The sequence below is a fragment of the Micromonospora lupini genome (assembly GCF_026342015.1).
In the GTDB taxonomy this organism is placed as follows: domain Bacteria; phylum Actinomycetota; class Actinomycetes; order Mycobacteriales; family Micromonosporaceae; genus Micromonospora; species Micromonospora lupini_B.
Genome location: NZ_JAPENL010000001.1, coordinates 1425247 through 1482215 on the forward strand (window position 1 = coordinate 1425247; position 56969 = coordinate 1482215).

Annotated in this window: 51 protein-coding genes (2 of these 51 only partly in view); 24 read left to right on the top strand and 27 right to left on the bottom strand. The window is 71.4% G+C overall.

Annotation, left to right across the window (positions count from 1 at the left end):
* The 6 genes from OOJ91_RS06550 to OOJ91_RS06575 form a co-directional block, all read right to left on the bottom strand.
* Positions 1-164: the beginning of an ABC transporter substrate-binding protein gene (locus OOJ91_RS06550; protein ID WP_266243571.1), read on the bottom strand. The gene continues 1123 nt to the left of window position 1, outside the view; only the first 164 of its 1287 coding nucleotides appear in the window; it begins with the start codon at positions 162-164; its stop codon lies beyond the left edge, outside the window.
* An 83-nt stretch (positions 165-247) separates the two neighbouring features.
* Positions 248-1363 (bottom strand): branched-chain amino acid ABC transporter permease, encoded by a 1116-nt coding sequence (locus OOJ91_RS06555; protein ID WP_266243573.1) that lies wholly within the window; start codon positions 1361-1363, stop codon positions 248-250.
* Positions 1360-2238, bottom strand: a complete 879-nt coding sequence (locus OOJ91_RS06560; protein WP_266243576.1) for a branched-chain amino acid ABC transporter permease — start codon at positions 2236-2238, stop codon at positions 1360-1362. Before OOJ91_RS06560 ends, OOJ91_RS06555 begins: the two co-directional genes overlap by 4 nt.
* A 28-nt stretch (positions 2239-2266) precedes the next feature.
* Positions 2267-2989, bottom strand: coding sequence for an ABC transporter ATP-binding protein (locus OOJ91_RS06565; protein WP_266243578.1), 723 nt, complete (start codon positions 2987-2989; stop codon positions 2267-2269).
* The gene (locus OOJ91_RS06570) at positions 2986-3768 is read right to left on the bottom strand and encodes an ABC transporter ATP-binding protein (protein ID WP_266243580.1); all 783 of its coding nucleotides are present in this window, start codon (positions 3766-3768) and stop codon (positions 2986-2988) included. The genes OOJ91_RS06565 and OOJ91_RS06570 overlap by 4 nt, the downstream gene beginning before the upstream one ends.
* 130 nt (positions 3769-3898) lie before the next feature.
* On the bottom strand, positions 3899-4795 hold the full coding sequence (locus tag OOJ91_RS06575) for an alpha/beta hydrolase family protein (RefSeq protein ID WP_266243582.1): 897 nt from the start codon (positions 4793-4795) through the stop codon (positions 3899-3901).
* Positions 4796-4977: 182 nt separating this feature from the next.
* On the opposite strand from OOJ91_RS06575, the gene OOJ91_RS06580 reads away from it, so the two are divergent.
* Positions 4978-7239 carry a catalase gene (locus tag OOJ91_RS06580; protein WP_266243584.1) on the top strand — a complete coding sequence of 754 codons (2262 nt, stop codon included), beginning with the start codon at positions 4978-4980 and terminating at the stop codon, positions 7237-7239.
* Positions 7240-7310: 71 nt separating this feature from the next.
* Here OOJ91_RS06580 and OOJ91_RS06585 read toward each other — a convergent pair whose 3' ends face one another.
* On the bottom strand, positions 7311-8180 hold the full coding sequence (locus OOJ91_RS06585) for an LLM class F420-dependent oxidoreductase (protein WP_266243585.1): 870 nt from the start codon (positions 8178-8180) through the stop codon (positions 7311-7313).
* 149 nt (positions 8181-8329) lie between these two features.
* Between OOJ91_RS06585 and OOJ91_RS06590 the strand changes: the two genes are divergently transcribed.
* Genes OOJ91_RS06590 through OOJ91_RS06600 form a run of 3 tightly spaced genes read left to right on the top strand, consistent with a single transcriptional unit; the run spans position 8330 to position 11666 of the window.
* Positions 8330-9499, top strand: a complete 1170-nt coding sequence (locus OOJ91_RS06590; RefSeq protein WP_266243588.1) for an acyltransferase family protein — start codon at positions 8330-8332, stop codon at positions 9497-9499.
* Positions 9496-10650 carry an alanine racemase gene (gene alr, locus OOJ91_RS06595; protein WP_266243589.1) on the top strand — a complete coding sequence of 385 codons (1155 nt, stop codon included), beginning with the start codon at positions 9496-9498 and terminating at the stop codon, positions 10648-10650. Before OOJ91_RS06590 ends, alr begins: the two co-directional genes overlap by 4 nt.
* Positions 10647-11666: a D-alanine--D-alanine ligase family protein gene (locus OOJ91_RS06600; RefSeq protein WP_266243592.1), complete on the top strand. Its 1020-nt coding sequence runs from the start codon at positions 10647-10649 to the stop codon at positions 11664-11666. Before alr ends, OOJ91_RS06600 begins: the two co-directional genes overlap by 4 nt.
* 16 nt (positions 11667-11682) lie before the next feature.
* Here OOJ91_RS06600 and OOJ91_RS06605 read toward each other — a convergent pair whose 3' ends face one another.
* From OOJ91_RS06605 to OOJ91_RS06620, 4 genes are all read right to left on the bottom strand, one after another.
* On the bottom strand, positions 11683-12165 hold the full coding sequence (locus OOJ91_RS06605; RefSeq protein WP_266243594.1) for a hypothetical protein: 483 nt from the start codon (positions 12163-12165) through the stop codon (positions 11683-11685).
* Between the two features lie 38 nt (positions 12166-12203).
* On the bottom strand, positions 12204-13670 hold the full coding sequence (locus tag OOJ91_RS06610) for a sensor histidine kinase (RefSeq protein WP_266243596.1): 1467 nt from the start codon (positions 13668-13670) through the stop codon (positions 12204-12206).
* Positions 13667-14362, bottom strand: coding sequence for a response regulator transcription factor (locus OOJ91_RS06615; protein WP_266243598.1), 696 nt, complete (start codon positions 14360-14362; stop codon positions 13667-13669). The genes OOJ91_RS06610 and OOJ91_RS06615 overlap by 4 nt, the downstream gene beginning before the upstream one ends.
* 68 nt (positions 14363-14430) lie before the next feature.
* Positions 14431-15441, bottom strand: coding sequence for a phosphatase PAP2 family protein (locus tag OOJ91_RS06620; RefSeq protein WP_266243600.1), 1011 nt, complete (start codon positions 15439-15441; stop codon positions 14431-14433).
* Positions 15442-15721: 280 nt separating this feature from the next.
* On the opposite strand from OOJ91_RS06620, the gene OOJ91_RS06625 reads away from it, so the two are divergent.
* Complete coding sequence (locus tag OOJ91_RS06625; protein WP_266243602.1) at positions 15722-16225, top strand: winged helix-turn-helix domain-containing protein; 504 nt, start codon at positions 15722-15724, stop codon at positions 16223-16225.
* A 91-nt stretch (positions 16226-16316) separates the two neighbouring features.
* Here OOJ91_RS06625 and OOJ91_RS06630 read toward each other — a convergent pair whose 3' ends face one another.
* Positions 16317-20729, bottom strand: coding sequence for a S8 family serine peptidase (locus OOJ91_RS06630; protein WP_266243603.1), 4413 nt, complete (start codon positions 20727-20729; stop codon positions 16317-16319).
* Positions 20730-20972: 243 nt separating this feature from the next.
* Here OOJ91_RS06630 and OOJ91_RS06635 point away from each other — a divergent pair, with 243 nt between their 5' ends.
* Together OOJ91_RS06635 and OOJ91_RS06640 are read left to right on the top strand one after the other, a co-directional pair.
* Entirely contained in the window at positions 20973-21572 is a 600-nt protein-coding gene (locus OOJ91_RS06635) for a winged helix-turn-helix domain-containing protein (RefSeq protein ID WP_266243605.1), read from the top strand.
* 305 nt (positions 21573-21877) lie between these two features.
* Positions 21878-23434: an OFA family MFS transporter gene (locus tag OOJ91_RS06640; RefSeq protein WP_266243607.1), complete on the top strand. Its 1557-nt coding sequence runs from the start codon at positions 21878-21880 to the stop codon at positions 23432-23434.
* 56 nt (positions 23435-23490) lie between these two features.
* On the opposite strand, the gene nrfD is transcribed toward OOJ91_RS06640, so the two are convergent.
* The 4 genes from nrfD to OOJ91_RS06660 all read right to left on the bottom strand — a co-directional run bounded on the left by nrfD (position 23491) and on the right by OOJ91_RS06660 (position 29832).
* Positions 23491-24570, bottom strand: coding sequence for an NrfD/PsrC family molybdoenzyme membrane anchor subunit (gene nrfD, locus OOJ91_RS06645; protein ID WP_266243609.1), 1080 nt, complete (start codon positions 24568-24570; stop codon positions 23491-23493).
* Complete coding sequence (locus OOJ91_RS06650) at positions 24567-25610, bottom strand: 4Fe-4S dicluster domain-containing protein (RefSeq protein WP_266243612.1); 1044 nt, start codon at positions 25608-25610, stop codon at positions 24567-24569. The genes nrfD and OOJ91_RS06650 overlap by 4 nt, the downstream gene beginning before the upstream one ends.
* Before the next feature lie 3 nt (positions 25611-25613).
* Positions 25614-28889: a formate dehydrogenase gene (gene fdh, locus OOJ91_RS06655; RefSeq protein ID WP_266243615.1), complete on the bottom strand. Its 3276-nt coding sequence runs from the start codon at positions 28887-28889 to the stop codon at positions 25614-25616.
* 145 nt (positions 28890-29034) lie between these two features.
* The gene (locus OOJ91_RS06660) at positions 29035-29832 is read right to left on the bottom strand and encodes a PrsW family intramembrane metalloprotease (protein ID WP_266243617.1); all 798 of its coding nucleotides are present in this window, start codon (positions 29830-29832) and stop codon (positions 29035-29037) included.
* A gap of 145 nt (positions 29833-29977) precedes the next feature.
* On the opposite strand from OOJ91_RS06660, the gene OOJ91_RS06665 reads away from it, so the two are divergent.
* Positions 29978-31174, top strand: a complete 1197-nt coding sequence (locus OOJ91_RS06665) for a low temperature requirement protein A (RefSeq protein ID WP_266243619.1) — start codon at positions 29978-29980, stop codon at positions 31172-31174.
* Between the two features lie 251 nt (positions 31175-31425).
* On the opposite strand, the gene OOJ91_RS06670 is transcribed toward OOJ91_RS06665, so the two are convergent.
* A complete protein-coding gene (locus tag OOJ91_RS06670; protein WP_266243622.1) occupies positions 31426-31863 on the bottom strand; it encodes an ASCH domain-containing protein in 438 nt (145 codons plus the stop codon).
* 57 nt (positions 31864-31920) lie between these two features.
* On the opposite strand from OOJ91_RS06670, the gene OOJ91_RS06675 reads away from it, so the two are divergent.
* Positions 31921-32331, top strand: coding sequence for an NUDIX hydrolase (locus OOJ91_RS06675; protein WP_266243623.1), 411 nt, complete (start codon positions 31921-31923; stop codon positions 32329-32331).
* Between the two features lie 36 nt (positions 32332-32367).
* Here the strand turns inward: OOJ91_RS06675 and OOJ91_RS06680 are convergent, their stop codons facing one another.
* Positions 32368-32940, bottom strand: coding sequence for a dihydrofolate reductase family protein (locus OOJ91_RS06680; protein ID WP_266243625.1), 573 nt, complete (start codon positions 32938-32940; stop codon positions 32368-32370).
* A 126-nt stretch (positions 32941-33066) separates the two neighbouring features.
* Here OOJ91_RS06680 and OOJ91_RS06685 point away from each other — a divergent pair, with 126 nt between their 5' ends.
* Positions 33067-34107 carry an RNA polymerase subunit sigma-70 gene (locus OOJ91_RS06685; protein ID WP_266243627.1) on the top strand — a complete coding sequence of 347 codons (1041 nt, stop codon included), beginning with the start codon at positions 33067-33069 and terminating at the stop codon, positions 34105-34107.
* A 3-nt stretch (positions 34108-34110) separates the two neighbouring features.
* On the opposite strand, the gene OOJ91_RS06690 is transcribed toward OOJ91_RS06685, so the two are convergent.
* Positions 34111-34995 (bottom strand): LysR family transcriptional regulator, encoded by an 885-nt coding sequence (locus tag OOJ91_RS06690; protein ID WP_266243629.1) that lies wholly within the window; start codon positions 34993-34995, stop codon positions 34111-34113.
* 82 nt (positions 34996-35077) lie between these two features.
* Between OOJ91_RS06690 and OOJ91_RS06695 the strand changes: the two genes are divergently transcribed.
* Positions 35078-36328 (top strand): MFS transporter, encoded by a 1251-nt coding sequence (locus tag OOJ91_RS06695; RefSeq protein WP_266243631.1) that lies wholly within the window; start codon positions 35078-35080, stop codon positions 36326-36328.
* 47 nt (positions 36329-36375) lie between these two features.
* Here the strand turns inward: OOJ91_RS06695 and OOJ91_RS06700 are convergent, their stop codons facing one another.
* Positions 36376-37128, bottom strand: coding sequence for a glyoxalase (locus tag OOJ91_RS06700; RefSeq protein ID WP_266243633.1), 753 nt, complete (start codon positions 37126-37128; stop codon positions 36376-36378).
* 166 nt (positions 37129-37294) lie between these two features.
* Here OOJ91_RS06700 and OOJ91_RS06705 point away from each other — a divergent pair, with 166 nt between their 5' ends.
* The 4 genes from OOJ91_RS06705 to OOJ91_RS06720 are packed head-to-tail and all read left to right on the top strand — an operon-like array spanning position 37295 to position 40564.
* On the top strand, positions 37295-38221 hold the full coding sequence (locus OOJ91_RS06705) for a hypothetical protein (protein ID WP_266243636.1): 927 nt from the start codon (positions 37295-37297) through the stop codon (positions 38219-38221).
* On the top strand, positions 38218-38670 hold the full coding sequence (locus OOJ91_RS06710; protein WP_266243639.1) for an ABA4-like family protein: 453 nt from the start codon (positions 38218-38220) through the stop codon (positions 38668-38670). The genes OOJ91_RS06705 and OOJ91_RS06710 overlap by 4 nt, the downstream gene beginning before the upstream one ends.
* 5 nt (positions 38671-38675) lie before the next feature.
* On the top strand, positions 38676-39941 hold the full coding sequence (locus OOJ91_RS06715) for a sensor histidine kinase (RefSeq protein WP_266243641.1): 1266 nt from the start codon (positions 38676-38678) through the stop codon (positions 39939-39941).
* The gene (locus tag OOJ91_RS06720) at positions 39938-40564 is read left to right on the top strand and encodes a response regulator (protein WP_266243643.1); all 627 of its coding nucleotides are present in this window, start codon (positions 39938-39940) and stop codon (positions 40562-40564) included. Before OOJ91_RS06715 ends, OOJ91_RS06720 begins: the two co-directional genes overlap by 4 nt.
* 17 nt (positions 40565-40581) lie before the next feature.
* On the opposite strand, the gene OOJ91_RS06725 is transcribed toward OOJ91_RS06720, so the two are convergent.
* Positions 40582-42372, bottom strand: a complete 1791-nt coding sequence (locus OOJ91_RS06725) for a gamma-glutamyltransferase family protein (RefSeq protein ID WP_266243646.1) — start codon at positions 42370-42372, stop codon at positions 40582-40584.
* Positions 42373-42424: 52 nt separating this feature from the next.
* Positions 42425-43009, bottom strand: a complete 585-nt coding sequence (locus OOJ91_RS06730; RefSeq protein ID WP_266243648.1) for a TetR family transcriptional regulator — start codon at positions 43007-43009, stop codon at positions 42425-42427.
* A 66-nt stretch (positions 43010-43075) separates the two neighbouring features.
* On the opposite strand from OOJ91_RS06730, the gene OOJ91_RS06735 reads away from it, so the two are divergent.
* Positions 43076-43771 carry an NAD(P)-dependent oxidoreductase gene (locus tag OOJ91_RS06735; RefSeq protein WP_266243650.1) on the top strand — a complete coding sequence of 232 codons (696 nt, stop codon included), beginning with the start codon at positions 43076-43078 and terminating at the stop codon, positions 43769-43771.
* A gap of 112 nt (positions 43772-43883) precedes the next feature.
* Here the strand turns inward: OOJ91_RS06735 and OOJ91_RS06740 are convergent, their stop codons facing one another.
* Entirely contained in the window at positions 43884-44318 is a 435-nt protein-coding gene (locus OOJ91_RS06740) for a hypothetical protein (protein ID WP_266243652.1), read from the bottom strand.
* Positions 44319-44677: 359 nt separating this feature from the next.
* Here OOJ91_RS06740 and OOJ91_RS06745 point away from each other — a divergent pair, with 359 nt between their 5' ends.
* On the top strand, positions 44678-45913 hold the full coding sequence (locus OOJ91_RS06745; protein WP_266243654.1) for a hypothetical protein: 1236 nt from the start codon (positions 44678-44680) through the stop codon (positions 45911-45913).
* Between the two features lie 62 nt (positions 45914-45975).
* Here OOJ91_RS06745 and OOJ91_RS06750 read toward each other — a convergent pair whose 3' ends face one another.
* Both OOJ91_RS06750 and OOJ91_RS06755 read right to left on the bottom strand, forming a co-directional pair.
* Positions 45976-46746, bottom strand: coding sequence for a hypothetical protein (locus OOJ91_RS06750; RefSeq protein ID WP_266243656.1), 771 nt, complete (start codon positions 46744-46746; stop codon positions 45976-45978).
* Positions 46733-47245 carry a sigma-70 family RNA polymerase sigma factor gene (locus tag OOJ91_RS06755; RefSeq protein WP_266243658.1) on the bottom strand — a complete coding sequence of 171 codons (513 nt, stop codon included), beginning with the start codon at positions 47243-47245 and terminating at the stop codon, positions 46733-46735. Before OOJ91_RS06755 ends, OOJ91_RS06750 begins: the two co-directional genes overlap by 14 nt.
* Positions 47246-47366: 121 nt before the next feature.
* Between OOJ91_RS06755 and OOJ91_RS06760 the strand changes: the two genes are divergently transcribed.
* From OOJ91_RS06760 to OOJ91_RS06780, 5 genes are all read left to right on the top strand, one after another.
* Entirely contained in the window at positions 47367-47861 is a 495-nt protein-coding gene (locus OOJ91_RS06760) for a hypothetical protein (protein WP_266243660.1), read from the top strand.
* Between the two features lie 45 nt (positions 47862-47906).
* The gene (locus OOJ91_RS06765) at positions 47907-48743 is read left to right on the top strand and encodes an aldo/keto reductase (RefSeq protein ID WP_266243663.1); all 837 of its coding nucleotides are present in this window, start codon (positions 47907-47909) and stop codon (positions 48741-48743) included.
* Between the two features lie 34 nt (positions 48744-48777).
* Positions 48778-49446, top strand: coding sequence for a response regulator transcription factor (locus tag OOJ91_RS06770; RefSeq protein WP_266243665.1), 669 nt, complete (start codon positions 48778-48780; stop codon positions 49444-49446).
* Positions 49447-49608: 162 nt separating this feature from the next.
* Positions 49609-50679: a sensor histidine kinase gene (locus OOJ91_RS06775; RefSeq protein WP_266243667.1), complete on the top strand. Its 1071-nt coding sequence runs from the start codon at positions 49609-49611 to the stop codon at positions 50677-50679.
* 34 nt (positions 50680-50713) lie between these two features.
* Positions 50714-51217: a DUF2231 domain-containing protein gene (locus OOJ91_RS06780; RefSeq protein WP_266243670.1), complete on the top strand. Its 504-nt coding sequence runs from the start codon at positions 50714-50716 to the stop codon at positions 51215-51217.
* Positions 51218-51319: 102 nt separating this feature from the next.
* Here the strand turns inward: OOJ91_RS06780 and OOJ91_RS06785 are convergent, their stop codons facing one another.
* A complete protein-coding gene (locus OOJ91_RS06785; protein ID WP_266243673.1) occupies positions 51320-53389 on the bottom strand; it encodes a phosphocholine-specific phospholipase C in 2070 nt (689 codons plus the stop codon).
* 117 nt (positions 53390-53506) lie between these two features.
* Here OOJ91_RS06785 and OOJ91_RS06790 point away from each other — a divergent pair, with 117 nt between their 5' ends.
* Both OOJ91_RS06790 and OOJ91_RS06795 read left to right on the top strand, forming a co-directional pair.
* Positions 53507-54535: an SEC-C metal-binding domain-containing protein gene (locus OOJ91_RS06790; RefSeq protein WP_266243676.1), complete on the top strand. Its 1029-nt coding sequence runs from the start codon at positions 53507-53509 to the stop codon at positions 54533-54535.
* A gap of 87 nt (positions 54536-54622) precedes the next feature.
* Positions 54623-55108 carry a DUF2231 domain-containing protein gene (locus OOJ91_RS06795; RefSeq protein ID WP_266243678.1) on the top strand — a complete coding sequence of 162 codons (486 nt, stop codon included), beginning with the start codon at positions 54623-54625 and terminating at the stop codon, positions 55106-55108.
* A 51-nt stretch (positions 55109-55159) separates the two neighbouring features.
* Here the strand turns inward: OOJ91_RS06795 and OOJ91_RS06800 are convergent, their stop codons facing one another.
* On the bottom strand, positions 55160-56969 hold the 3' portion of the coding sequence (locus tag OOJ91_RS06800) for a S8 family peptidase (RefSeq protein WP_266243681.1). 1541 nt of this gene lie beyond the right edge of the window; the window shows 1810 of its 3351 coding nt (coding positions 1542-3351); the start codon falls outside the window, past its right edge; it ends in the stop codon at positions 55160-55162.

The following is a 56969-nucleotide window of genomic DNA, read 5'->3' on the forward strand; positions in this document are numbered from 1 at the left end:
CCGGTCAGCGGCATGTGGGTGCCGACGACGATCTCGGTGTCGGTGACCCCCGGCACCGACCCCCCGCCGGAGGTGGGGCCGTCGTCGCCGCCACAGCCGGCGGCGGTGACGAGCAGGGCGATGGTGCTGGCGATCGCGAGACCGCGTCGCGCCGTACGGTGCATCTGAAACACCGACCTTTCTCGGTCCGGTTCGGTGGGGATGGTGTGGTGGTGGAGCGCCCGGCCGAGGCCGGGCCGGGGACAGCTCAGGAACGCCGCGCCGGCCAGCGGGCCAGCAGGGCCCGGCCGAGACGGGACAACAGACCCTGCACACCGCCCGGCGCGGCGATCATCACGACGATCAGCGTGACGCCGAAGATCGCCAGCGGGAGGTTGCCCTCCAGCCGCTGCGCCACCGCCGGCGAGAGGGTGAACAGCTCGGTCACGGAGTGGGTGAGGTCAGGCAGGGCGACAAGCAGCACGGCCCCCCACAGCGCGCCGGCGAGGCGACCGAGGCCGCCGATCACCACCGCCATCAACAGGAAGAGCGACAGCGTCAACGAGAACGCCCCGGGCGAGACGCTCTGCGCGAGCATCGCGAGAAGGCCACCGCCGAGCCCCGCCGTGGCGGCGCTGACCACGAAGGCGAGAACCTGGGTGCGCGCCACGTGGATGCCCGCGAGCCGGGCCGCCACCTCGTCGTCGCGCACCGCGCGGAACGTCCGCCCGTACCGGCTGCGGATCAGGTTCGCCACCAGCAGCAGGGCGAGCAGGGTGGCAGCGCCCGAGAGCCAGAGCTGCCACCGCTCGTACGGGAAGTACGCGCCGAGCGCCATCGGCGGCGGCTCCACAGGCACCGACAGCCCCTGCTCGCCGTTGAAGACGCCGTCGAAGGTGACTGCCAACGCCGGCACCACGACGGCCACGGCCAGGGTCACCCCGGCGAGGTACGGCCCGCGCAACCGGGCCGCCGCCACACCGACCACCGCGCCCACCGCGACCGTGCCCAGTACCGCCGCGACAAGCGACAGCGGCAACAGCCAGCCGCCGGTCAACCCCCGGTCGAGAAACGCGTTCTGGCACAGGGCCACTGTGTACGCGCCGGTCGCCATCAACGCCCCGTGCCCCAGCGACAGCTGACCGTTGAGCCCGGTGAGGACCGTCAACCCGGCGGTGGCGCAGAGGTACGCCGCCACAGTCGCGAGCTGGAAGTTGCGGAACGGCTCGACGGCGTAGCTGACCGCCACCAGCGCCAGGCCCACGGCGAGCAGCACGGCGAGGTGCCGCAGCAGGGTGGAGCCGCGACGCCCGGTGTCGACCGGACGGTCGCCGGCCTCGCCCACCCACTGCCTCGGCGGCACTGCCGCCCGGGTGGCGCTCACACCCGCCTCGCCGCGACCGGGGCGAACAGCCCGCCGGGCCGGACCAGCAGCACCGCCAACAGCAGGACGAGCACCGCCAGCGGGGTGAGGTCGCTGCCGGCGTACCCGCTGACGTAGGAGAGCAGCAGGCCCACCACCAGGCCACCGACCACCGCACCCGGTGGACTGTCCAGCCCGCCGACCACCGCAGCCGTGAACGCCGAGACGAACACCAGGTCCATGGCGTGCGGGTGCAGGCCCAGCTCGGTCGGGATGACGAGCATCGCGGCGAGCGCGCCCACGCCGGACGCGAGCGCCCAGCCGAGCGTCAACATCCCGCCGACGTTCACCCCGAGCAGGCGGGAGACCTCCGGCGCGAAGGCCGCCGCGCGCATCCGCAACCCCACAGCGGTACGCGCGAACATCCAGGCCAACGCGCATACCACCACCCCGATCGTGGCGAAGACGAACAGGTCGTACGGCGACAGCACGGCGACCCCGCCCACGGTGAGGGCGGACCGGCTGAACGGTACGTCGGCGGGGCGGAACTCGTTGCCGTACACCATGCCGAGCACTGCCTGCAGCACCAGCACCAGCCCGAGCGCGACGATTACCGGGTTGAGCGGCGAGGCGTGGTCGACGTGCCGCATCACGACCCGGTCCACAAGCGCGCCGAGCAGCAGGCCGGCGACGATCGCGACCACGAAGCCCAGCCAGTAGGAGCCGGTCGCGGCGGACACGGAGTACGCGACGTACGCGGCGGCGACGGCCATCGCCCCCTGGGCGAAGTTGACGACCCGCGCCGCCCGCCAGATGAGCACAAGCGCCAGCGCGAACGCGGCGTACACCGCACCCCGCGACAGACCGTCGACGGTGAGGAAGACGAAGCGGTCCAACAGTCCTCCCTCCAGGGGACGAGGTGGGTCAGAAACCGAGGTACGCGTGGCGCAGGTCGTCGTCGTCGCGCAGCGTGGCCGCCGGAGCCGCGACCACCACCCGGCCCAGGGACATCACGACACCCTGGTCGGCCACGGCGAGCGCGCTGCGCACGTTCTGCTCGACAAGCAGCACGGTCAGGCCGGTACGGTCGCGGAGCTGGCGCAGCAGGGCCATGGTCCGGGCGACCACCCGGGGCGCCAGGCCCAGCGACGGCTCGTCGAGCAGCAGCAGGCGTGGCCGGCCGACAAGCGCCCGGCCGAGCGCGAGCATCTGCCGCTCACCGCCGGAGAGCTGGTGACCGAGGTGCCGGCGACGCCGGGCCAGCGGTTCGAAGAGCTGATAGACCTCGTCGAGGGCACGGCCGGAGTCCGCCCGGTCACGCCGCCACAGCCCGCCGAGCCGCAGGTTCTCGTCGACTGTCAGCTCGCTGATCACGCCCCGCCCCTCCGGCACGTGCGCCATGCCGCGCCGGACGAGCTGCTCCACGGGCGTCCCCCGCAGGTCCTCCCCCGCGAGGAGCACCTGGCCGGCGGCCGGCCGGATCATGCCGGAGAGCGCACGCAGCAGCGTCGTCTTGCCGGCGCCGTTGGCGCCGACGACGGCGGCGATCGTGCCTGCCGGCACGGTGAGGTCGACGGCCCGCAACACGGGCGTGGCCCCGTAACCGGCCACCAACCCCCGCACCACGAGCAGATCCGCCCCGCTCATGCTGTTTCCTCGACGAGGGCCCCGAGGTAGGCGTCGGTGACCGCGGTGTCGTCGCGGATCTCGTCCGGCGTGCCGGAGGCGATCACCCGGCCGAAGTCGAGCACCACCAGCTCGTCGCAGACGGCCATCACCAGGTCCATGTGGTGCTCGACGAGCAGCACCGCGCACGGGTCGGCGTCGCGCCGGGGAAGTTGCCGGACCAGCTCGGCCAACTCGGCGATGTCGTCGGCTCCGAGGCCGCCGGCGGGTTCGTCGAGCAGCAGCAGCCGGGGCCGCGCGGCGAGCGCGCGGGCCAGGGCGACCCGCTGGCGTACGGCGAAGGGCAGCGTGCCCGGCGCGGCGGCGGCGTGCCCGGCGATCCCCAGGTCGTCGAGGACGTCGAGGGCGTGCTGGCGCAGCCGGCGCTCGTCGCGGTCGCTGCGGGGCAGCCCGAAGAGCGCCGACGCGAAGCCCGCGCGGGCCGTGTGCGACGCGCCCGTCATCACGTTCTCCAGGACGCTCAGGCCGGCGAAGAGCCCGGTCCCCTGCAGGGTCCTGGCGATGCCGAGTCGGGTCAGCCGGTGCGGCCGTGGTCGCAGCGGCCGACCGTCCAGGGTGAGCGACCCCGTCTGCGGCGACACGAAGCCGCAGATCACGTTGAACAACGTGGTCTTGCCGGCGCCGTTGGGCCCGATCACGCCCACCACCCGGTCGGGTGGCACCCGCAGCGAGACGTCGTCGAGGGCTGTGAGGCCGCCGAAACGGACGCCGATGCCGTGCAGTTCGAGCCCGCGTTCCATCACCCATCCCTCTGCCGTGGCGGGTGTTATTTACACTCGCAGTGTACGTTTCTCGGATATGGCGTCAAGACCTTCGATGCCGTGACACGAACGGGGCGGCCGCCACCGGCGACCGCCCCGACACGCGTGCTCAGGAGCTGGGGCAGGTGTTGCGGTACTCCTCGATCGCCGACCCGCTCGGGCCCGGGCAGAGGAACTGCTCGTAGCGGGTGTCGTCGTCGACGAACCGCTTCAACCAGGCCACCATCTGCCGCGCCGTCGGCGTGTTGACCGTCTGCGGGAAGAAGTGGCTCGCGCCGTTCAACTCCAGGTACGCCTTCTCGGCCGAGGCCGGGATGCTTGTGTAGAACGGCACCGAGTGCGACGCGACAGGCGCGACAGTGTCGCTCTCGCCTCCGATGATCAGCGTGGGCACCCGCAGCTCGGACCAGCTCTTGTCGGTGTTCCACGGCGCCAGCGGCACCGCGGCCTGCAACGACGGCCGCGACGAGGCCGCCTCCAGGGTGCCGCCGCCACCCATCGAGTGCCCGGCCACGGCGAGGCGGCTGCTGTCGATCCGGCTGCGCACCGAGCTGCGCTCGGTGAGGTAGTCGAGCGCGGCGAGCAACTGCCGGCCACGGCTGTCCGGCTGGTCGAAGCGGGTGTTGGTCTCGATCCCGATCACCACGAAGCCGTGCGAGGCGATCCGCGGCCCGAGCCAGCTGATGCTTGACCACGCGGCGGTGTAGCCGGGCGAGATGGCGATGGCGCCGAACGTGCCCTCGCTGGTGCTTGTCGGGTAGTAGATGACCCCGCCGCCGAAGCCGGTGACGCTCAACGAGGACACGCTCTGCGAGGCGGTGGCGAAGGGGCCGCGGCTGGCCTCCAGGATCGCGGTGGTCGGGGCGGGGCCCCGCTCGTACGGGCCGGCGGCCTGGGCGGGGGCGGGTCCGGTGAGGACACCGGCGGCGAGCAGTGTGGCGGCCAGCGCGAGCCGGACGGCCCGAGCGGGGACGGAACGGGGACGGGTGGTGGTTGGTGACGGCACGTCAGGCACTCCCTAGAGTCGAGCGATATCGACGTTCGTCAGTCTTCGCCGCTCCGGTCACGCCGCGCATCGGTGAAATCACCAGTCCCACCCGCAGATCGGATCTTCCACGCGTTTCGGCCCTCCGACCAGGGGTAGGGGTGCAGGGGCCTGCCCAAACGCTCCATGGAGAGGTTCGCCAAGTGGAATCCAGCAAGCCCGCCGAGGCGGTCAAGAACGCCGTGAAGACCGCCTCAGAAAAGATCACCGACGCGCTGACGCCTGAGGTGCCCGGCGCCCCGGGCAGCGCACCCCCGCCCGTCGAGGAGCCGACCTCGCCCCACGACCCACTGCCGCCCACGCCGGAACAGGGCGCACCGCAGACCCGTACGCCCACCGGCGCCGAGACCGGCGCGCCGGCGACCGCGAACGGCCAGCAGGGCGCGTACCTGACCACTGCGAACGGGGCGCGGCTGCGCGACACCGACCACTCGCTCAAGGCCGGGCCCCGGGGGCCGGTCCTGCTCCAGGACCACCACCTACGCGAGAAGATCACGCACTTCGACCACGAGCGCATTCCGGAGCGTGTGGTGCACGCCCGGGGCGCGGGCGCACACGGGGTGTTCACCGCCCACGGCACCGCCGAGGCGGTCACCAGGGCCGGCTTTCTCAAGAAGGGCCGCGAGACCGACGTCTTCGTGCGGTTCTCCACAGTGCTGGGGTCGCGCGGCTCGGCCGACACGGTCCGCGACACCCGTGGCTTCGCCACCAAGTTCTACACCGACGAGGGCACCTTCGACCTGGTCGGCAACAACATGCCTGTGTTCTTCATCCAGGACGCCATCAAGTTCCCCGACATCATCCACGCCGGCAAGCCGCACCCCGACCGGGAGATCCCGCAGGCGCAGAGCGCCCACGACACCTTCTGGGACTTCGTCTCGCTGCACACCGAGGCGCAGCACCACACGATCTGGAACATGTCCGACCGGGGCATCCCGCGCTCGTACCGGACGATGGAGGGCTTCGGTGTGCACACCTTCCGCCTCGTCAACGAGGCCGGGGAGACGGTGCTGGCCAAGTTCCACTGGAAGCCGAAGCTGGGCGTGCACTCCCTGACCTGGGAGGAGGCGCAGATGCTCAGCGGCATGGACCCGGACTTCCACCGCCGGGACCTCTACGACGCCATCGAGGCCGGCGCGTTCCCCGAGTGGGAACTCGGCATCCAGGTCTTCCCCGACACCCCCGAGGAGACCTTCGGCGGCATCGACCTGCTGGACCCGACGAAGATCGTGCCGGAGGAGCTGGCGGAGGTGCAGCCGATCGGCACGTTGGTCCTCAACCGGACGCCGACGAACTTCTTCGCCGAGACCGAGCAGGTCGCCTTCCACCTCGGCCACCTTCCGCCGGGCATCGACGTCACGAACGACCCGCTGCTGCAGGGCCGGCTCTTCTCGTACGTCGACACGCAGCTCACCCGGCTGGGCGGGCCGAACTTCTCGCAGATCCCGATCAACCGCCCACACACCGCGGTCAACGACATGCTGCGCGACGGCTTCCACCAGCAGGCCGTGCACGCCGGAGTGGCGCCGTACCGGCCGAACTCGCTCGACGGTGGCAACCCCTTCCCGGCCGGCGACGCCGAGCACGCGTTTCTCGACGTGCCGGTGACCGTGGCACAGGCCCCCAAGGTCCGCGCCAACCCCGCCTCGTTCGACGACCACTACAGCCAGGCACGCCTGTTCTGGCGGAGCATGTCGCCGGTCGAGCAGGAGCACATCATCCGGGCGTACACCTTCGAGCTGGCCAAGTGCTACCACCAGGCGATCAAGGAGCGTCAACTCCAGTCTCTCGCCAACATCGACCCGGTGCTGTGCGAGCAGGTCGCCACAGGCCTCGGTCTGCCCGCGCCGCAGCCGACGGTGCCGCTGGCAGATGTCGCGCCGAGCCCCGCGTTGTCGCAGCTCGGCAGGGAGTGGCCGGCCGACGGCCGCACGGTCGGGATCGTCGTGGACCCCGACGGTGACCTGGACGGCGTCGACGAGGTCCGCCGGGCCGTGTTCGACGCCGGCATGGTCCCCCTGCTGATCGCCCCGCACGGCGGCATGGTCGGCGACCTGCCCGTCCAGCGGACCTTCGCCACCGGCCGGTCGGTCGAGTTCGACGCGATCCTGCTGGCCGGTGCGCCGGCACCCGCGCCGGACGCGCTGCCCGCCCGCGACGCCAAGGGCGGTCGGCCCGGCGCGGCGACCGTCGACCCCCGCGTGCTGCTCCTGGTCGAGGAGTGCTGGCGGCACGCCAAGGCGATCGGCGCCTGGGGCGCCGGCGTCACAGTGCTGGAGCAGGCCGGGGTGGCGGGCACCCCCGGCATCGTGTCCGCCGGCTCGGGCGCCGAGGCGCTGACCGAGGTGCAGCAGTTGATGGCCGCGCACCGGGTGTGGGAGAGGTTCCCCGCCTCGGTCGGCTGACCCGGGTAGTCACCCGACGAGGGGCTGTCCTCCGCTCGACGGCGGACAGCCCCTCGTGGCGTCCCGCAGGATCAACCGATGTCGGCCAGCCGGGGCAGCACCTCGTCGCCGAGCCGCTCGGCGAACTCCACCGGGTGCCGGTCAGGCGTGACCTGGACCTCGGTGACCCCCAGCGCCGCGTACGCGGACACCTCGGCGAGGAACTCGTCGAGGTCCTCAAGCGGCGGCTTGGAGGCCAGCACGGTCTTCTCGATGCTGTCGTAGTCGCGGCCCTCGGCGGCGCAGTGCCCGCGCAGCACGTCCAGCTTGTGCGCGATCCCCTCGGCGCCGGTGCCGAACAGGTTGCAGGCGTCGGCGTACCGGGCGACCAGCAGCAGCGTCTTCTTCTCGCCACTGCCGCCGATCATGATGGGCGGGTGCGGACGGCGCAACGGCTGGGGCGAGTTGATCGTCTCCGTGAGCTGGTAGTGCCGCCCGTCGAACGGCCCGTTGTCGTCGCTCCACATCTGCCGGCAGATCCGCAGCGTCTCCTCCAGCCGCTCGAACCGCTCCGCCACCGGCACCACTGGCACGCCGAGACCGCGCTGCTCCCGCTCGTACCAGGACGCCCCGATGCCGAGCCGGGCCCGGCCGCCGGAGAGCACGTCGAGGGTCGTCACGGTCTTGGCGAGCAGCCCCGGATAGCGGTACATCACACCGGTGACGAGCACACCGAGCGTCATCCGCTGGGTCTTCGCCGCGACGTAACCAAGCGTCGTGTACGCCTCCAACATCGGCTCCTCGGCCGGAGCCAGCGCCTCCATCTGGAAGAAGTGGTCCATGACCGTGAACGACGCCACGCCTGCCTGCTCGGCGGTGGTGGCCGCCTCGGCGAGCGTCGGCGCGATGGCGGCCGGATCGGCCGGCGTCGAGAAGTTCCAGTAGTGCAGCCCGAGCTTCATGTAGGCACCTCCACGACCGAGCCTAGTAGTGGCCCTCGGATGCTCAACGCGTCGCGCGAAAAGATGGTCGTGTCCCCCGCCGGAGTCCATTACCTGTTCATGACAATTCGTGGATCGGGCGGGGATATCCGGCTGGCAGCTTCTGCTGGGTGATCCAAGAGCTGTCTCTCACCGAGTCGCGACCTGACGGGTACGACGTCGACACGCGCGTCCGGTTCCGTCACCGACGGCGCACCGAGGCCGACCCCGGCACCGGCCGGTCGCCCCGCGCGCAGTGGGCGGACGCCGCGAAGGGCGTCTGCATCATCCTCGTCGTCGGATGGCACGTCGTCGTCAAGGACTACCTGCGCATCGACTGGCATGTCGGCGCACCCGTGCCGGGACTGTGGGGCACGCTCGGCGAGCAGTTCCTGCCGCTGCGGATGCCGCTCTTCTTCACCATCTCCGGCGTCTTCGCGGCGAACGCCGTCAAGCGGCCCTGGCGGACCGTCGCCCGCAGCCGCATTGCCGGGTTCCTCTACCTGTACGCCGTGTGGCTGCTGATCCACAGCACGGTCCTCGCCCTGGTGCCGAACTTCCCAACCGACCGTGCCGCGTCCGCCCTCGGTCTGCTGGAACAGCTCACCGTCACGCCCTCCAACCTCTGGTACCTGTACGCACTGGCGCTCTACTTCACGCTCGCCAAGGCGGCCCGCCGACTGCCCCGGGTGCTTGTCGTCGTACCCGCGGCGGTGTTGTCCGCCATCGCGGCCGCCGGCCTGCTGGCCACGCCCGGCAACCGCGCGGGCCTCTACCAGAACCTGGTCTTCTTCCTCGCCGGCCTGTACCTGCGTCCGCACATCGAGCGGTGGGCTACGACGGCCAGCCGGCGACGACTCGTGCTGACGGCAGTGGCGTACGCCGTCGCGCTCGCCGCGATGGCGGCGGCCGGCGCCCAGCGGTGGTTCGGCGTGTGGCCTGTGGTGTCGGTCGTGGCGGTGGCGTTCGGCATCACCGCCGCCGCCCGCCTGACGCGGTCACCCACCTTCAGCGACCGACTGACCACGCTCGGGCGTACCACCCTGCCTGTCTACGTCATCCACATGCCGGTCCTGGCCCTGCTGGACCGGCTGCTGCTCGACCCGGTCTCCGGGTTGGACCCGGTCGCCCAGAGCCTGGTCGTGCTCGGCTACCCGGTCCTGCTGACCGCGCTCGTCATCGGCCTGAGCCTGGCCATCCATCGCGGGCTGCTGGCGGTGCACGCCCGCTGGCTGTTCGCGCTCCCCGCGCCCCGGCGCGAAGCGACCCCGGCAGCTTCCCACCCGGTGGGCGCCCCATGAGCGCGCTGGCCGAGGCGGTGGTCGACCTCGGGGCGATCGCCGACAACGTGCGCACCGTCGCCGCGGTCACCGACACCGCGCTGATGGCTGTGGTGAAGGCGGACGGGTTCGGCCACGGGGCGGTGCCTGTCGCCCGGGCGGCGCTGCGCGCCGGCGCCACCTGGCTGGGGGTGACCTCGGCGGCCGAGGCGCTGGCCCTGCGCGGCGCGGGCATCACCGCGCCCACGTTGAGCTGGCTGCACCGCCCGAACGACGATTTCGACACGTTGATCAGCGCGGGCGTCGACGTCGGTGTCTCGACGACCACGCACCTGCACGCCGTGGCCGACGCGGCCCTGCGCCTCGGCGTGCCCGCGACGGTGCAGCTCAAGGCCGACACCGGCCTGACCCGCAACGGCGCCGGCCGCGACGACTGGCCCGACCTCGTCACCTGGGCCCGAAAGTACGAGGTGGAGGGCGGGGTACGCGTGCGCGGCGTGTGGTCGCACCTGGCCGACGCGGACGTGCCCGGCACCCCGGGGCTGGCCCGTCAGGTGCGGACGTTCTCCGAGGCGCTGCGCCTCGCCCGGGGCGCCGGCCTCGACCCCGACCTCGTGCACCTGGCCAACTCGGCGGCGGCGCTGTCGGCGCCCCGGACCCGCTTCGACCTCTGCCGGATCGGGCTGGCCCTCTACGGCGTCGACCCGTTCGGCGCGCTCGGTCGTGGCGCGTTCGGGCTGCGCGCTGCCCTGACGCTGCGGACGACAGTGGTGAACGTGAAGCGGGTGGCCGCCGGCACGGGCGTCTCCTACGGGCCGGAGTACGTGACCGCCGCGCCGACGACGCTGGCGCTGCTGCCGCTCGGTTACGCCGACGGGCTGCCCCGGGCCACCGAGGGTCGCGCGCAGGTGTGGCTCGGCGGCCGGCGCTGCCCGGTCGTCGGGCGCATAGCCATGGACCAGTGCGTGGTCGATGCGGGTGACCTGCCGGTGGCCATCGGCGATCCGGTCGTCGTGCTCGGCCCCGCCCGCGACGACACCACAGCGACCGTCGGCCCGCCGACAGTCGCCGAGTGGGCGAGCTGGGCCGGCACCAACCCGCACGAGATCTTGACCGGCATCGGGGCCCGAGTGGGCCGCGACCATCTCCAGGAAAGGGCGGACGTCGCATGACAACGCGACTGGCAGTGCTGTACGGCGGACAGAGCGGGGAGCACGAGGTGTCGCGGCGTTCGGGGGAGAGCATCCTGGCCGGGCTGGACCGCGAGCGGTACCAGGTCACCGAGGTGCTCATCGACACCGACGGCGGGTGGCACGTCGGCGGCCGGCCCACTCCCCTGCCCCAGGCGTTACGGGTGCTGCGCGCCCAGGACGTGGTGTTCCCGGCCCTGCACGGTCCGTACGGCGAGGACGGCACCGTCGCGTCGCTGCTGGAGTGGCTCGGTGTGCCGTACGTCGGCAACGGCGTCTTCGCCAGCGCGGCGGGCATGGACAAGGGCGTCACCAAGCGGCTCCTCGCCGCGGACGGCCTGCGGGTCAGCCCGGGTGTGACCCTGCGCCCCGGGGAGGACCTGTCGCCGGCCGAGCAGCAGCGACTGGACCTGCCGGTCTTCGTCAAGCCGGCACGGGCCGGCTCCAGCCTGGGCGTCGTCCGGGTGACGGACTGGGCGGCCCTGCCGGCCGCGCTCGAACAGGCCCGGGAGGTCGATCCGAAGGTGCTCGTCGAGCAGGGGGCGCGCGGTCGGGAGATCGACGTCGCCGTCCTGCAACACCCCGACGGCCGGGTGCAGGCCGGGCCGCCCCTGGAGATCCGGGTGAGCGGCGCCGGCTTCTTCGACTACGACGCGAAGTACGACGGAGGGGCCGTCTTCCAGATCCCCGCCCCGCTCGACCCGGCCACCACCGAGGTGCTCCAGGACCGGGCGATCCGCGCCTTCCACGCCCTCGACTGTCGGGGTCTGCTGCGGGTCGACTTCTTCCTTTCCGGCGAGGGCGCGGAGCCCATCGTGAACGAGGTGAACACCTTCCCGGGATTCACCGCCGCGTCGCAGTTCCCGCAGATCTGGGCGCGGGCCGGCCTCGGGTTTCCCGCCCTGCTCGACATCCTGGTCTCCGGCGCGCTTGTCGACAGTGGTCCGGTCACGCCGGCCGGGCTGCCCCGGCCGGCGCGGGCTGTCGATCTGGTGTGAGCGGCGTACGCCCCGGTCACTCGAGCGGGCAGGTCCAGGGTGGCCGGGTGCCGTCCGGACCGACGAGGGTGACCGGGGTCGTGCCCTCCCCCGGCACGGCGAACACCACTGTGCAGATGATCTGGTTGGCCGCGACTGTCGACAGCGGCAGCACGGCGCCGGACATCGTCACCGTGATGCCGGGCTCGTCGGCACTCGGCGTCACCGTGGCGGGCGCGGTGGCGGCCGGTACCTCGCTGCTGAGCCCCGCGCTCCGCTCGCTCGGTGTGGGACCGGCCGCGAGCAGCGTGAGCGTCGCGGCCGCTGACGAGGGACCGGGACTGGGTTTCGTCGCTCGCAGGACAAGCGCCAGCTCGCCGTGCGAGATCAGGTAGAGGCCCGCGCCCGCCGACGAGCCGCTCACCGCGGAGCGGCCGGTGATGACGTCGCTGGGCCGGACTCCGCAGCCAGCCGTGAGCACAGTGAGCAGGAGCCCGACCGCGAGCAGCGTCCGCGCCACGCGCCGGCGCGGCACCGTGCGCCCACGGCAAGCGCGGATCACCGTACGCCTCCGGCGTCCACGGTCTCCGCCGCCACCCGGGGCAGGCGCAGCGTGAACACCGCGCCGCAGTCGGGGGCGTTGCCCGCGACCAGACTTCCGGACTGCCCGGCGTGCCGGTGCAGGCGCGCGTTCTCCCAGGCGATGGCGAGGCCGAGGCCGCTGCCCTCGGAGCGGGTCCGCGCGGTGTCGGCCTTGTAGAAGCGGTCGAAGACGTGCGGCAGCACCTCCGGATCCAACCCCGGCCCCTGGTCGGCGACCTCGATCGTGATCCAGTCCGGTTCGGCGCGCAGGCGTACGGACACCGGCTCGGCGCCGTGCCGGAAGGCGTTGCCGACCAGGTTGGCGACGACGACGTCCAGTCGGCGGGGATCGAGCCGGGCGATGACACCGGACGGCAGATCCGTGCGCACCCGATCGGCCCAGCGCCGCAGCCGCAGGGTCGCGTTGACCGCCGCGGCGACGTCGACGTCGTCGAGGGCGAGCCGGGCGGTGCCGGAGTCGAACCTGCTGACCTCGATGAGGTCGTTGACCAGCTGGGTGAGGTTCTGCGTCTCCTGACTGACGAGCCGGGCGGCCTGCCCGGCATCCCCCGGTAGCCGGTCCGCCTCCTCGTCCAGCACATCGGTGACCGCCGTCATCGCGGCCAGGGGCGTACGGAGTTCGTGCGACACGTCGGCCACGAAGCGCCGCGCGTCGGCCTCCATCCGCCGCAGCTCACCGACCTGACGCTCCAGGGTTCCGGCGGTGTCGTTGAAGGTGCGGGCCACGTCGGCCAGTTCGTCGACACCCCGAACGGTCAGCCGGGTGGACAGGTCACCCTCGCCGAGGCGGCGTGCCGCGCGGCCCAACTCCCGTACCGGCCGCAGCACGCCCTGGGCGGCCAGCAGGGCCAGCAGGACGGCGAGGACCAGGGAGAGACCGCCGGTCACCCACGCCAACGTGGCGAGCCTGTCGATGCTCTGCTGCTCGGAGGCGAGGCTGCGCACCGAGTAGACCTCCAGGCCCGACGGCACGGACGTTCCGTCGGGCCTGTCGAACCTGAGCTGCGTGCCGATGAGCAGCGCGGGCCTCCCGACGCGGTCGACGCGCTGCCAGGCGATGTGACCGTCCGCCACCTCCTGACGCAGCTCCGGCGTGAGCGCGTCGATCTGGTCGACGCGCTGCGACCACAGCTCCCCGTAGCGGACCACGGCGTCGCCCTCCCGGTCGGAGAGGCGCTGGGCCAGCAGGTCGAGTTCCTCCTGGGTCGGCGGCAGGCTGACGACCGGGTACACCTTCGACAGCTGGTCGGTGAGCGACGCCACCGCCGCGTCCTGCGCCTGCTGCAGGATGACGGTCCGGGCCTGGAAGTAGCTTCCGCTGGCCACCACCGCAGTGGTGGTAAGGCCCAGCAGGGCGAAGGCCAGGAGCAGACGGACGCGCAGGCCCAGTGCCATGGCGCGGGCCCAGTGCCACGGGTTCACAGCGGCCCGAACCGGTATCCGAAGCCGCGTACCGTCTGGATGTAGACAGGCGCCGACGGCTCGTCCTCGATCTTGGCGCGCAGCCGCTGGACGCAGGCGTCCACCAGCCGCGAGTCGCCGAGGTACCCGTGCTCCCACACGGCCTCCAGCAGTTGCTGGCGGCTGAGCACCTGGCCTGGCGTGTGCGCGAGTTCGAGCAGCAGCCGCAGCTCCGTCGGGGCCAGGCTGACCGGAGTCCCGTCCTTGCTGACCACCAGCGCGGCCCGGTCGATGGTCAGGGCGCCGTGCTGGTGCAGACCGGACCGCTCGGGGCCGGGACGCCGCGAGTCGCCGCCGGTGCGTCGCAGCACCGCCCGGATGCGCGCCTCGAGCACCCGGGCCTGCACCGGCTTGACCACGTAGTCGTCGGCGCCCGCCTCCAGCCCGGCAACCACGTCCATGTCGTCGTTGCGGGCGGTGAGCATGATGATGGGCAGGTCGCCCTGCTGCCGGATCCGGCGGCACACCTCGAAACCGTCCATACCGGGCAGCATGAGATCGAGGACCACCACGTCGGACGCCGCCGTCCGCAGCCGTTCCAAGCCCTGCTCGCCTGTCGCCACGGCGACGACCGTGTGGCCCTGCCGGGTGAGCGCCAGCTGCAGTCCGTCACGGACCGTCTGGTGATCTTCGATCAGCAGGACCTGTGGCATGCCGTCAAGTATTCCATCATGAGAGTTATTCGCCTTTGGTCGATGTCTCGCGGTCGGGTATCGACCCGTCAGCGCCGCGCCGTCCGGACGTCAGTCGTCACCAGGCGCTCCATGGCCCCCGGTTCGGCCGGTCGCTGCCGCTGCGGCGGACCGAGCGGTCCGACGAACTCCACCGACCGCACCAGGAACACCGCCACGCCCACCGCCACCACGCTCAACCCGGCCGCCGCCAGGACAGCCACGAGTGGCCCCCACGGCAGCGAGGCGGCCAGACCCGGCACCAGCACCCGAACCACCCAGCCGAGCACGATCAACCCCACCGCGCCCTCGCCGACCGCGCGCCAGGCGCGGCCGACGACCGGCGTGGCACGCGGCTGTGACGCGTCGCCGCCACGTCGGACCGTCAGCGCCGCCGCGGCCAGGCAGAACAGCGCCACGCTCAGCAGGACGCCGCCGAGCACGTCACTGAACCGGTGCCATCCCGCGATCATGGTGGCCGCCCCGATCACCGAGACGCCCGCCGCGCCCGGCACGACCAACCACCGTCGGGCCCAGCCGGGTACGACAAGCAGGAAGGCCAGCACCAGAGCCGTCGCGACCGCGACGTGACCGCTGGGGAAGCTGTTGTGGCTGGTCGAGCCCTCGATCGCGAAGTCCGGGCGGGGCAGCGCCGACTTCACCGCACCGGCCGTCGCGACCGCGCAGAGCACCGTGCCCACCCCCGCGACGCCGGCCAGCAGCCGGCGGCCGAGCAGACCGACCGCCAACACAGCGCCGAGCAGGACGGCCAGCAGTGTCGGGCTGCCGAAGGTCGCCAGGACTGTCTCCGCCGGCCCGATCAGGTCACTCGCCTGCTCGTAACCGCCGCCCCGTTCGGCGCGCGGCAGGAGCAGCCCGTCGATCCACTGACCCTGGTCGGTCCACACGAACAGCACGCCGGTGAGAGCCAGGGCGAGCAGGAAAGAGACGGCCGCGCCGAGCAACCGCAGGCACGGCGGCACAGCGGCGCGTCCGGACGGCAGCGTTCGCGCGGGGCCGGGCGACGACAAACCGACGGGGTACGACGATCCGTGAGACATGCCGACCATGCTCGGCCCACCAGGTCCGGACGCCGTCCGCGGATTGTCTTCGTTCTGTCACAACCACCGATCACCGCCGGAAAAACCGGGCGATCCCGCGTCGTTGTCGCCAAGCCGTCCGCACGGCCGAGACGTGAGACCCCATTCACATGCTTACATGCAACTATGTTTTACCCAGCCGAGACGAGCCACCACTAGGGTCAGGACGCCGATCGATGGTCGTGCTCGGCGGTGCGAAAACCATCCGGAGTGATTGTGGGGAACCGGAAGGGGTTGGGCAATGCAGGGAATTCCGGTCGCCTCGCTGGTCATCGGCATCGCGTCCTCGCCGGCTGAGCGCCGGCAGTTGGCCCGTCTGCTCGGCGGGACCGACGCCTTCCTGATCGTCTCGAACGTTGACCAGGCGCGGGAGTTCCTCGGGGTGGTCGAGATGCCCCCCGACGCGCCCGCGCCCGTCCCGACCGTACTCGCGGAGGTGACACCGAGCCCGCAGCCGCCGCCCGATCTGAGCGTCGACTCCGACCGCCGCGTGCTGCGCTGGCGCGACCAGGAGATTGACCTGACCCGGCTGGAGCACGACGTGCTGCTCTGCCTGGTCGACGCTCCCGGGCAGGTCTGGACCTACGAGCGACTGCACCTCGAGGTCTGGGGCAACAGGCACCTCGGCCGCGGGTCCGACATGCACTCCGTGGTGCGCCGGGTGCGCCGCAAGCTCGCACGACTCGACGCCGCCACCACGATCCACGCGGTCCGCGGCGTCGGCTTCCGGCTCGCCCCCGTCTGAGCGCACCCCCGACCGTCGAGATCATGGTCCGGCCCGCCTGGTCGAGGACCAGGCGGGCCGGATCGGTGCGCTACCGCTTACCGCTCAGGTGTCAGCACCGGATGGGCACCAACGCGAAGTTCTCCACTGCGGGAGTGGCGGTGTCGATCTTCGTCTGACGGGTCTGGGGCTTCCAGCCGTCCTTGGCGACGATCATCGTGAGCGGGTTGTTCCGACGGTCCACCCAGTAGGCGTACTTGCCGGCGCTGTCGGTCGCGAACGTCCACGACATCGCCCACGAGTCGACCTGGACCACCGCGCCGGCGATCGGCGCGGACGCGCCCTGGCAACTGGTCCCGGTCACCGTGCCCATCAGCTTGCCCCAGGTCTTCGGGGGCGTGGCCGTCATGGTCACCGTCACCGGCGCGACCGAGTACGGCGTGTTCTCCTTGATCGTGACCGCACCGGAGTAGGTGCCCGGCTGGTCCACGTTCGCCGTCATCCCGACGGTGACCGTGACCTTCTCACCCGGCGCGAGGGTGACAGTCGACTTGTCGATGGTCATCCAGCTGACGTCGGCAGCCGCCTCGACGCATCCCTCGAAGCCCGGCAGCACCTCGCTGTCCGGTGCCGCGTTGAAGCTGCCGGACGAGCCGCCGATCTTGTAGAAGCCACACGCCGCGCCGCCCCGGTAGCGGGCGGTGTTGGCGTTCGGCAGGTTCGACCACGAGCTGGTGGCCGGGTCGAAGGCGAAGCCGGCGTTGCTGATGGCGCCGCCCTGCGAACCGCCCACGACGAGGAGCTTGCCGCTGGCCACCGCGTACGAGCTGGCCCAGTTGTCAGTCGGCGCGTCCGCGATCGCGGTCCAGGTGTTGGCGCCCGGGTCGTAGGCGTAGCTGGCCTTCTGCGCCGCGGTGCCGTCGTTGCCACCGGTGCAGTAGAGGACGCCGTCGATGCCGCCGCAGGAGGCGAAGGCCACCGACTTCGGGTAGTTCGCAAGCGTCTCCCAGGCGTTGGTGCCCGGGTCGTAGCGGACCACACTGTTCGACATCGGCACGCAACCCGAGGTGGTGCAGCCACCGACGGCGTAGAGCTTGCCGTCGACGACCGCCTGCCCTGCCGCGGCGCGCGGAGCGGGGTTGTCGGCCAGGTCCGTCCAGGTGTTGGCCCCCGGGTCGTACGACCAGGTTGCCGCGTCCGGACCGGCGGCGCCCCAGCCACCGGTTGCGATGATCTTCCCGCCGATCACGCCCACCGTGAGCGCGTTGCGGGCATCGGGCAGGTCGGCCACCGCCGTCCAGGTCTGCGCGACCGGGTCGTAGGCGTAGGTCTTCACGGTGGAGGCGCTTCCGTCGCCACCGCCGATCGAGTACACCTTGCCGTCCAGGGTGACCACCCGGTTGTCCATGATGTTGGCCGGGAAGTCGGTGATGTCCGTCCACGGTGCGGCCTGGGGGCCGGCCGCGGCGGGGGTCGCCGTCGACGCCTTGCCGGACGCCTTGGCCGCGAACGACGTCGGGACGCTCAGCCGCTGCTCCGGTGCGCCGGCCGCGCCGAGCACCTGCTGCCGGGTCACCCGGGAACCGTCCGCCCGCAGCAGTTCGAAGCCGTCGTCACGCTCGCCGAAGCCGACCTCGACAGGCGCGCCGCCGGTGTTGGTCACGGTGAACGTCCTGGTTGCCTTGCCGTTGGGCATCTGAACCGTCGCGCTCACCTGCGTGGGCGTCACCGACAACCGGCCGGCCGCGAGGACGAAGTTCGCGGTGGTGGCCCAGTCGGCCTCGATGTCGACCTGCTTGCTCTGGCTGACGTAGTTGCCGGCCGTCGCGGTGAACTTGTGGGTGCCGGTGAGCGTCGAGTAGATCCAGTAGAACCCGTCGGGCAGCCCAGGGTCGTCCGGGGTCGCCACGGTGACCGCCTTCTCGGCGGGCCGGTCGTTGCTGGTGACGGTGGCGCCGTTGATGTAGCTGTTGTCGTTCTTGTCGCGGACGTTGCCCACGACCAGGCCACCGTCGACAGGCACGCAGGTGACCTGGCTGCCGATGAGGACGTTGTCGACCTCCCACCACCACTCGTACGAGGCGTCGTAGTAGTGGAACCGCACCTGGACCTGCGCCTTGCCGGCCGCCTGCGGGATCGGGATCTCGGTGAGCTTCGGGCCCCGGACGTCGGTCTCCTGGCGGAGCACGTTCGTCCAGGTCGCGCCGTTGTCGATGCTCAGGTCGACGTCGGCGGTGTCGTCGTTCAACTGGTTGAAGTCCTGGTTGAACCGGATGACCGGGGCCGTGACGCCGGTCAGGTCGACCACCGGGCTGACCAGGGAGGTGTCCTGGGTGGTGCCCGCGCCGTACGCGTCGCTGTCGATCATCGCGAAGTTGCCGCTGCCACCGGTCAGGTTGCCCCGGTCGCCGTCGTCGGTGAACTTCCAGACGTCACCGGTGCCCGCGTTGTCGACCACCGTCCAGCCGGGCGGCGTGGTCGTCGCGTCGAAGGTCTCGTACTCGCCGTCGGAGCCGAACGTGTAGCCGGGCGCCGTCGTGCAGGTGGTGGTGTCCACCGGCACCGCGACGTTCGCGGTCACGTTGCGGGTGCCGACCACGACCTCCTTGGTGACGGTCTGGTAGCCCGGGTACTGCGACTCGTACGTCAGGGTGTACGTCTGTCCGGCCGGCAGCGTGATGCTGTATCGGCCGTTCGACGGCGTCGTGTAGTCGTACACGCCGGACACGCCGCTCACTGTCACCTTGGCGTACAGCGGCCAGCCGTGGCCGGAGCCGTCGGTGACCGAGCCGGTGACATTGACGCGCGGCACCGCCGTCAGGGCGACGTCGAGCGTCGTTGTCGCGCGGTTGGTGACAGTCGCGGTCTTCGTGGCGCTGCCGTACCCGAACGCCGACACAACGACCTGGTAGTCGCCGGTCGGGACCTGCGTCGAGTACTTTCCGTCGGCGCCGGTGGTGATCTCACGCGAGGTCGGACCGGTGAGCGTCACTGTCGCGCCGGCGATCGGTGCGCCGGTGGCCGCGTCGGTGACCGTGCCCGCCAGGGTGCCGACATCACCGGTCGGGGCCGCGGCGAGCAGCGCGAGGGCGTCCAGTCGGCCCTCACCGTAGACGTTGTTGTCCGCGGCAGTGCCGCCGCACTGGTCGTCGGCCTTGTCGATCGCGGTGCCGTTGAGCAGCGCACGGGTGCCGTCGACGTCACCGATGAGCGTCGGCGCCGCCGAGTACAGCAGGGCGATCGCGCCCACCAGGTGCGGGGCGGCCATCGAGGTGCCGCTGGCGGTGCCGTACCCGTTGCCGGGAATGCTCGACCGGACGTTCACGCCCGGAGCGGAGATGTTGGGCTTGATCTCGCCGTTCTGCCCGGTGCCGCGGGCGGAGAAGCTGGCGATTGTGTTGTTGACGTCGTACGCGCCCGCCGAGTAGTTGCTGGCGAGGCTGCCCGGTGAGCCGCTGGTCTGGCACGCCGGCCCGCTGTTGCCGTTGGAGAAGACACCGAAGATGCCCGACGCGGCCCAGGCCAGCGTCACGTCCTCCATGAAGGGCTCGTTGGACGGGTCCCGGGTGCCCCACGAGTTGTTGATGATGTTCGGCCGCTTGCTGGCGTCCGGGTTCTGACCGCTGAGGTCGGTCGGTTCGAGCATCCACTGACCGGATTCGATAAGCGCCGCGTCGGTGGGGCAGCAGCCGTTCGCCGCGATCCACTTGACCCCGGGCGCGACACCGATCTGGTTCGCGCCTGCGGAGCCGGCCATGGTGCCCATTGTGTGCGTACCGTGGCCGTCGTCGTCACAAGGCGCGTCGGCGCACGTTCCGGCGGCGTTGAACCAGTTGTAGTTGTGGTCGAACGTGCCGTCGCCGTTGTTGCCGCGGTAGGAGTTCACCAACGCCGGGTGGTCGTACTGCACGCCGCTGTCGATGCTCGCGATGGTGACGCCCTCGCCGGTGACGCCGTACTGGGACCAGACGTCGTCGGCGTTGATGTTGGCAACGCCCCACTCGACGGCGTTGACGGTCTTCTCGTCGGTTCCCTTGGTGAGTTCCGGCAGCTTGTAGTCGACAGGCGCGTAGAGGCCCTCGACCTCCGCGTGGGCGGCGAACTTCTGCGCCATCGCCAGGGAGCCGCTGTTCACCTTGATGGCGTTGGTGGCCCAGAAGGTCTGGTACTTCGTACCCGAGCTGTCGAGTTCGGCGCGGATCTTGCCCTGGCTTCCGGCGGCGGTCTCCCGCAGCGTCTGCGCGACGGCCGCGCCGCGCTTCGTCCAGTCCTTGATGGCGCTGGCCTTGCTCAGGTCCGCCCGGTCCTTGAACCGAATCCAGAAGTCCCCTGCGCTCTTGGCCTCAAGCTGGCGGGCGAGCTCCGGTCGGATCTTGTCCCCGGTGGCGGTGCCCGCTCCCAGCGAACCGGGCGCGGCCTGCGCGCCGGAGCCGACGCTGGCCAGGCATGTGGCGGCGAGGATCGTCGCCGCGCTGGCGCTGACCAGTGACCTGGCCGTGCGTCTCCATTGTGGACGTCTGAACATCGGTGCTGCCTCCCTCAGAACGACCCAGGGGTGTAGTGGGCCATGGTGAGAAGTGCGCGAGATCCCGCTCGATGGAACCGAACGACTGGACCCCTCATGCCTCCCCATGCACCGCGCGGGTCACGCCGGTTGCCCGAGTGGACACTATGATCGAGAGGAAAGGACGATCAAGAACTTGCCGTGAGCAACTTGTCGCTAACGGTTGCCCTGCTGGCGGCGCGCTTGCCAATCATTGTCAGGACCATGACGATAACTGGGCAGGGATTCCCATCGATCCCGGGCGGTGTGGTGGCCGAGGACGACGAAACGGCGTTGGGCGGGGCTGATCCGGCAGACGACCCGTTTCCGTTGCTGATCGCGGTGACGCCGTCGCCGACCGAGCGCATCCGGCTCGCGGAGCGTCTCGACGGGATCGCGCCTCTGCTGCTGGTGGCCGACCTCGACGAGCTGCGTCGACTGATCGCGATTCCGCAGCAGCGGCCCGGGCCGCCCGGCGTGCCACCGCCGCGCCCGACGCCGACCGCCGCGCCCGATCCCGCCCTGGTCATCGACTCGGCCCGGTCCACCGCGCGGTACGGCGCCCGCGAGGTCGACCTGACCCGTCTGGAACACGACCTGCTGACCTGCCTGATCACCGAGCCGATGCGGATCTGGAGCTACGCCGAGCTGCACCGGTCGGTCTGGCACGACGAGGGGCGCGAGCGCAGGGCGGACGTGCAGTCCCTGGTGAAGCGGCTGCGCCGCAAGTTGCGGGACCTCGGCGCCGGTGCCACGATCGAGGCCGTACGCGGTGTCGGGCTGCGCCTCACCGGCAGGCATGAGCCGCAGATCGGGCGTGCCTGACGGCTGCCTGATGTGGGCAGTTCCTCAGCACGCCCCGCCCCGTTTTCCGGTAACCGGGAGCGGTGGACCGGCGACCACGTAACGTGAGATGCAGCCGATCGACGGCGAACGCCGGACGTGCGTCGGGCCGCCAGGTGGCGGCGGAAGCCGCCCGGTCATCCGCCGGGAGTCCGGTGCGATTCCCCTGCCCGGGTGCGATCCGGGCCTGCGCGGATTCCGCCCCGGGGGCAATGCGACGGTACGCGGGCTTCGGACAGCTCCTGCCCCGCCGGCCTGCCCACTCACCCGCAGGAGGTGCGGAGCCCATGCTGTCGGTATTCGACCCTCGGCACACAGTCGCTCCCCCGGGATACAGCCGCTGGCTCATCCCGACCGCGGCGCTGGCCGTGCACGTCTGCATCGGCCAGGTCTATGCGACGAGCGTCTACAAGAACTCCCTCATCGCGCACTTCGACGCCAGCCAGACGGCGATCGGGGCGATCTTCAGCATCGCCATCGTCATGCTGGGCTCGTCGGCGGCGGTGGGTGGCCGGTGGGTGGAGCGCAACGGCCCCCGCCGGGCCATGTTCGTCTCGGCCTGCTTCTGGGCCACCGGTTTCCTGGTCGGCGCGCTCGGCATCGCGACCCAGCAACTCTGGCTGCTCTACCTCGGCTACGGCGTCATCGGCGGCATCGGACTGGGCATCGGCTACATCTCGCCCGTCTCCACGCTGATCAAGTGGTTCCCGGACCGGCCGGGTCTCGCCACCGGTCTGGCGATCATGGGATTCGGCGGCGGCGCCCTGGTCGCCGGCCCGCTGGCGCGTCAGTTGCTGTCGCTCTACGACTCCGACTACAACCCGGCCAACCCCGCCGCAGTGGCGTCGGGTTCCGCGCTTGTGGGGCTCTTCGTCACGTTCGGCATCGGCTACTTCGTGATCATGATGTTCGGCCCGTTCAACGTCCGGGTTCCCCCGCCGGACTGGCGGCCCGCCGGGTTCGACCCCGCCCGCGTCGCCACGCGGTCGCTGGTGACGAGAGCGAGCGTGTCCGCGTCCAACGCCGTGCGGACCCGTTCGTTCTGGCTGCTGTGGATCGTGTTGTTCTGCAACGTGACGGCGGGCATCGGCATCCTGGAGCAGGCCAGCCCGATGATCCAGGACTTCTTCCGGGACAACGGTTCCACGGCCGTCTCGGTGTCGGCCGCCGCCGGCTTCGTGGGTGTGCTGTCGCTGTTCAACATGGCCGGCCGGTTCGTCTGGTCGACGACGTCCGACCTCATCGGCCGCAAGCCCATCTACCTGATCTACCTCGGCGTCGGCATGGTGCTCTACGCCCTGCTCGCCGTGGCCGGCCACGCCGCGACAGCCGTCTTCGTGCTGATCGCCGCGCTGATCATCTCCTTCTACGGCGGTGGCTTCGCGACCATGCCCGCGTACCTGCGGGACCTCTTCGGCACCTTCCAGGTCGGCGCCATCCACGGCCGGCTGTTGACGGCCTGGTCGGCGGCGGGTGTCGCCGGGCCGTTGATCGTCAACCGCATCCTCGACACGCAGGGCAAGCCCGGCACGCTCACCGCCTCGGCGTACCGTCCCGCGCTGTTCACAATGGTCGGTGTCCTCGCCATCGGTTTCGTCGCCAACCTCCTGGTCCGCGCCGTGCCCGACCGGTTCCACGAGCCGGACCGGGGGTCGACGTCGCCGGTGGCGCGCGCCACCGTCACCGAGCCGGTCGCGCTCGGCCCGCAGAGCAGGCCGCCGGTGCCCGAGCACGTCGGCGGCCAGACCGGGCGGCTCTGGTTGTCCTGGCTGCTCGTCGCGGCGCTGCTGGGCTACGGCATCGTCCAGACCGCCATCACTGCCGCGAAGCTGTTCACCGGCTGAGCGCTCGGGCCGCGCCGCGCACGGGCGGTGCCTCGCGCGGGGCGCTGCCGCCGCGCTCAGCGGCGGCCGTCGGCCACCGTCGGGCCGTGCTCGGCGAGGCGCTCCCGCTGGGGTACGACCGTGTACCGCGGATCGCGCGCCGACACGGTGCCCGCCTCGAAGATGCCGAATCGGGTGGCGACCGACGAGGCCAGCAGGGCCGCGCCGGCGAACACCGACAGGGCCCGGCTGCGCCGACCGAGCAGCGCGGCGACCGCACCCACGCCGAGCAGCACGTTTCCCGCCCGGACCAGCCGCCCGCTGTGGCCGTGCCGGTAGGGCTCACCGGTGATCCTCAACCGCTCCATCCGGTGGCCGCCGACAAGCTTGATGGCCGCGCCGGCGACCGCGAGCCGCCGCAGCGGCACGGTCTCCGCGGCGGGCGCCGCGATGAGGCCGACCCCGGCGGCCGCCGCCAGGGCGCTGCCGCCGAAGACGAACGGCAGGAAGGGGTACGCGTCGTGCCAGGCCGGTACGGCGGTGTCGGCGAGCAGGACCCCGGTGTACGTGGCAAGCGCCGGAGCGGTGGCCGCCGCGGCCAGGCCGGCGACGTCGCCGACGGAGGGCGCGAGCCGGCGGGCGAGGCCGAGCACACCGTGCTGCGGGAGCCGTGGCCCGAGCTCGGCGACAGCCGCCACACCGGCGACCGGTCCGAACACGGTGAGAATCCAGGTGCCCACCGACATCGGTGAGGTCAGCTTGGCGACCCGGAGCATGTGGTGGAAACGCTCCGGCCGCCCGAGGTCGTGCACCAGCAGGTACGCGCTGGCCACGGTCCCGCCGAGGGCAGTCCAGCGGCCCACCCGACGCAGGGCGGGGCGTCCGGTCAGCTGGGCTCCCGCACCGATCAGCGCCCCGCCGGCGGCGAGGCCACCGGTGAACAGGTAGCCGGCGATGTCGCGCTTCCACACCGGCGCCTTGAGGATCGGGCGGCCGTAGTAGGAGCTGAAGTCGGCAGGCGGCACGGTGAGCTGCTCGCCGTCGTGGCCGCGACCCCGACCGCGCCCCCGGGGCTGCCCGTCGGGCCGGTCGAGGTGGGCCTGGAACTCGCGGAACCGGGCGCCGACCGGCTCGTGCGGCGGCGTCGCGTCGGTCATGGCCGCCTGCCCAGGAACGCGACAGCCGTGGCGGCGGCCATCGTCAGCGCGGCGAGGCCCGCGCGTTTCCACATGGCCGGCAGGTCCCGCGTCGTCACGATCGGATCCGGCGGCAGCCCGTACACCTCCGGCTCGTCCAGCAACAGGAAGAACGCCCCGTCACCACCCACACCATCGTTCGGATCGTGCCCGTACAGACGCGCCTCCGGAACACCCCGCTCCCGCAACGCCTCCACCCGCGCCGCCGCCCGCTCCCGCAACTCGTCCAGGGGCCCGTACTGAATCGACTCCGTCGGACACGCCTGCGCACACGCAGGCGTCATCCCCACACCCAACCGGTCATAACACAGCGTGCACTTCCACGCCCGACCATCATCCCTACGCTGATCGATCACCCCGTACGGACACGCCGAAATGCAGTACCCACAGCCGTTACAGATGTCCTCCTGCACCACCACAGTCCCGAACTCCGTCCGGAACAACGACCCCGTCGGACACACATCCAGACAAGCCGCATGCGTGCAGTGTTTACACACATCCGACATCATCAACCACCGAAAATCCGACCGCTGCTCCACACCCGTCCCCCGCCCCGGCGGCTGCCCACCCGGCATCCCCAGGAACTCCGGCCCACCCGACATCCGGGCCGCCGCGACAGGCGAACCGGGTGGCAGACCCGGATCCGTGCCGGTGTCGGCGCTGGTCCGCGCGCCCACGGCCGCCGTCGCCGGGCTGACCGCCGGCCCGTCCGGATAGCCCTCGAACGCCGGCACCTCCCGGCCGACCGAGCGCGGCTGCTCGACGAACGCGACGTGCCGCCACGAGTTCGCGGTCAACGCCCCCGTGTTGTCGTACGACATCCCCAGCAGATCCAGACCACTCTCCGGAACGCCGTTCCACTCCTTGCAGGCCACCTCACACGCCTTACACCCGATACACACGCTCGTATCGGTGAAGAACCCCATCCGCGGCGGCGCATCCCCGTAACCGGCGTCCGACGCCGGATCGAGCGGCCCGTACAGGGCGTTGGCGTGGGGCATCGGTCAGGCCTCCTGGTCGCTGCTGCTGTCGGCGACGTCGGTCGTGACCAGCGGCGGGTAACGGTGGCTCAGGTCCCCCGACCGTCGCCGGTAGTCGACGACGAGGTCCAGCAGATCCTGGCCCCTCGGGCGTCGGCCGGGCCGTACGTCGCACGTACCGACCTTGCTCTCCTGAATGAGGACGTTGGGGTCGAGGGTGATGCCGAACAGGTCGTTCGCCGAGTCGCCGGTCACCAGACCCTCGTAACCGAAGTGGTACGGCAACCAGAGCTGGTGGATGATCCGGCCGTCCACCCGCAGTGGGGTGATCCGGTCGGTCACCAGGACCTTCGCCTCGATTGCCGCGCGGGTGCTGACCAGATGTGCCCAGCCCAGGTGGGTCAGGCCGCGGTGCGCGGCCAGCTCCGGCGACACCTCGACGAACATCTCCGGTTGCAGCTCGGCGAGGTGCGCGACGGTCCGGCTCATGCCGCCGGCCGTGTGGTGCTCGGTGAGCCTGCTGACCGTGAACACGTACGGGAAGACGTCGCTGTGCTGCTCCGGAGGGCTCGGATTGAGGGTGTTGATCGGGTGGATGTAGACCTTGCGGGCCGGGTTGGCCTGCTGCCGGTAGAGCGGGTTACGCACCGGCGACTCCACCGGCTCGTAGTGCGTCGGCAGCGGCCCGTCCAGCACGCCGCTGGGCGCGTACAGCCAGCCCTTGCCGTCGCCCTGCAGGATGAAGGGGTCGTCGCCCGCGATGCCCGCCACGCCTGAGGAGTTCGGCGCCGGCCGGTACGAGGGCGCCTTGTTCTTTTCGAAGTCCGGCACGTCGTAGCCGGTCCACTCGGCCTTTCCCGCGTCCCACCACACGTACTTCTTGCGCTCGCTCCAGGGCCTGCCGTCCGGGTCGGCCGAGGCACGGTTGTAGAGGATCCGACGGTTGGACGGCCACGCCCAGCCCCACTCGAGCGCGACCAGGGACTGCTCCGAGCCGGGCTTGCGGCGGGCGGCCTGGTTGACGCCGTCGGCGTACACGCCTGTGTAGATCCAGCAGCCTCCGGCGGTGGTGCCGTCGTCCTTCATCTCGGTGTAGCTCGACAGCGGTCGGCCGCTGGCCACGTCGTACCCGTTGATCTCGTACAGCACCGACTCGGCGCTCGGCTCGGCGTATCGGCCGTGGGTGGGGTAGTCCCAGGTGAGGTCGAGCAGCGCCCGGTCGCGGGCCAGGGTCGAGCGGGCCAGCCGTTCCCTGACGATGCGGCCGAGGTGGTAGAAGAACCACAGCTCGGAGCGGGCGTCGCCTGGCGGCTCGACGGCCTTCTCCCGCCACTGCAACAACCGCTGCGTCTGCGTGAACGTGCCCTCCTTCTCCACGTGCGAGGCGGCGGGCAGGAAGAACACCTCGGTCCGGCATTCCGCCGGCACGATCTCGCCCGTCTCGATCTCCGGGGCGTGCTGCCAGAACGTGGCGCTCTCGATCATGAACAGGTCCCGGACGACAAGCCAGTCCAGGTTCGCCATCCCCAACCGCTGGGCGCGGCCGTGCGCCGAGCCGACCGCGGGGTTCTGCCCGAGCAGGAAGTACCCCTTGATCTTCCCGTCGATCATGTTGAGCACCTGCTGGTAGGTGCCGTGGTCACCGGTCATCCGGGGCACGTAGTCGTAGCAGTAGTCGTTGTCGGCGGTCGCGGCGTCACCCCAGTACGCCTTGAGCAGGTTCACGCCGTAGGCGCGCGCGTTGCCCCAGAAGCCCTTCTGCCCGGGGTGCCGGATGCTGTCCACCCACTCGTCGAACGTCGGGTGGTCGGCGTGGTGCGGCATCGGCAGGTAGCCGGGCAGCAGGTTGAACAGCGTCGGCACGTCTGTGGAGCCCTGGATGCTCGCGTGTCCCCGCAGGGCCATGACGCCACCACCGGGCCGGCCCACGTTGCCCAGCAGCAACTGGATGATCGCGCCGGCGCGGATGTACTGGACTCCCACGCTGTGCTGGGTCCACCCGACCGAGTAGACGAGCATGCTCGTTCGCTCCCGGCCCGAGTTGGCCGTCCACGCCTGGGCCAGTTCGAGGAACTTGTCCTGCGGGATGCCGCAGACCCGCTCCACCATCTCCGGCGTGTAGCGGGAGAAGTGCCGCTTGAGGATCTGGTAGACGCAGCGCGGATGCTGCAACGTCTCGTCGCGCTGGGTGTCGCCGCCCACCGGCGCGCCGTGTGACTCGTGCTCCAGCCCGGCTGCCGTCTCCCGCTGGGTCTCGGTGTTCTGCGAGGAGACGTTCTCCTCGGCGCCCTCGTACTGCCAACTGCTCTGGTCGTAGCTGGCGTTCTCCTCGGCGAAACCGGAGAAGAGCCCGTGCAGGTCCTCGGTGTCCCGGTACTCCTCGGTCACGATGGTGGCGGCGTTCGTGTACGCCACGACGTACTCGCGGAAGTCCAGCTCGTTGTCCAGGATGTAGCGGATCACGCCGCCGAGCAGGGCGATGTCGGTGCCCGCCCGGATCGGCAGGTACGCGTCCGCCACCGCGCTCGTCCGCGTGAACCGCGGGTCGACGTGGAACACCTTCGCCCCACGGCGCTTGGCCTCCATCACCCACTGAAAGCCCACCGGATGCGCCTCGGCCATGTTCGAACCCTGGATGACGATCATGTCGGAGTTCGACAGGTCCTGCTGGAACTGGGTGGCGCCGCCGCGACCGAAGCTGGTCCCCAGACCGGGGACTGTGGCGGAGTGTCAAATACGGGCCTGGTTCTCGATCTGCAACGCCCCCATCGCGGTGAACAACTTCTTGATGAGGTAGTTCTCCTCGTTGTCGAGCGTCGCCCCGCCCAGACTGGCGAAACCGAGCGTCCGGTGGAGCGGCCGGCCCTCGTCGTCACGGTCTTCCCAGGTCTCGTCCCGGGCGGCCAGGACCCGGTCGGCGATCATGTTCATCGCCGTGTCGAGGTCGAGATCCTCCCACTCGGTGCCGTACGGCCGCCGGTAGCGGACCGTCGTCTGCCGCAACGGACTGGTCACCAGACTCTTGCTCGCCGCGCCCTTCGGACACAACCGACCCCGCGAGATCGGACTGTCCGGATCGCCCTCGATCTGCGTGACCTGCCCGTCGGCCACGTACACCCGCTGGCCACACCCCACCGCGCAGTACGGACAGACGGACCGGGCGACCGAGTCGGCGGTGTCGGTGCGGGCGGTGAGCGTCAGCGACCGGGCGGACTTGGCCGCCGCGCCCCGGCCCAACGGATCGGGGCCAGTGAGCTGGCGATAGAGCGGCCAGCGCTCGACCCAGCGGCGCACCCCCATCGCTGCACCTTCCCGACGAAAGCCACTAAATGTGAACAGTCCGACACTAGATGAGGTGCCGGCCCGGCCGCAGCAGGATCAGCAGAGCGATGCCTCCCCCGGCCAGTTTCCGCTGGCCGAGGGAGGCATGGTGGAGGGGCCCGGATCAGCTCGACGGGCGCTGAACGACCAGGCGGTCGCCGAAGGTCCGGTAGCGGTGCAGCTCCCAGAACAGCCAGCCGATGCTGACGATCGCCAGCACGACGAAGACCAGCGAACCGGAGAAGGTGTCCCACAGTGTGTGCAGGACGACGACGCCCAGGAAGGTGCCGAGGAACCCGAAGAGCCGGCCGACGCTCGGGCTGGCCAGCAGCGCCCACAGCGCCCCGGCGGTGAGCCCGGTCCAGGCGGTGTGCCCGGCGGGCGCGGTCAGGCCGCGGATGAACAGGGTCTGCTCCACCGCGCCGATGTTGCCGTGCGAGCTCAGCAGCGCGGTGAACGCGTACCCCATCGTCTCCAGCGCCGCGAAGCCCATGCCTGCGGCCACGCCGATGACAAGGCCGTCGGACGGCAGGCGGCGACGGTGCTGCGCCAGGGCCGTGAACAGCAGCACCACGGGGACGATCAGCTTCGCCGACTCCTCGATCAACGCCACGAACAGCATGGGCAGGGTGCCGAGGCCGCGCAGGGTGTCGTACTCCAGGGTGCCGGCGACCACCGTGCCGATCACCCCGCCGAAGAACGCCGACGTCACCAGCACCGACGACGGCACCTGCCAGCGCCCGGTACGGGCCTGGGCGAACGTGAGGAACGTCAGGGGCGCCAGGGTCGCTCCGAGCAGGATCAGCGCCGGCACGAAGTTCGGGTTCTGGGTGCGCACGAGGGTCCGCAGCACCGCCAGATAGAGGATCAGCCCGACGATTAGCACTCCGACCCACGCCCACCGGCGAGAACGATCACGCATACCGCGCAGTCTGGCGGATCGGTGTTACGAAGACCAGCCCGACGGCGAGCGGAGACGTTCGTGAAGTCCTCAATCCGGTTCGCGGCATCTGAGGGTCGGATATAACCGACGCACGGACGAATCCCCGACAGAGACGCTGCCATCGATGAACCGGAACCCGCCGCTCCACCCGCTGCTGCGCGCCCGGGACGCCCCGAAGCAGCCCGCGTTCATCGAGCTCTTCTTCGACCTGGTGTACGTCTTCGCGCTGACCCAGCTCACCCGCCTGCTGATCAACGACCTCACCCTCCAGGGTGGGTTCGAAGCGCTCGTGCTGTTCCTGGCGCTGTGGTGGATCTGGGTCCTGACGGCGTGGATGACGGACCAGTTCGACCCACAGCGCGCGTCCGTCCAGTGGTACGTCGTCCTGGTCATGTTCGGCATCTTCCTGATGGCGATCCAGGTGCCCGAGGGGTTCCACGGCAACGGCCCGTTCTTCGCCGCCATCTTCGCCGCCATCAGCCTCGGGCGTTTTCTCTTCGTGGTGTGGGCGGCGCGCAGAACCGTGGTGCTGAACCACGTACTGCGGGCCCGTTTCTGGTTCCTCGTCTCGGCGCTCGGCTGGATTCCCGGGGCGTTCGTCCAGGGTTGGGCCCGGGGCATCCTGTGGCTGTCGGCCCTGACCGTCGACTATGTGTCGGCGGCGCTGCGGTGGCCGACCCCGTGGCGACTGGGTCACGCGCTGGGGCCGGCGCTGGAGATCACCGCGACCCACGTCGCCGAGCGCTACCGCCAGGTGTTCATCATCGCTCTGGGCGAGATCGTCCTGGCCCTGGGCATGACCTTCACCGACACCGGTTCCGACGCGTTCACGCTCAGGCGCGCGGCGGCGATCACACTGTCGTTCGCCAGCGCCGCGCTCATGTGGCGGCTCTACGTCTACCAGGCAGGCGGCCAACTCGGCCCGGCGATCACCGCGGCGCGCGACCCGCACCGCCTCAGCCAGTGGTCCTCGTTCGCGCACATGGCCATGATCGCCGGGACCATCCTGACGGCTGTCGGATTCACGCTGGTCATGGAGCATCCGACGACGCACACGCCACCGTCCTGGGTCGCCGGCATCATCGGAGGTCCCGCCCTGTTCCTGGCCGGGCGCGTCGGCTTCGAATACGTGATCTTCGGTCGGGTGACCCTGCCTCGGCCGATCGGCATCCTCGTCCTGGCCGGCCTCTCCCCCGTGGTGGTCCACCTGCCGCCGGAGGCCACTGTGGCGTCGACGACTGCCGTTCTCATCGCGCTCGCCGCGGAGGACGCGGCGCGTGACCGTCGCAGCGCGCCGAAACTGGCGGCCCCGCCCACCTGACGAGGTCCGGCCGGGCCGACGAGGGCTGGCTGCCACAGCCCTCGGCTGGTGGGCCAAGCTGCGGCAGCCGGCGGGCTTGCGGTGACCGTCGGTCACCTCGGTCAGGGGCGGATGCGGTCGTGAGCGGTATACCTCAGAGTCATATTCATACCGCTGAGGTATACCGCTCACCAGCACATCGGCACAGCGCGCAGCCACAGCGGATGGCCAGCGCTCTTCGCCGCGACCCCAGCCCCGTCCTGATTCAGGACCTACTCGTCCAGGGCAGGTGGGCCGAGCTGCAGCAGCCGGAAGCGCTTGGTCACCACCAGGGTCTCGTCGTCGACGGTGAAGTCGGGATCGCCCAGCTCGGCGCGCACCTCGGCGCTGTGCCAGAACGACTCGTGTCCCGCTCGCCACTGCGCCACCGACTCGTCCCCCTCCCCCTCGGCCAGGGCGTGTGCCAGGTCCACGTAGGCGAGCCGGACCACCCGCACCTCGGTCACCTCGATCGCCGCCACCCGCCTCCCCCGCGAGTCGACCACCGCGGATCGCCGACCGACCTCGGGCAGCGCCTCGTTCGCGCGCTCGTATCCGATCAGCAGCGCGGACGTGGAGGTCTTCGCGCCGGACAGAATCGCGGCCACCAGCGTGTCCCGCAGCGGCCCGGGAAACCCGAACTCCACCACCGGGAGATCATCCACAACCATGAACGGAGGGTACGCCCGGGCACCAGCGACGAGGGCCAGCGTGGCATGGTCTCGTGGATGGCCACCTACGACGTCGCCCTCGTGCTGCTCGCCGACCCCTCCGGGGCGGTGCTGATGCAGCATCGCGACGAGCACGCGCCCGTCTCACCAAACCAGTGGAGCCTGCCCGGCGGCCATGTCGAGCCCGGCGAGTCGCCCGAGCAGGCGGCCCGCCGCGAGCTGCTGGAGGAGGCCGGCCTGACAGCCGGTGAGCTGCACCCGCTGTGGAGCGGCCCACGCCCGTACGAGGAAGGCTTCCCGCACACGGTCACGGTGCATGTCTTCCGCGGTGTCACCACCGCGCGACAGGAGGACGTGGTGCTGGGCGAGGGTCAGGCCATGGTGTTCGTCAGGCGCCACGAGTTACGCGATCGGGAGCTGGCGGTCTCGACCGTTGTGGCGCTGTCGCTGCACCTCGGGGACACCTGACACGCGGCGCGGGTGGTTCCCCCGGTGGCCCGGGTCTCACGGTGCCTCCGGGCGGTCGCGCCGCAGCACGGTGAAGGCTCCCGCCTCGACGGGTTCCACAGCGCTGAACCGGAAGTCGGCGGGCGTGCCGGTGGCGAACAAGCGGTCGCCGGCACCGACGATCGTCGGGAACGTGATCAGCCGGTACTCGTCGATGACGTCGGCCGCCGCCAGCGCCCGGACGAGGCTCAGGCTGCCGATCACCACGACGTCGCGCCGGGTGCGTTCGTCGGTGGCCCAGTCGACCGGGTCGCCGTCGATCGGCGCCGAGTTCGGCCAGGCCGCCGCGTCGATGCCGCTGGTGGTGGCCACCCTCTTGGGCACGGTGTTCATCACCGTGGCGTATCCCCCGTCGCGGCTCGGCCACAGCTTGGCGAAATGCTCCCAGGTGCGCCGGCCGTAGAGCTGGACGCCCTGCTCCATCCGGGCCCCGAGGCGGAACTTGTCGCCGCTGACCGGCCCGGCCCCGTGCCGGAACGCCCAGCCGCCGTGGCCGGTGCCCCCACGCCCGTCGGGGTCGGAGACCACGCCGTCCAGCGTGCAGAACTGAATGACAATGATGTCGCCCATGTGGATTCCTCTCATCGTGACGGCCCGCCGTGGACCGCTCGTACTGCACACCTACTGACGCCGCGCGCCGAACTCATCGGTCCACGCCGGGGAATCCTGGCCGTGCGTCGGCGTACGCTCTCCGGCGTGGCCGAGGCGACAGCGCAGGACCGGGACGGCCGGTACGAGGCGTACCGGGGCGACCTGCTGGCGCACTGCTACCGGATGCTCGGTTCGGTGGACGAGGCCGAGGACCTGGTGCAGGAGACGCTGCTACGAGCCTGGCGGGCCGCCGACCGGTACGACCCGGAGCTGTCGTCGTTGCGGACCTGGCTGCACCGCATCGCGACGAACGCCTGCCTCACGGCGTTGGCGGGGCGCGCTCGTCGGCCACTGCCGAGCGGGCTGAACCCGGCCGGTGACCCGTCCGCGCCGCTCATCCCGCGCCTCGACGTGCCCTGGTTGCAGCCGTTTCCGGACGCACGGCTCGGTGACCCCGCCGACGCCCTCCAGCAGCGTACGGGTCTGCGGCTCGCCCTGGTCGCGGCGCTGCAACTGCTGCCCGCTCGGCAACGCGCCGCGCTGGTGCTGCGGGAGGTGCTCCAGTTGTCGGCCGTCGAGGTGGCGCAGGCCCTGGGCAGCAGCGTCGCCTCGGTGAACAGCAGTCTGCAGCGGGCCCGAGCGACGCTGCGGGCCGCCGGGCCGGTGCTCGACGAGGTACGCGAACCGGCCGATCCCGACGAGCGCGCCGTGGTCGAGCGTTATCTGGCGGCGTTCGAGGCGGCCGACCTGGACGGCCTGACCCGCCTGCTCTCCGATGACGTGGTGCTGGAGATGCCACCGGTGGCGCTCTGGCTCGTCGGCAGAGCGCACTACCACCGGTTCCTGGAACGCGTCTTCGCCATGCGGGGCGAGGGCTGGCGCCTGGTGCCCGTGCGGGCCAACGGCACCACGGCGCTGGCGGCGTACGCCCCGGACCCGGAGGCGGGGGGCGTCCGGGCGCACTCGCTTCAGCTCTTCAGCGTGCGGGGTGGCCTGATCCGCTGCTGCGTGACGTTCGTCGACCCGACGATGTTCGACCTGTTCGGACTCCCGACGACACTTGCGGGCCACGCTCCGGAGCTGGTGCCTGTGTCAACGCCCCTGACCAGCCTGCGGCGGGCCCAGACGAGCGGCCGGGTGGGATAACCGTCAGGGCAGGAAATCGCCGGTCAGGGCGATGAGGGCGCGGGCGGCGGCGCCCGCCGGGCGGTCCACAGGCGTGGCGAGCGACGCCGTCCAGTCGAGGTCGGCGTCGGCGACGCGCAGCGTGCGTACGCCCTCGGCGTCGGCGACGGCGAAGCGGGGCAGCAGCGCGATGCCGAGGCCGTGCCGGACGTGGTCGGCGCCGGTCGCGATGTCGGGGATCTCGATCGTGACGCGCCGGGACAGGCCGGCGGTGGCGAACGCCCGGTCGGTGACGGCGCGGTTGCCGTACCCGACCGGGGAGTCGATGAAGTCCAGGCCGGCGAGTTCGTCGAGCGTCACCGCCTCGCGGGCGGCCAACGGATGGTCGTCCGGCACGACGAGGTCGATGACCGAGCGGGCCAGCTCGGTCAGGTGGATCTCCGGCGGCGGGGTGCCGGGCAGCGAGACGAACGCGAGGTCGAGCCGGCGTTCGGTGAGCGCGTCGATGAGCCCCTGGGAGCCGGCGGGGGCGACGCTCGTGTGCAGCAGGACCCCGGGGTGCCGGCGGTGGAACTCGCCGAGCAGGGCCGGCAGGTGCAGGAGCCGGGTCGACGTCATCGTGCCGATCCGCAGGGTGCCACGGAGTCCGCCGTGCACCTCGGCCACGGCGTCGCGGGCGTCGCGGGCCGCGTCGAGGGCGACGCGGGCGCGGGGCAGCAGCGCGGCGCCGGCGTCGGTGAGGAGTACGCGTTTGGAGTTGCGGTCCAGCAGCGGCGCACCCAGTTCGCGTTCCAGGGTCTTGACCGCTGCGGAGACGGCGGACTGGACGACGTGCAGGCGAGCGGCGGCGCGTGTGAAGTTCTGTTCCTCGGCCACGGCGACGAAATACTCGAGTTGGCGCAGTTCCACGCCGCCAAGTATCACCTATGGCGATCGTTACTAGCATCAACTTTCGTTGGACGTGATGATCGCGCCGGGCGACAGTGGGGTCATGTCGTCGACCACCCTGTCCTCCCGCCGGCCCGTCGCCGCGACCGCCCGCGACGAAGGATCCTCTCGCCGCCACGGCCGGGGCTTCTGGGCGATCGCCCTGGCGTTCCTGACCGCGATGGCGTTCTGCACCGTGCCGTCCCCGCTCTACCCGCTCTACATGGCCCGGGACGGCTTCTCCACGTTCATGGTCACGATCGTGTTCGCGGCGTACGCGGTGGGCGTCGTGATCAGCCTGCTGCTCGCCGGGCACGTCTCCGACTGGGTCGGCCGGAAGAAGATCCTCATCCCGGCGCTGGCGCTGGAGCTGGTCGCCGCCGCGCTGTTCCTGGGCGACGCGTCCCTGCCGGTGCTGCTTGTCGCCCGCCTGGTGAGCGGACTGGGCATCGGCATGATCACCGCGACCGCCACCGCGTACCTCCAGGAGCTGCACGCGGCGCACCGGCCCGGCGCGTCCCGCCAGCGCTTCGAGGTGGTCTCCACGGCCGCCAACATCGGTGGCCTCGGCGTGGGCGCGTTGGTCGCGGGCGTTCTCGCCCAGTACGTCCACGCGCCGCTGCGCACCCCGTACCTGGTGTTCGCCGTGCTGCTGACCGCCAGCATCGTGGCCGTCGCGGCGACCCCGGAGACCGTGCGGGAGCGGCTTGTCACACCCACGTACCGGCCGCAGCGGATCAGCGCCGACCACGGCGACCGGGCCGGGTACGTGGCCGCTGCCGCCGCCGGCTTCGCGTCGTTCGCCGTGTTCGGCCTGTTCACCTCCGTCGCCCCGGGCTTCGTCGCGGGCGCCCTGCACCTGCCGTCGCGGGCGCTGGCCGGCGCGGTCGTGTTCGCCGTGTTCGGCGGCGCCGCAGTGGCGCAGACCGTCACCAACAGGCTGCCCGCCCCGACGAAGGTACGACTCGGGCTGCTGGCGCAGGCGGTCGGCGTGCCCGTCGTGCTGGTGGGCATGCACACCGCCAGCCTGACCGCGTTCCTGGTCGGTGGCGTGGTCGCCGGTGTCGGCGCGGGCGTGCTGTTCAAGGCCGCCGTCGGCACGGTCGCGGCGATGGCCGCGCCCGCCCGGCGCGGGGAGGCCCTGGCCGGGCTGTTCCTCATCGCCTACCTGGGGATGAGCCTGCCGGCCGTCGGCATCGGGATCGCCACGCGAACCGTCAGCACGATCACGGCGATGACCTGGTTCACCGGGCTGCTGCTCGTCCTGCTCGCCGGCGTGACGGTGTTGTTCCGCCGCAGCTCCGCGACCCGCTGACCCGCCGGCCGGGTCGGGCGGACGCGGCCCGACCCCGGCCTCGGCGGTCACCGCGGCGGGTCGGACCACCACGGTTCGAGGACCACCGGGTCCGCGACATAGGCCCGCACCTGCGTACGCTCCTCCTCGGTCAACGTCAGCGCGCGCAGGCGGGCACCCCACTCGGGCACCCGATCGGTCTTGCCCAGCGCGATCGACAGCTCGATCAGGCCGGCCAGCGCCGTCGCCTGCTCGACAGCGGGGGCGTCCTCGGCACGACGGCGCATCCCGGAGTCGAGCGCCCGGTAGGCGGCCCGGTCGTCCATCTTGAACTCGCGCAGGATCCGCGCGTTGTCGAGCACCCGGGCCAACCCCTCAAGGTCCGACGACCCGCCGTACTCCAGATCCTTCGGCTCGTCGCGCTGGATGAAGACGATGGTGTTGCCCGACGGGTCGACGACGCTGAACCGCGACGCCCCGGCCCGGTAGCGGGTCAGCCGGGGCAGGCCCTTGACCAGCACCCTGCCGTGGGCGCTGCGCATCGCGTCGGCGAACGCCGCGTGGTACGGCGCAACCGCGTCGACCATCACCAGGCAGCCGCCGGTCTGCTCCTTCGCCGGGTCGAGGCCCCTCGGCGCCGGGCCGTAGTGCAGGGCGAACCCGCTGAACTGCACGACCAGGTACACGTACGGCCGCATCTGCTCGAAGGGCACCGTGAAACCGAGCGCACGCCAGAAGGCCAGGGTCTCCTCCGGCGCCGGGCAGGGCAGCAGCGGCACGGTGGTCTCGTTCGGCTGCACACGGTCCTCATTGGTCGTCATGGTCGCTCCCGGTCCGCTCGGCAGGCCGGTCATTGTGCCAGCACCGGCGGTCGGACGCGCCGGCCCCGGCCTCCTACCCAGGGAGGAGGCGCGCTCCGACCAGCGGCCGCAACCGGGGCCGTCGGTCGGACGCGACAGGGGGGAACGGCCACGAGCATCTACAGACATGACTACCGTTCTGCGTCGGGCGACACAGTGGAACCGCCCCCTCGTGCTCCTCGTCGGCGCGATGGCGATGCTCGCCGTCGTCGCCACGGTCGGCATTCTCGTCGACCCACGCGTCCTCACCGGGGCGCCGATCTGGCTCAAGCCGTTCAAGTTCGCGGTGTCCTTCGTGCTGTACGGCGCTACGCTCGCCTGGATGCTCTCCCTGCTGCCCGGGCGTAGCCGGATCGCCGAACGAGCCGTCCTGGTCATCGTCACGGTGGCGGTGCTGGAGAACGTGTGGCTCGTCGGTCAGGTGCTGCGCGGGCAGACCAGCCACTTCAACGCCAGCACCCCGCTGAACACCGCTCTGTTCGCGGCGATGGGCGCGGCGATCAGTGTGCTGTTCGTCGCGCACCTCGTCATCGGGATCGTCGTGCTGATCCGGCGGATCCCCGACCGGGTCGCCGCGACCGCCGTCGGGTGGGGGCTCGGCCTGAGCCTGCTCGGCATGCTCGCGGCGGTGCCGATGGCCCTGCCGATGCAGGACCCGGGCATCGAGGGCATCTCCGGGGCGCACAGCGTCGGCGTGGCCGACGGCGGGCCGGGGCTGCCGGTGGTCGGCTGGAGCACCACCGGCGGCGACCTGCGGATCGGGCACTTCGTGGGGCTGCACGCGCTCCAGGCCCTGCCGATCCTGGCGCTCCTGCTGACCCGTTTCGCGACCCGGCTCGACGCGCGCACCCGCGTCCGACTGCTGGTCATCGCGGGCAGCGCGTACGGCGTACTCACAGTGCTGTTGACCTGGCAGGCCCTGCGCGGGCAGCCGCTGCTGCGTCCGGACGCCCTCACCCTCGGCGTCGTCGCGGCCCTGGTGGTCGCGACGGCGACCGCAAGCAGCCTGGTCCTGACCCGCCGACGCCGCCCGGAACTGGCGCTCGCGGCATGACCGCGACGCTGTTCTCCCTGACGTTCGCGGTGGCCGCGCCGTTCTGGGCGCTGATGATCCTGGCGCCGCGCTGGTCCTGGACCGCCCGGATCATCGGCTCGCCACTGATCGTGCTGCCGGTCGTGGTGATCTACGCGCTGTTGGTGATCCCGGCGTTCGGCACGGTGCTGCCCGCCGTCGCGTCGCCGACCCTGGACGGGGTCCGCGAGCTGCTCGGCACGCCCGACGGCGCGGCGGCGGGCTGGGCGCACATGATCGCGTTCGATCTGTTCGTGGGACGGTGGGCGTGGCTGGACAGCCGTGAACGGGGGGTGCCGGCGCTGGTCATGGCTCCGGTGCTGGTGCTGACCATCCTGCTCGGACCGCTCGGGCTGGCCGCCTACCTGGCCGTGCGGGCGCGGTGGCGGCGGCCGGCGGTCGCTGCCACCGACCGCGAGCACCTAGGCTGACGGCCGTGGGGTGGCTGGGGCAACTGTTCGACACGCGGGACGCGCGCGTGCGGATGGCGCTGCTCGACCTCAGCGGGTTGGGTTACCTGCTCGTCGTGCCCCACCCTCACCTCACGCCGACCGTGACGCAGTGGATCCTCGCGGTGGCCGCGTTCGCCGGCGCGCTCGTGACGTACCGCCGGCCGGTGGTCAACCTGGTCCTCCAGACGGCGTTGCTGGCCGTCGCGATCTGCCTCATCGACGACGTCACCATCAACCAGGTGGGCGCGAGCTGGGCCCTGCTCGAGGTCACCATGCGCGCGGGTCGCGCCCGCACCATCTGGCTGACCGCCGGGCTGCTGGCCGCCGTCGACCTGACCGACTCGATCGGCGACCCGCTGCGCCAGGTCGCCTCCGGCGTCGTCGGGCTGGGCCTGGAGGTCGGCGTTCCGGTGCTGCTCGGCCTGGTCATCCGGGCCAACCGGGAGCTGGGTCGGCAGACCGTGGAGCGGGCGCTGGCGGAGCAGCGACGTCGCGAGTCGGAGAGCCGCGCCGCGCGCGCCGACGAGCGCAGCGCCATCGCCCGCGAGCTGCACGACGTCGTCGCCCACCACGTGGCGTCGATGGTGCTGCGGGTCGGCGTGGCCCGGCACGTCCTCACCGACCTGGACCCCCGGGTGGACGAGGTGTTCGACGACGTGCACGGCACGGGCACCGCGGCCCTGGCGGAGCTGCGCCGGCTGGTCGCGGTGCTGCGCGACCCCGACGGGGTACGCGGCGACGCGGCGCTGACCGCGATCGAGCCCTCGGCGCTCCCCTCGGCGCTCGGCGCCGCCGTCGACCGGGGCCGCCAGGCCGGCATCACAGTGGAGGCCGACATCGACGCGGCGATCGGCGCGCTCGACGCCGTGCGTGGCCTGGCCGTGCTGCGGCTGACCCAGGAGGCGCTCACCAACGTGGCGCGGCACGCCGGGCCGTCCGCGCGGGCCCACCTGGTGGTCGCCGTGCACGACGGGGCGGTGCACTGGGAGGTCACCGACGACGGGGGCGGGGTCGACGGCGACAGCGCGCCGACGGCGGTGCCAGCCGGCGGCGGCCACGGCATCACCGGGATGCGGGAACGCGTCGAGGTCCTCGGCGGCCTGCTGGAGGCGGGCCCGACCGGCACGGGCTGGCGGGTGCGGACCGTCCTGCCGAACACACTCCCCGAGACCGCCGCCGCGACGCCTGTCGGGTCGGCGCCCCGGACCCGCGAGGCCCCGGCCGGGTCACCGACCCCGGAGCTCGCGTGATCCGCGTCCTGCTTGTCGACGACCAGCATCTCATTCGCGCGGGGCTGCGCATGCTGTGCGACGCGCAGCCCGACATCGAGGTCGTCGGTGAGGCCGACAACGGCCGCGAGGCGGTCACCCTCGCCGCGCGGCTCATCCCCGACGTCGTCGTCATGGACCTGCGCATGCCCGGCGTCGACGGGATCACCGCGACCGGGCGGATCCTCGCCGAGCGTCCCGCCACCCGGGTGCTGGTGCTGACCACCTTCGGCGACGACGACCACCTTTATCCCGCGCTGAGCGCCGGTGCGTGCGGCTTCCTGCTCAAGGACGCGCCCCCTACCGAGCTGCTGGACGGCATCCGTCGGGCCGCCGCCGGCGACAGCCCGTTCAGCCCCGAGGTGCTGCACCGCCTCGTCCAGCGCGCCGTGCGTGCCCGCGCCGCGCCACCCCGACAGGTCCAGGGGCTGACCGCGCGCGAGCAGGACGTGCTGACACTCGTCGCCGAGGGCCTGTCCAACACCGAGATCGCCGAGCGACTCCACATCGGCGTCACCACCGTCAAGACCCACATCACGAGCCTCATGACCAAGACCGACAGCCCCAACCGCGTACGCCTGGCGCTGTTCGCGCGCGGCGCCTGAGCCTCCGGGCGCGTCCGCTACCGGCCGCAGGCGTAGCCCTGCATGCCTCTCGGGTTCGCCCCGGCGGCGAGCACACCCGTCGCGGGGTCCCGGGTCACGGCGCAGAGCCGGCCCAGACTCCACGCGTCGGCGAGCCGCACCTCGTGCCCGTACGCCCGCAGGGCCGCCACCACGTCGGCGTCGAGCCGGTCCTCCACAAGCAGGACGCCGGGCTCCGAGTCGCGGGGATAGAACGACCCGGGCAGGCTGACGGTGTGCCACGCGGGCGCGTCAATGGCCTCCTGCAGGTGCCGGCCCCCGACCAGGTGACGCAGCAGGAAGGGCACCTGCCACTGGTCCTGCTGGTCGCCGCCGGGTGTGCCGCAGGCCAGGATCGGCTCCCCGTCGCGGTGCACCATCGTCGGGCTCAGCGTGGTGCGCGGTCGGCGGCCCGGGGCCAGCGACGAGGCGAGGCCCTCCTCCAACCAGAACATCTGCAACCGACTGCCCAGCGGAAACCCGAGCTGCGGGATCGTGGGCGAACTCTGCAACCAACCCCCACTCGGCGTCGCCGAGATCATGTTGCCCCACCTGTCGACGACGTCCACGTGGCAGGTGTCGCCCCTGGTCACCCCGTCGGAGCGCACCGTCGGCTCCCCCGTCGTGGGGTCCGATGAATCGACCCGGTGGCCGACCCCGGACCGGACGTGCGCGGGCAGACGCGGCGACGCCCCGTCCGGCCGTCCCGGCCGCAGCTCGGCAGACGCGCGGTCACCGATCAGGGCCGCCCGCTCCCGCGCGTACTCCGGGGAGAGCAGCGCCGTGGCGGGCACCTCGGCGCTGTCGCCGTACCACGCCTCGCGATCGGCGAAGGCGAGCTTCAGCGCCTCCACCTGGGCGTGGATGCCGGCGGCGGTCGCCGTCTCGTACGCGCCGGTGTCGTCGAGCGCGTCGAGGGTGGCTAGCGTCTCCAGCAGCACCGGGCCCTGGCCCCAGAACCCGGTCTTCGCCACCGAGTAGCCGTGCCAGTCGAGGGTGGCAGGGGCCTCCCAGGTCGCCGAGTACGAGGCCAGGTCGTCGCCGGTGACCAGCCCGGCGTGCGCGCGCCCACTGGAGTCACGGAACGGCTGACGGCTGAACTCGTCGATCGCCTCGGCCACGAAGCCCGTACCCCAGGCGCGGCGTGCGGCCTCGATCTGCGCCTCCCGGTCGGCGCCGGCCGCCTGACCGGCCTCGACAAGTCGGCGCAGGGTCTGCGCGTACACCGGATTGGTGAACCTCTCCCCCGCGGCGGGTGGCCGGCCGCCGCGCAGCCAGAGCTGGGCGGACGTGGGCCAGTGCTCCTCGAACAGCGACCGTACGGCCGCCACCGTCGCACCCACGCTGCCCACCAGGGGGTGACCGGCGGCGGCGTAGCCGATCGCCGGTTCGAGGACGTCGGCCAGGGACATCGTGCCGTGCTCGCGCAGCAGCAGGAACCACGCGTCGACCGCGCCGGGCACTGCCGCCGCCAGCGGGCCCGCGCCCGGAATGAGATCCATGCCGAGGGACCGGAAGTGCGCGGTGGTCGCGCCGGCCGGCGCGGGACCCTGCCCGCACAGCACCTTCGGGCGAGGGTCCTGGGCGGTCGCCACGATGGCCGGCACCTCGCCCCCCGGGCCGTTGAGGTGCGGCTCGACGACGTGCAGGACGAACCCGGCGGTGACCGCGGCGTCGAAGGCGTTCCCGCCGCGTTCGAGGATCCCCATCGCGGACTGGCTGGCGAGCCAGTGCGTCGACGACACCATGCCGAAGGTTCCCTGCAACGTCGGTCGGGTGGTGAACGTCATGACAACACCTCACTCGTGTGCGCGGCCCGGAGCGTACGACGGGGGCGACGGGTCAGGGCCGGCGGGGCCGGGCGTGCAGGGCCGCCCGCAGCGCCGGACCGAAGACCCGCCGGACGTCGGTCGGTGACAGGGTGTCGATCGACCGGATCGGGTTCAGGTACCGCGTGAAGATCAACCCTCCGAGTACGCCGACGGCGGCGGTGGCGCGCTCCGTCGCGTCGGAGCCGCCGAGAAATTCAGCGATGCGGAGGCGCAGCTCACCGTCGAGGTAGTCACGCAGGGCGCGCATCGTCTCGTCGTCCCGCACCGCCATCCGGTTCTCGGCGGGCACGCCGGCGTCCCACAGACCGGTGACCGAGTCGAGCAGACGGTCGGCCAGACCGGCCTGATCGCCCCGCAGAGCCTGGTCCAGGGCGGTGGGGTCGACGCACAGCAGGTTCAGTGACTGGCTGAAGAGGCCCTGCTTGGAGCCGAAGTGATAGCTGATGAGCGCCGGATCGACCCCCGCGGCGGCGGCGACCGCCCGCACCGTCGTACCCGGGTAGCCGTGCGCGCGGAACAGGTCGCGGGCGGCCGCGGCGATGCGGGCCCGGGTATCGGGATTGCCACGGGGTCGACCTCGGGTTTTATTCAACACAGTTGAATAATGCGCTCCCGCGCTGGCACGGTCAACGCCGTCACCACCACAACGAGGAGTGCACAGATGCGTACCGTCGTCTTCGGCGCCACCGGACCCACCGGACGCCAGATCACCGAGCAGGCCCTGACCGCCGGCCACGAGGTCGTCGCGGTCACCCGCCGCCCCGACGACATCCGGCCCCGCGCCGGCCTCACCGTGATCGGCGCCGATGTCGCCGACCCCGACGCGGTCGACCGGGCCGTCGCCGGCAGCGATGCCGTCCTGTCCAGCCTGGGCGTACCGCTCAGCCCGAGACCGATAAGCGTCTACTCACGAGGCAACGCGCACATCGTCGCGGCGATGAACCGCCACCGCGTGCGGCGGCTCGTCACGGTCAGCTCCAGCGTCCTGGACCCGACCTGGCGACCCAGCGGCGAGTTCTTCTTCAACAACGTGCTGGATCCACTGTTCAACCGCCGGGTGGGCCGCACCGCCCACGAGGACATGCGCCGGATGGAGACACTCGTACGCTCCAGCGACCTGGACTGGACCATCGCCCGCCCGTCCGGCCTGTTCGACCACCCCACCACGACGCGCTACGAGGTGGCCGAGAACGTCGCGGACGGCCTGTTCACGGCACGCGCGGACCTGGCGGCGAGCATGCTGGCGCAGGTGACCGACGACCAATTCGTCCGGCGGGCGATGGCCGTGATCACCACCGAGGTCCGGCCGAGCATCGCGGGACTGCTGTGGCGGGAGGCCGTCGTCAGGAAGAAGTGACGCCGCGCGGCGCTCACCGCCCGGCAGATCCTCACGACAACCATGGCAGGGCGAGTAGGGATCTGATGCGCTCCTCGTCCGGATGAGGTGGCGCCCACCGTACGGCTGCGTGCTAGCCGCGCGCCCACTCCGGCGGCGGCAGCACGGCCAGTTGCGGTTCCCCGGAGATCGGCGCCAGCGCATTTACGACCCGGAGGTCGCCGTCCGCAGCCGCGTCCTCATCGGTCGTGACTCGGCCGCTGCTTCCGTCGGAGCTGACCAGTAGCCAACGGTCGGGATAGACGCTGCCGTCGTCGACCAGAGCCCGTACCCCGAAGGTACGCGCCAAACTGATGGCGAGATCCCGCTCGTTCTCTCCGGTGGCATCGGCGAGTTCCGTGTCACCGGTGAGAATCCAGCCGAATCCCTCGTCCTCGTCTGGCGGGGTGAACATGACCACCGGGCGTGGATCGTCCGCCGACCGGTCCTCGATCCGGCCGACGTAAACGGCGTCGGGGGCGATGCCGTAATCCTGCTGCAGATGCCGGCGCAGCGCGTCCGCGGGCAACTCGTCCTCGAAGTGAATCTGGTACAGCTCGGTTCGACCGCGTACGTGCGGCCGTTCACCTCGTACCGTTGACGGTCCGGGTAATCCCCGGCCCGGCAGGCAAGATCCCGCTCAAGCCGCCGCACCCGAGACACCACCTCGACAGCGCTGGGGGATGACGTAGCGCTGGCTCATTGGCTGTGGGTCCGTACGTGCCCTGAGCTACCAGAGGAGCAGAACGACGCCCTCTCGTCCTGGTCACGTGATACCCGCAGTATTGGGTGCAGATCATCCTTTGTGCGGGTTAGCCCGACGGGGCATCGACATCAATTGCACTCCAATAAGGTCTGTCTCCTCATTTCAGTGCGAGGAGGACGTGGATGTCAAGAATGCGGGGGGCTGCCGTCATCGCGGCGACCTTGATGACAACGACTGCAATGGTGAGCAGTCCGGCCGCGGCCGATTCGCCCCAGTTGACGAACCAGCAGATCGCGGCCATGTCGCCCAGCGAGCAAGGCGTTCTGCTACAGCCACTGCGGGCTATCGCGGATGCGGCCGCTTCGGTCGGGGCTCGGTCTCACAGCGGCGTCTTCTCGGGCCTCGAGCTGGATGGGACGACTGGAACGATCAAGATCTATCTGACGGATCTCAGTGCCACGAAGAGCTTCCTCGCTGCGGTGAGGAAGACCGATCCGACGATCGAAGCGGACCGGATCGAGCTGAAGCAGGGTCGTCACACTCTCGGCGAGTTGAAGGCAGCGAGTGAGCGACTCATCAGCGAGCAGCAGCGTACGGACCTGTCGATCGAGAGCGTGGCAGTACCCGCCGACGGCAGTGCTCTGACGGTTCGCGCACGGGATGTCGTACGCGCCGCGGAGGCGTTGACACCGTCCGCCGTCGCTCGGCGGCCCGTCGCCGACCTCGTCGGCGTTCCTACAGTCGTCGAACCGGCTCCCGCGATGGCCGACGTCTCGCGGCGGCGGGACACCCCCCAGTGGATCTCGGGCGAGGCGTTGAGCGCATCGGGGACGACGCAGAGCGAAGGATACGACTGCACGTCGGGTCTACCTGCCCGCCGGAACTCCGACGGGCGGTCCTTCCTCATCACGGCTGGGCACTGCTTCGCCAACAGCGTGACGGTCTACACCGGCTGGGAGAGCGGTGGACGCAACAAGATCGGAGTTACCACCACCCGATCCGATTATTACGACGCGGTGGCAATCGACACCTCCTCCACGGGAACGACAGCGAGCCGGACGTGGGACGGAAAGTCGGGCAACTACACGGTCAACGACGTGACCAGTTCTGGTCTCTCCTACGCCGGAGATTGGGTCTGCCACACGGGCTACGTCTCCGGTGTCGTGTGCGGCATCCAGGTGACCAAGAGTTGGCTTACCTGGGTGGGGTCCAACGGCGTCACCCACGGCGGCGTCGAAGGCCTGCAACGCGACGGCCTCGCGGCGGCTCGACCCGGTGACAGCGGAGGGCTCGTGTTCAACGTCAGTGCCAACGTTCGTCAGGCTCGCGGAATCGTGAGCGCGAGTGGCGGCTCGATGGCGAGGTGGACGGAGGCGCCGGCCATCTTCAACATCCTCGGAATGTCACTCGCGCCCTGACTCTGACATCGGCGCTTTCCCCGCGTAGCCCTCTGGTCGGGGCTGCGCGGGGCAAGCGTTGTTCAGCCCGGCAGCGCCGCTTTCACCACAAGCACGGCGACAGTGGGCGGGAGCGGAACACCGAGGACGAGTTCCTCCCCGCGGTCTTCGACCGGGCCGAGGACCACCGCAACCTCGTAGAGAGCGGGCCTGGCCCAGATCTCCGACCAGGTCAGAGACGGGCACAACATCTCGCGCGGACCGAGCTGCTGTTCGTGAGGTTTGCCGGGAGCGAGATCGAACCCATCGCCGATCGCGTCGACGCCCTGGCTGCTGGTGTCGCCCGGCCCGTTGACCATCGGCCCTCCGCCGACAATGACGCCGTCCTTCAAATAGAGCACCTGAAGCAGCGATGGCGGACTGGAGGTCACATGGACCGCCCTCGTGGCGGCGAACGCCACAGTTATTGCAGGCCCGGAGTCGCCATTCACGTTGGCTACCGAGGACACCTCTGCAGTGAGGATGCCTCCCGACGTTGAACCGGGATGGTCGTAGCGGTCGCCGCAGACGTACACCCCAGGCTCCTTTTCGGTTCCGGCGGTGGGCCCGGCGGCAGTCGACGGCCCCGGCGTGGCGCCCGTGCCGGTAATTGGATTTTCGCCGCCGACGATTCCGGCCGTTACGACGGTCACCAGCGATACCACCATGATCGACGCCACGCCGGTTCCGGCCGCCAGGAGATTGCGCCGTCGGCGGACACGTGCACGCAGGTGATCGGTGGCGAACGACGGCGGAGCGGCCCGATCTGCCAAGCTTGCCAGGCGCTCCCGCAAAAGACGATCATCGGACGGCACGGTCGTCCTCCCTGGTGTCGTCATCCAGCAGCCCGGCCAGGCGGCGTCTCCCGTCGTGCAGGTAGCGCTTCACCGAGCCGGCGGCGCAGCCGAGGTGCGCGGCGATTTCCGGAATGGATAGATCGACGTGGTAATAGAGGACGACACATGCCCGTTGTCGTGGGGTGAGCGCCAGGAGCGCCGTCCGTAGGTCGTGTCGGGCATCGACGGCACGTGAGTCGTCGTCGGTCCGGTCCGGTGCCACCGTGAACGGCATCACCCGCCGCCACACGCCGCGCCGGCGGACCCGGTCGAGGTAGAGGTTGAGGACGGCCTTGCGGACGTACTGCTCCGGGTTGTCGATCTCCTCGCGTCGCGGCCGGGTGAACGCCCGCACCAACGCGTCCTGCACCAGGTCTTCGGCGTCGCTGTCGTTGCCGCACAGCAGGTAGGCGTAGCGCTTCAGCGCCGCGCCTCTGGTGCTGACGAGGTCCGTCAGCACTCGCTCCCAACCGGCCACAACAGGGTCCCCTCGGCGTTGCCCTCAGTATCTTGGACGAACCGGAGGCCGCTCCGGTTGGGGCACCGAGTGGCTGTGCGCTCGGACAGCCCCTGAGAAGGACCGAGGGGTGGACGTTCCGATGGTTGACCTACGCGCCGGACTCCTGGCGACGACGCTCGTCGTCATCCTCGCCGGATGCTCCGACAGTGCCCCCGATGACGGGCCGCCAGACAGGACCGCCAGCGCGAGCCCGGCACCGGTACGGACCGACAGAGACCCGATCGCCGAACGGTTTCCACGCCTCGGCACCTTCATCGACGTCCACTGGCAGACGGCACCGGCCGGGGCCGGCAGCCGCGTCACCGTACCGGGCCCGACCGACACGCGCATCGAGGCACTTGTCGTGCTGCGACCCGACACCATTGCCACCACCATCAAGGAGTACGAGTGGCAGCCCGCTCCCCCCGGTTGGGACGCGTCGCTGAGCGCCGAGCTGCGTCCGTTCCTGCCCAGCGGCGGGACCTGGCAGGTGAGCGAGAAGTACGCCGAGGACGTGCGGACGGCACAGTACGGCGGCACCGTCTATCTCGACGCCGGCAGCGGCACGGTCTTCCTGCGGGTCATCGACAGTTGACGCAGTCGATGGTGACGCGCCACCCGTACGGGTAGGGTCCCGATCATGGCGATTCCCCACCTGACGGCAGCCGACGGCACCTCCCTGCCGGCGATCGGGCTCGGCACGTACCGGCTCAACGGCGCGGCGGGCGTCGACGCGATCGGTCAGGCGATCCGGGCGGGTTACCGGCTGATCGACTCGGCGGTGAACTACGAGAACGAGGGCACTGTCGGTCGGGCCGCCCGTGCGGCGGGCGGCGCACGCGACGAGTTGGTCGTCACGTCGAAGCTGCCGGGTCGGCACCACGCCTTCGACGAGGCGCTGACCACCATCGAGGAGAGTGTCTACCGGACCGGCCTGGACCGGATCGACCTCTACCTGATCCACTGGCCGAACCCCAAGGTCGACAAATACGTGCAGGCGTGGCGGGCGCTGGTCGAGGCGCGCGAGCGCGGGCTGGTCCGGCACATCGGGCTCTCCAACTTCCTGCCCGAGCACATCGACCGGCTGGTGGCCGAGACCGGGGTGGCCCCGGTGGTCAACCAGATCGAGGTGCACCCGTACTTCCCGCAGCAGGAGGCGATCGACTACCACCGGGAGCACGGGATCCTCGTACAGGGCTGGAGCCCGCTCGGGCACGGCAACGACCTCCAGCAGCACCCGACGATCGTGGAGATCGCGGCCGGCCACGGCATCAGCCCGGCGCAGGCCATCCTCGCCTGGCACGTGGCCCGCCAGGTCATCCCACTGCCCAAGGCCGCCTCCCCCCAGCGCCAGATCGAGAACCTGGACGTCTTCGACAGCAAGCTCACCGACGCGGAGATCGAGGCCATCACCGCTCTGGGCCGCGCGGACGGACGGCTCGCGGACCAGGACCCGGCGGTGTACGAGGAGTTCTGAGAGTCCCTGCCCGTGGACGGGGAATACTGGGCCGGTGGAGAGTGCCCGCCCGCGCCTGCTGCTGGTCGAGGACGACCTCGCGCTGACCGCCCTGCTCGGCGATCTGCTCGCCGAGGAGGGGTACGAGGTCGACGTGGCCGGTGACGGGCAGAGCGGCCTGCACCACGCCCTGTCCCGCGACTACTCCGTCCTGGTGGTCGACCGAGGGCTGCCCGCGCTGGACGGGCTGGGGCTGGTCACCCGGTTGCGGGCGCGGGGCGTGACCTGCCCGGTGCTGCTGCTCACCGCCCGGGGCGCGCTGAACGACCGGGTGGAGGGGCTCGACGCCGGCGCCGAGGACTACCTGGTCAAACCCTTCGACGTGGCCGAGTTGCTGGCCCGGTTGCGGGCACTGCGTCGTCGGCACCAGGACGCTGCGGGCCGGCTGCCGCTGGGGCGGCGGCGCTGGCTGGACGTGGGGAACCGGCGAGTGCTCGACGACGACGGGGAGATTCCGCTCTCCGCCCGCGAGTTCGCCGTGCTGCGCGCCCTCGCGGGCCGACCGACGAAAATCTTCACGCGGGCGGAACTGCTGACCACCGCCTTCGACCACGCCGATGCCCCGGGGACCGTCGACGCCTGCGTCCATCACCTGCGCCGCAAGCTCGGTCGAGGGGCCATCCGTACCGTGCACGGACTCGGCTACCGGATCGGCACGGGCTGACGGCGTGGACGAGACCCGGCTGGTCCGAGCCCGACGGCGCAGTGTGGCGCAGACCGCCGGGGCGATCGGCGCGGTGCTGCTACTTGTCGGCGCGTTGATGTTCGTCCTCACCAGCCGCCAGCAGTCCCGGACGCTGACACCGAGCTGGATCAGGTGCTCACGATGGCCGAGGACACCGACGACCCGCCACCCGGCGAGTTCCTTGCCCGCAGGGCAGCCGGATCGGAAGCCGTCGAGGTGACCGGGAGCGCGCCGCCGGAGCTGGTCCGGGTCCTCGGTGACGCGGTGGGACGGCAACCGGGGCGATTCGACACCGACGCGGGTGACGACCATCCGGTACGGGTGCTGGTCGCCCACCGGCCGGACGGGAGCCGGTGGGCGGTCGCCGCGGACCTCGCCCCGCTACGTCAACGCCAGGGGCAGCTCGGCATCGCGCTGCTCGTGGCCGAGTTGGCTGGCCTGGCCGGCGCACTGGTCGCCGCCACGTTGCTCGCCCGCCGGGCGGTCGCGCCCCTGGCCACCGCGCTGACCCTGCAACGCCGTTTCGTCGCGGACGCCTCGCACGAACTGCGCACCCCGCTCACCGTTCTGCACACCCGCGCACAGTTGTTGGCCCGCCGGTCCCGGACGCAGCCGGCGGCGCAGCTCACCGACCAGCTCGACCAACTCGTGGCGGACACCCGGTCCCTCGGTGACGTGGTCGACGACCTGCTGGTGTCCGCCGCCGCCGAACATCAGCCGCCACCGGCCACGGCCGTTGACCTGGCCGAGGTGGCCCGCGAGGTGGTCGCGACCATGGAGGCGTACGCCCAGGAGCGGAAGGTCGAGCTGCGCGTGGAGACCTTCGGGGAGGCGCCGGTACGCGGTGCGCGCACGTCGCTGCGCCGGGCGGTGACCGCCCTGGTCGACAACGCCATCGGGCATGTGGCCGCCGGCGGGCACGTCACCGTGACAGTGCGACGGAGTGCTGATCGGGTGGCCGTCGAGGTCGACGACGACGGTGTGGGCCTCGACCCGGCCGAGGCGGACGGGCTCTTCGACCGCTTCGCGCACGGCAGCGCCGGTACGGGCCGCCGGTTCGGGCTGGGCCTGGCGCTCGTGCAGCAGGTCGCACGCGCTCACCACGGGGCGATCGAGGTGACTGGCACCCCCGGCCAGGGCGCCACCTTCAACCTGCTGCTGCCGACCGGGTCGGGCGTGCAAGAACTTCGCAAGAAACCGGCAATATCGTGAGGCACAGTGCCATACCGAATGCCGAGGAGGCCCCGTGCCCGACACCGTCAACGGACTGCCACTGCACCCGCTCGTCGTGCACGCCGTGGTGGTCCTCCTGCCGTTGGCCGCGATCGGCGTCGCCGCGCTGGCCGTCCGACCGTCCTGGCGGGGCCGCTACGGTTGGCTTGTCGTGCTGATCGCCGCGCTGGCCACGGCCGCGATCCCGCTCGCCACCTCAAGTGGTGAGGGCCTGGAGCGACGGGTCGGCGACCCGGGTGAGCACGCCCAACTGGGTGACACCCTGCTCTGGTTCGCGCTGCCGCTGCTGGCGGCGGCCGTCGCGCTGGTCTGGCTTGATCGCCGGGGTGCCCGGCCGGACGGGGAGACGGCCGGCTCCCGCCGCGTGTCCGGGCCGGTCGCGGTGGTGATCGCGGTGCTGGCCGTGGTCGTAGCGGTCGCGAACCTGGTGCAGGTCTACCGCGTGGGCGATTCCGGGGCGAAGGCGGTCTGGGGCAACGTGCCGGCCGCCTCCGCCGGACACGGTGACGACGACTGACGCGCCGGGCCGACGGTCGTCAGGACGACGGGCACGACACGGAGCGTGACGGCCGCCGGGGCGAACGCCGGCGGCCGCCCCCACTGGGTGTCAGGGCATCCGTCAGACGAGTCCGCCGAGGGACGGGTCGCTGATGCTGTCCTTGCCGTTCTCGACGTGACCGGCGTAGCGGTACGCGAAGCCGGCGTCACCCGCGACGGTGAGAGTCAGGTCGTACCAGCCGTGGGTGCGGGTGAGCGCCCACGTCGCCCGCTCGGTCTCGCCGGGCCGCAGCGACAGCGTGACCGGCCGGGAGTGGTACCCGTCCCGGACAGTCACCTCGACCCGCTTCGCACCCCTGTTGCCCAGCGTGAGGACGACCTTGTGGGTGTGCTCGTCGTACGAGGCGGTGACGTCGACGTGCGACAGGCCGCCCGCGAAGCGGCGGTAGAAGCCGTTCGGCCCGTGCACCGACAGGTCGTGGGACGAACCGACAGTCCAGGTGTCCGAGAGGCGCTTGCCCGGCTCGACCGTGTAGCTGCGCGGGGCGTCCGCGCTGCCGGCCTGGCGGACCTGGAGTACGGCGGCAGCGCCGCCGGTGTTGCGGAAGTCGATCCGGAACGCGCCGTCGGCGACGTGGCCGTCGGCGTGCAGGGTGTACGGGATCGCCCGCGCCGGACGTACCCCGCGCTCCTGCCGAGGCAACCGCCCGTCGACCGGAGGCACCGGCACCTCGTCGGGGTGCCGGACGAGGTCGTCGGGCTTGAAGTCGTCGGTGTTCGGCAGCGTCACCTGGCGCGACCGGTTCGGGTGTCGGAAGTCGAAGGCCGTGGTCAGGTCGCCGACGACTGCGCGTCGCCACGGGGTGATGTTCTTCTCGATCAGGTCCGGCCGGCCGTGCCCGAACCGCGTCTCCAGGAACTTGATCAGCGAGGTGTGGTCGAAGACCTGGGAGTTGACGTAGCCGCCGCGCGTCCACGGCGACACGATGATCATCGGAACGCGGACGCCGAGGCCGTACGGCCCGGCCGGGTGGTCCGCGTCGCCGGGGAAGATCTCGTTGGTGATCGGCACTGTCGACTGCCCGTGCTCGCGCGTCTGCGGAGGCGTCGGCGGGACCACGTGGTCGAAGAAGCCGCCCTCCTCGTCGTACGTGATGAAGAGCGCCATCTTGCTCCACACCTCGGGGTGCGCGGCGAGGATGTCGATGACCTGCGAGATGTACCACGCGCCGAACGCCGGTCCCCAGTTCGGGTGCTCGGTGTACGCCTCGGGCGCGGTGATCCAGGAGACCTGCGGCAGGCGTCCCGCCTCGACGTCGGCCCGGAAGTCGGCGAGCAGCGCCTCCGGGTCGCGGCCCTGGGTGCGGATCTCGGTGCCGGTCTTGGCGCGATCCGCGAGCGGCGTTCCGGGCTGCGCGTTCTGGTACTTGTGGAAGTAGAGCAGCGAGTTGTCGCCGTAGTTGCCGATGTAGGGATCGTTGGTCCAGCCCCAGGAGCCGGCGGCGTTCAGGCCGGTGCCGACGTCCTGGTAGATCTTCCAGGAGATGCCGTTGCGCTCCAACCGCTCCGGGTACGTCGACCAGTCGTAACCGGCCTCCGCGTTGGTGATGACCGGGCCGCCGCCCCTGCCGTCGTTGCCGACCCAGCCGCTCCACATGTGGTAGCGGTTCGGGTCGGTCGGCCCCATCAGCGAGCAGTGGTAGCTGTCGCAGACGGTGAAGGCGTCGGCGAGCGCGTAGTGGTAGGGCAGATCCTGGCGGGTGTGGTACGTCATCGCGGTGACGCCCTTGTTGGGCACCCACCTGTCGAACCGGCCGTCGTTCCAGGCGGCGTGCCCGTCGTTCCAGCCGTGCGGCGGGTCGGGCAGGAAGGTCTGGCCGAGGTCCTCCACCTCGGGGCGGAAGGGCAGCAACTCGTCGGCGCCGTTGGGCTGGTGCCACACGTCCTTGCCGGACGGCAGCGTCGCCGGATGCGGGTCACCGAAGCCGCGTACGCCCCGCATGCTGCCGAAGTAGTGGTCGAATGACCGATTCTCCTGCATGAGGATGATCACGTGCTCGACGTCGTTGATCGAGCCGGTCCGATTGTTCGCCGGAATGGCGAGCGCCTTGCTGAGATCCAGCGGAAGCGCCGCGCCGATCGCGGGAACTCCCATTGCCTTGAGGAACGTACGGCGATCCACCGTGCCCATAGCTCACCCTTTGTGCGGTCTGGTCGAGAAACCAACGATCTGACGCTACCGAGGGCTGGTTGACGGCAGATGGCCATAATTCGGCCGGGCGGAAGCACCCCGACGTACCGTGAGGTCGTGCCGACGAGAGACGTACTCACCAAGGCTGACCTCGCCGAACTCCGCCGCTCGGCGCTCGGGACTGCCGACCCGCTCGGCGTCGCCGCCGACATCGCCGACGCGGCCGGGCAGGGCCGGCTGGAGGATCCGGACGACGCCGGGGACGCGTTGACCCTGGCCGCCGAGATCGCCCGGATCCGGGCCCGGCCCGATGCCGCGCTGCGGTACGCGGACCAGGCGCTGGCGGCGTACCCGTCCGCAGACGATCCCCGAGCCGGAGTCGCCCGCGCGCTGCGGGCCCGGGTGATGTTCCAGGCCGGCGACCGCGACGACGAGGCGATGGCGGAGCTGACCGCGCTGCGCCCGTTGCTGCTCACGCAACCCGACGCGCCCGCCTACGTCAGCGCGGCGCTGGACGCCGCCGGCCGCTCGGCGATCGCCGAGCGATGGCTCAGCGAGGCGGTCGACACCCTGCTCGGCGAGCGCGCGACCGCCGCCGGGCCGGCGTCGGCCGACCCGGAGGTCGGTCCGCCGGACGCGCCAGGTGTGCTCTTCCTCCTCCTGCAACAGCGCCACCGGGTACGCCGGGACCTCAACCTGCCGCACGATCGGCAGGACGATCTGGCCGACCGCCTGGAGAACCAACTCGTCCGCCGGGCCGCCGAGCGTCAGGGAAGCGAAACGGATCTGCTGCTCTGGCCCCGGCCCGAGTTCGACCGTCTGCTCGCCGAACACCCCGAGCTGACCGACGTGTACGGGCCGGACTGGGACGCGCACCGGGCCCGGCTGGAGAAGGAGCTGGTCCGGCTGACGGGCGCCGGCCGGAGCGGGCTGGGCGTGTTCCGTGCGAGCGTGGCGGGACTGGACGCGTTCGCCGACCGACGCGACGGTGACCCGGCCGACGCGGCGGTCCGGGCCGGCTACGCGGCCGAGGTGTCGGCGCGACCCAGCGCGCGGGTTCCCTGGCCACCGGAGCGCAACGACCCGTGCTGGTGCGGCTCCGGCCTGAAGTACAAGAAGGACTGCCTACCGCGCTCGCGCAGTTGAGGTGATCTCGGGGGCTGACATGTCCCTGCTCGACCGATAACGTCCCTCCCGGGCGATCGACGTCCACCCCGACCGGAGGAGACGCCGATGTTCGAGGAGTTCATGGGCATCCCCGCCCACCCACTCGTGCTGCACGCCGCTGTCGTGTTCGTGCCGCTGCTGGCTCTCCTGACGATCGGTTACGCGCTCGTCCCGCTGGTCCGACCGCACACACGCTGGGTGCTGGGCCTGCTCGCCGTGGGCGCACCGATCTGCGCGCTGCTGGCGAAGTTCTCCGGTGACGCCTTCTTCGAGCGCTTGCGCTCGGCCAACCGGGTCACGCCCGAGTTCCTCCCGAAGCTGGAGGCGCACCAGCACTTCGGTGACCTCACCCTCTATGCGGCGATCGGGCTGGCGGTCGTGGCGCTGGCCCTGGTCTGGTTCGTCCCGCCCCGAACCGCCGAGGGTGTCCGCCCCGGTCGGACGCTGACCGTGGCGTTGCAGGTGTTGTCGCTGCTGGCCGCCGGTACTGCCGTCTACTACGTGGTCCGCACCGGCGACTCCGGCGCGAAGGCGGTCTGGGAGGGCCAGTAACGCACGCGGGTGCGGCCCGGCCGGAGCCTGGCCGCACCCGCGCTTCGACTCTCAGCCGGCGTGGTACGCCCGGATGATGGTCTGGTCGATGCCGCTGCCACCGTTGGCGGCGGCCTTCACGCGCAGCGAGACGGCCTGCCCGGATGCGGCCTTCGGCAGCTCGAACCGGTACCCGTCGCCGCTGCCGGTGACCCGGGCGGCCTTCCAGGTGGCCCCGTCGTCGGTCGAGGTCCAGACCTGCATCGACGTCACCTTCTGCGCCCTCACGCCGTGCGCCTGCCGGACGGCCAGTTCCGCGGTCCCGCCGACGGTGTGGTTGTCGTGGTCCATCGGCAGCGCGTAGTCGACCGCGAGCAGCGGCAACGGCACGCTCCCGGTCCCGTCCGGCCCGGCCGACCGGAACGTCCACGACGTGGTGACCTTCGTGGAGATCGGCAGGATGAGGCTGGTGTCGACGTCGAGGGTCAACCGGTAGTCGGCCATCGACTGCGCGACGGTGAAGTCGGCGGCGGGTCCGTCGCGTTCCTCGACCAGCGTGCCGTTGCGGTACAGCGACAGCGTGCGCTTCACGCCGATCGCCTCGCCCTGTAGGCAGTCGGCGCGCTGGTGCTGGTCGGTGAGCGACACCATGTCGACGTGCAGGTTGCCCCGGGTGCGGGCCGGTGCGGTGGCGCAGCTCCAGTTCGCACCGGTCGGGTCGTCGTACCAGTCGGAGTGCAGCGGCTGGCGCGCCCAGACCGTGGACTGCCGGCTGCCCGGCAGGTACTGGCGCGGCGCCTCCATGGCCGGCAGTCCGCCGTAGACGCCCTCGTCGGCCCAGACGATCTCCGGGGAGAGGTAGGACGTCCGGTTCGGCGGCATGGGGCCCTCGTAGGTCTGGGTCACCGGCACCCCGTCGGGGGTCGAGCCCAGGCGGACCAGTTGGGTGGACATCTCCGGTGAGTCGGTCTGGTGGAACCGCTCGTCGAGGCGGGCCAGCCGGGCCTGCTCCGCCCTGGTCACCCGGAACGACGGGTCGGCAGGCACGCCGTCGGCGTACTCGTGCACGAGGTTGTAGCGGTAGGGCTTGGCGGTGCCGGCCGGTGAGTCCATGTTGACTGCCGCCCAGGTGCGCCGCGATCCGATGGTCGGCTTCGGGATCGCCGTGCTGCGGACCGCCGTCGGCACCCCGAACCCGCTGATCTGGTGCCACCACGACAGGCCGTTCACCGCGGTCTGGAAGGTGGTGACGTCGACCCGGGTGGGCTTGGTGGGGACCCCGTCGACGGTGGCCGTGACCGGCCGGGCCTGCGCCGGGTCGAGGGTCACGGTCCGGGCGCCGCGCACGTCCAGGTCGCCCGCCGCGGTGAGGGTCGTCTCCTGCACGTCGCTGTCGACGTAGTAGGCGATCGAAGCGCCGAGCACCGAGTACCGGCCGGCCGGAACCCGCAGGGTGAAAGTGTCTCCGGGTGTGCCGCCGGCCCCGCCGTAGTACAGCAGTGGGTCGGTCAGGTTGGTGACCATGAGGTTGATCCAGGTCTCCGCGCCGTCCCGCAGGCCGGGCATCGGCTTCGTGTGGATCGTCACGTCGTAACTCGGCTGCTCCACGAAGAAGCTCACCGGGGTGGACGCGACCACCGTGTGCCCGGTGCGGGCGGTGACGGTGGCCAGGTAGAGACCCGGCCGGTTGGCCAGCGCCGCGCGGTTGATCCGCAGCGTCGCGCCCGCCGTCGCTCCCCGCTTGAGGGTCACCCGGGTCGTCGACAGCGACGCCGCACCGCGCGGCACGGGCTGGCCGTCGTGGTTGACGATCGACACGTCGAGGTCGAGGACCGTCGTGGCCGGGGTGGACCCGCCGGTCCAGCTCAGTTTCGTCTCGCTG

What these genes read in the sequence shown, in the direction of transcription:
- OOJ91_RS06565 (WP_266243578.1), bottom strand. Translation starts at nt 2,989, where the DNA reads ATGAGCGGGGCGGATCTGCTCGTGGTGCGGGGGTTGGTGGCCGGTTAC.
- OOJ91_RS06675 (WP_266243623.1), top strand. Translation starts at nt 31,921, where the DNA reads ATGGCCACCTACGACGTCGCCCTCGTGCTGCTCGCCGACCCCTCCGGG.
- OOJ91_RS06650 (WP_266243612.1), bottom strand. Translation starts at nt 25,610, where the DNA reads ATGCCCCACGCCAACGCCCTGTACGGGCCGCTCGATCCGGCGTCGGAC.
- OOJ91_RS06670 (WP_266243622.1), bottom strand. Translation starts at nt 31,863, where the DNA reads ATGGTTGTGGATGATCTCCCGGTGGTGGAGTTCGGGTTTCCCGGGCCG.
- OOJ91_RS06620 (WP_266243600.1), bottom strand. Translation starts at nt 15,441, where the DNA reads ATGTCTCACGGATCGTCGTACCCCGTCGGTTTGTCGTCGCCCGGCCCC.
- OOJ91_RS06775 (WP_266243667.1), top strand. Translation starts at nt 49,609, where the DNA reads ATGGCCGAGGACACCGACGACCCGCCACCCGGCGAGTTCCTTGCCCGC.
- OOJ91_RS06635 (WP_266243605.1), top strand. Translation starts at nt 20,973, where the DNA reads ATGACGATAACTGGGCAGGGATTCCCATCGATCCCGGGCGGTGTGGTG.
- OOJ91_RS06700 (WP_266243633.1), bottom strand. Translation starts at nt 37,128, where the DNA reads ATGACGACCAATGAGGACCGTGTGCAGCCGAACGAGACCACCGTGCCG.
- OOJ91_RS06765 (WP_266243663.1), top strand. Translation starts at nt 47,907, where the DNA reads ATGGCGATTCCCCACCTGACGGCAGCCGACGGCACCTCCCTGCCGGCG.
- OOJ91_RS06625 (WP_266243602.1), top strand. Translation starts at nt 15,722, where the DNA reads ATGCAGGGAATTCCGGTCGCCTCGCTGGTCATCGGCATCGCGTCCTCG.
- OOJ91_RS06665 (WP_266243619.1), top strand. Translation starts at nt 29,978, where the DNA reads ATGAACCGGAACCCGCCGCTCCACCCGCTGCTGCGCGCCCGGGACGCC.
- OOJ91_RS06695 (WP_266243631.1), top strand. Translation starts at nt 35,078, where the DNA reads ATGTCGTCGACCACCCTGTCCTCCCGCCGGCCCGTCGCCGCGACCGCC.
- OOJ91_RS06760 (WP_266243660.1), top strand. Translation starts at nt 47,367, where the DNA reads ATGGTTGACCTACGCGCCGGACTCCTGGCGACGACGCTCGTCGTCATC.
- OOJ91_RS06735 (WP_266243650.1), top strand. Translation starts at nt 43,076, where the DNA reads ATGCGTACCGTCGTCTTCGGCGCCACCGGACCCACCGGACGCCAGATC.
- nrfD (WP_266243609.1), bottom strand. Translation starts at nt 24,570, where the DNA reads ATGACCGACGCGACGCCGCCGCACGAGCCGGTCGGCGCCCGGTTCCGC.
- OOJ91_RS06705 (WP_266243636.1), top strand. Translation starts at nt 37,295, where the DNA reads ATGACTACCGTTCTGCGTCGGGCGACACAGTGGAACCGCCCCCTCGTG.
- OOJ91_RS06585 (WP_266243585.1), bottom strand. Translation starts at nt 8,180, where the DNA reads ATGAAGCTCGGGCTGCACTACTGGAACTTCTCGACGCCGGCCGATCCG.
- OOJ91_RS06785 (WP_266243673.1), bottom strand. Translation starts at nt 53,389, where the DNA reads ATGGGCACGGTGGATCGCCGTACGTTCCTCAAGGCAATGGGAGTTCCC.
- OOJ91_RS06640 (WP_266243607.1), top strand. Translation starts at nt 21,878, where the DNA reads ATGCTGTCGGTATTCGACCCTCGGCACACAGTCGCTCCCCCGGGATAC.
- OOJ91_RS06725 (WP_266243646.1), bottom strand. Translation starts at nt 42,372, where the DNA reads ATGACGTTCACCACCCGACCGACGTTGCAGGGAACCTTCGGCATGGTG.
- OOJ91_RS06570 (WP_266243580.1), bottom strand. Translation starts at nt 3,768, where the DNA reads ATGGAACGCGGGCTCGAACTGCACGGCATCGGCGTCCGTTTCGGCGGC.
- OOJ91_RS06630 (WP_266243603.1), bottom strand. Translation starts at nt 20,729, where the DNA reads ATGTTCAGACGTCCACAATGGAGACGCACGGCCAGGTCACTGGTCAGC.
- OOJ91_RS06710 (WP_266243639.1), top strand. Translation starts at nt 38,218, where the DNA reads ATGACCGCGACGCTGTTCTCCCTGACGTTCGCGGTGGCCGCGCCGTTC.
- OOJ91_RS06795 (WP_266243678.1), top strand. Translation starts at nt 54,623, where the DNA reads ATGTTCGAGGAGTTCATGGGCATCCCCGCCCACCCACTCGTGCTGCAC.
- OOJ91_RS06680 (WP_266243625.1), bottom strand. Translation starts at nt 32,940, where the DNA reads ATGGGCGACATCATTGTCATTCAGTTCTGCACGCTGGACGGCGTGGTC.
- alr (WP_266243589.1), top strand. Translation starts at nt 9,496, where the DNA reads ATGAGCGCGCTGGCCGAGGCGGTGGTCGACCTCGGGGCGATCGCCGAC.
- OOJ91_RS06660 (WP_266243617.1), bottom strand. Translation starts at nt 29,832, where the DNA reads ATGCGTGATCGTTCTCGCCGGTGGGCGTGGGTCGGAGTGCTAATCGTC.
- OOJ91_RS06600 (WP_266243592.1), top strand. Translation starts at nt 10,647, where the DNA reads ATGACAACGCGACTGGCAGTGCTGTACGGCGGACAGAGCGGGGAGCAC.
- OOJ91_RS06745 (WP_266243654.1), top strand. Translation starts at nt 44,678, where the DNA reads ATGTCAAGAATGCGGGGGGCTGCCGTCATCGCGGCGACCTTGATGACA.
- OOJ91_RS06615 (WP_266243598.1), bottom strand. Translation starts at nt 14,362, where the DNA reads ATGCCACAGGTCCTGCTGATCGAAGATCACCAGACGGTCCGTGACGGA.